36 protein-coding genes and 2 pseudogenes (1 of these 38 cut by a window edge) are annotated in these 46,944 nt (G+C 43.2%); 8 read left to right on the forward strand and 30 right to left on the reverse strand.

What is annotated here, in order from left to right:
- The 15 genes from AZH43_RS07300 to AZH43_RS07375 form a co-directional block, all read right to left on the reverse strand.
- Positions 1 to 1,203, reverse strand: partial view of an efflux RND transporter periplasmic adaptor subunit gene (locus AZH43_RS07300; protein WP_067668230.1) — the 5' portion only. The gene continues 33 nt to the left of window position 1, outside the view; the window shows 1,203 of its 1,236 coding nt (coding positions 1-1,203); the start codon lies at positions 1,201 to 1,203; the stop codon falls past the left edge of the window.
- 1 nt (position 1,204) lies between these two features.
- Positions 1,205 to 2,554: a TolC family protein gene (locus tag AZH43_RS07305; RefSeq protein ID WP_067668232.1), complete on the reverse strand. Its 1,350-nt coding sequence runs from the start codon at positions 2,552 to 2,554 to the stop codon at positions 1,205 to 1,207.
- A gap of 45 nt (positions 2,555 to 2,599) precedes the next feature.
- Positions 2,600 to 3,016 (reverse strand): cation efflux protein, CzcI-like, encoded by a 417-nt coding sequence (locus AZH43_RS07310; RefSeq protein ID WP_067668234.1) that lies wholly within the window; start codon positions 3,014 to 3,016, stop codon positions 2,600 to 2,602.
- A 190-nt stretch (positions 3,017 to 3,206) separates the two neighbouring features.
- Positions 3,207 to 3,842: an ATP-binding cassette domain-containing protein gene (locus AZH43_RS07315; protein WP_067668236.1), complete on the reverse strand. Its 636-nt coding sequence runs from the start codon at positions 3,840 to 3,842 to the stop codon at positions 3,207 to 3,209.
- Positions 3,829 to 4,527 carry a molybdate ABC transporter permease subunit gene (gene modB, locus AZH43_RS07320; RefSeq protein WP_067668305.1) on the reverse strand — a complete coding sequence of 233 codons (699 nt, stop codon included), beginning with the start codon at positions 4,525 to 4,527 and terminating at the stop codon, positions 3,829 to 3,831. The genes AZH43_RS07315 and modB overlap by 14 nt, the downstream gene beginning before the upstream one ends.
- A 15-nt stretch (positions 4,528 to 4,542) precedes the next feature.
- The gene (gene modA / locus AZH43_RS07325) at positions 4,543 to 5,301 is read right to left on the reverse strand and encodes a molybdate ABC transporter substrate-binding protein (RefSeq protein ID WP_067668238.1); all 759 of its coding nucleotides are present in this window, start codon (positions 5,299 to 5,301) and stop codon (positions 4,543 to 4,545) included.
- A gap of 12 nt (positions 5,302 to 5,313) precedes the next feature.
- The gene (locus tag AZH43_RS07330; protein ID WP_067668241.1) at positions 5,314 to 6,570 is read right to left on the reverse strand and encodes a molybdopterin molybdotransferase MoeA; all 1,257 of its coding nucleotides are present in this window, start codon (positions 6,568 to 6,570) and stop codon (positions 5,314 to 5,316) included.
- Entirely contained in the window at positions 6,567 to 7,490 is a 924-nt protein-coding gene (gene moaCB / locus AZH43_RS07335) for a bifunctional molybdenum cofactor biosynthesis protein MoaC/MoaB (RefSeq protein WP_067668243.1), read from the reverse strand. Before moaCB ends, AZH43_RS07330 begins: the two co-directional genes overlap by 4 nt.
- 36 nt (positions 7,491 to 7,526) lie before the next feature.
- Positions 7,527 to 8,063, reverse strand: coding sequence for a molybdenum cofactor biosynthesis protein MoaE (locus AZH43_RS07340; protein ID WP_067668245.1), 537 nt, complete (start codon positions 8,061 to 8,063; stop codon positions 7,527 to 7,529).
- A 1-nt stretch (position 8,064) separates the two neighbouring features.
- On the reverse strand, positions 8,065 to 8,331 hold the full coding sequence (locus AZH43_RS07345) for a MoaD/ThiS family protein (RefSeq protein ID WP_067668247.1): 267 nt from the start codon (positions 8,329 to 8,331) through the stop codon (positions 8,065 to 8,067).
- A gap of 2 nt (positions 8,332 to 8,333) precedes the next feature.
- The gene (gene moaA, locus AZH43_RS07350) at positions 8,334 to 9,353 is read right to left on the reverse strand and encodes a GTP 3',8-cyclase MoaA (protein WP_067668249.1); all 1,020 of its coding nucleotides are present in this window, start codon (positions 9,351 to 9,353) and stop codon (positions 8,334 to 8,336) included.
- 227 nt (positions 9,354 to 9,580) lie between these two features.
- Positions 9,581 to 10,207: a molybdenum cofactor guanylyltransferase gene (mobA, locus tag AZH43_RS07355; protein ID WP_067668251.1), complete on the reverse strand. Its 627-nt coding sequence runs from the start codon at positions 10,205 to 10,207 to the stop codon at positions 9,581 to 9,583.
- Complete coding sequence (locus AZH43_RS07360; RefSeq protein ID WP_067668253.1) at positions 10,204 to 12,984, reverse strand: nitrate reductase; 2,781 nt, start codon at positions 12,982 to 12,984, stop codon at positions 10,204 to 10,206. The genes mobA and AZH43_RS07360 overlap by 4 nt, the downstream gene beginning before the upstream one ends.
- A gap of 599 nt (positions 12,985 to 13,583) precedes the next feature.
- Entirely contained in the window at positions 13,584 to 15,311 is a 1,728-nt protein-coding gene (locus tag AZH43_RS07370; RefSeq protein ID WP_067668307.1) for a bifunctional protein-serine/threonine kinase/phosphatase, read from the reverse strand.
- A 75-nt stretch (positions 15,312 to 15,386) separates the two neighbouring features.
- Positions 15,387 to 16,196, reverse strand: a complete 810-nt coding sequence (locus tag AZH43_RS07375; protein ID WP_067668257.1) for a formate/nitrite transporter family protein — start codon at positions 16,194 to 16,196, stop codon at positions 15,387 to 15,389.
- A gap of 285 nt (positions 16,197 to 16,481) precedes the next feature.
- Between AZH43_RS07375 and cynS the strand changes: the two genes are divergently transcribed.
- On the forward strand, positions 16,482 to 16,931 hold the full coding sequence (cynS, locus tag AZH43_RS07380) for a cyanase (protein WP_067668259.1): 450 nt from the start codon (positions 16,482 to 16,484) through the stop codon (positions 16,929 to 16,931).
- 288 nt (positions 16,932 to 17,219) lie between these two features.
- On the opposite strand, the gene nirD is transcribed toward cynS, so the two are convergent.
- The 3 genes from nirD to AZH43_RS07395 all read right to left on the reverse strand — a co-directional run bounded on the left by nirD (position 17,220) and on the right by AZH43_RS07395 (position 22,879).
- Complete coding sequence (nirD, locus tag AZH43_RS07385) at positions 17,220 to 18,830, reverse strand: nitrite reductase small subunit NirD (RefSeq protein ID WP_067668261.1); 1,611 nt, start codon at positions 18,828 to 18,830, stop codon at positions 17,220 to 17,222.
- Positions 18,831 to 18,938: 108 nt separating this feature from the next.
- Positions 18,939 to 21,485, reverse strand: a complete 2,547-nt coding sequence (gene nirB, locus AZH43_RS07390; RefSeq protein ID WP_067668263.1) for a nitrite reductase large subunit NirB — start codon at positions 21,483 to 21,485, stop codon at positions 18,939 to 18,941.
- A 44-nt stretch (positions 21,486 to 21,529) separates the two neighbouring features.
- Complete coding sequence (locus AZH43_RS07395; RefSeq protein ID WP_067668265.1) at positions 21,530 to 22,879, reverse strand: MFS transporter; 1,350 nt, start codon at positions 22,877 to 22,879, stop codon at positions 21,530 to 21,532.
- A 430-nt stretch (positions 22,880 to 23,309) separates the two neighbouring features.
- On the opposite strand from AZH43_RS07395, the gene AZH43_RS07400 reads away from it, so the two are divergent.
- From AZH43_RS07400 to AZH43_RS07410, 3 genes are all read left to right on the forward strand, one after another.
- Positions 23,310 to 23,897, forward strand: coding sequence for an ANTAR domain-containing response regulator (locus AZH43_RS07400; protein WP_067668267.1), 588 nt, complete (start codon positions 23,310 to 23,312; stop codon positions 23,895 to 23,897).
- A 3-nt stretch (positions 23,898 to 23,900) separates the two neighbouring features.
- Positions 23,901 to 24,890, forward strand: coding sequence for an ABC transporter substrate-binding protein (locus AZH43_RS07405; RefSeq protein WP_067668269.1), 990 nt, complete (start codon positions 23,901 to 23,903; stop codon positions 24,888 to 24,890).
- A 391-nt stretch (positions 24,891 to 25,281) separates the two neighbouring features.
- Positions 25,282 to 26,700: an amidase gene (locus AZH43_RS07410; RefSeq protein ID WP_067668271.1), complete on the forward strand. Its 1,419-nt coding sequence runs from the start codon at positions 25,282 to 25,284 to the stop codon at positions 26,698 to 26,700.
- A gap of 142 nt (positions 26,701 to 26,842) precedes the next feature.
- Here AZH43_RS07410 and AZH43_RS07415 read toward each other — a convergent pair whose 3' ends face one another.
- The 11 genes from AZH43_RS07415 to AZH43_RS07465 all read right to left on the reverse strand — a co-directional run bounded on the left by AZH43_RS07415 (position 26,843) and on the right by AZH43_RS07465 (position 40,515).
- Complete coding sequence (locus tag AZH43_RS07415) at positions 26,843 to 27,616, reverse strand: OmpA family protein (protein ID WP_067668273.1); 774 nt, start codon at positions 27,614 to 27,616, stop codon at positions 26,843 to 26,845.
- On the reverse strand, positions 27,613 to 28,578 hold the full coding sequence (tagF, locus tag AZH43_RS07420) for a type VI secretion system-associated protein TagF (protein WP_067668275.1): 966 nt from the start codon (positions 28,576 to 28,578) through the stop codon (positions 27,613 to 27,615). The genes AZH43_RS07415 and tagF overlap by 4 nt, the downstream gene beginning before the upstream one ends.
- A gap of 39 nt (positions 28,579 to 28,617) precedes the next feature.
- Complete coding sequence (tssM, locus tag AZH43_RS07425; RefSeq protein ID WP_067668277.1) at positions 28,618 to 32,460, reverse strand: type VI secretion system membrane subunit TssM; 3,843 nt, start codon at positions 32,458 to 32,460, stop codon at positions 28,618 to 28,620.
- A gap of 55 nt (positions 32,461 to 32,515) precedes the next feature.
- Positions 32,516 to 33,952, reverse strand: a complete 1,437-nt coding sequence (locus AZH43_RS07430) for a hypothetical protein (RefSeq protein ID WP_067668279.1) — start codon at positions 33,950 to 33,952, stop codon at positions 32,516 to 32,518.
- Positions 33,949 to 34,944 (reverse strand): type VI secretion system baseplate subunit TssG, encoded by a 996-nt coding sequence (gene tssG / locus AZH43_RS07435; protein WP_067668282.1) that lies wholly within the window; start codon positions 34,942 to 34,944, stop codon positions 33,949 to 33,951. Before tssG ends, AZH43_RS07430 begins: the two co-directional genes overlap by 4 nt.
- A complete protein-coding gene (gene tssF, locus AZH43_RS07440) occupies positions 34,908 to 36,716 on the reverse strand; it encodes a type VI secretion system baseplate subunit TssF (RefSeq protein WP_067668284.1) in 1,809 nt (602 codons plus the stop codon). Before tssF ends, tssG begins: the two co-directional genes overlap by 37 nt.
- Before the next feature lie 11 nt (positions 36,717 to 36,727).
- On the reverse strand, positions 36,728 to 37,204 hold the full coding sequence (tssE, locus tag AZH43_RS07445; protein ID WP_067668286.1) for a type VI secretion system baseplate subunit TssE: 477 nt from the start codon (positions 37,202 to 37,204) through the stop codon (positions 36,728 to 36,730).
- Positions 37,205 to 37,281: 77 nt separating this feature from the next.
- Positions 37,282 to 37,785 carry an Hcp family type VI secretion system effector gene (locus tag AZH43_RS07450; protein ID WP_067668287.1) on the reverse strand — a complete coding sequence of 168 codons (504 nt, stop codon included), beginning with the start codon at positions 37,783 to 37,785 and terminating at the stop codon, positions 37,282 to 37,284.
- 49 nt (positions 37,786 to 37,834) lie between these two features.
- On the reverse strand, positions 37,835 to 39,319 hold the full coding sequence (tssC, locus tag AZH43_RS07455; RefSeq protein WP_067668289.1) for a type VI secretion system contractile sheath large subunit: 1,485 nt from the start codon (positions 39,317 to 39,319) through the stop codon (positions 37,835 to 37,837).
- On the reverse strand, positions 39,312 to 39,815 hold the full coding sequence (gene tssB, locus AZH43_RS07460; RefSeq protein ID WP_067668291.1) for a type VI secretion system contractile sheath small subunit: 504 nt from the start codon (positions 39,813 to 39,815) through the stop codon (positions 39,312 to 39,314). Before tssB ends, tssC begins: the two co-directional genes overlap by 8 nt.
- Positions 39,816 to 39,828: 13 nt before the next feature.
- Positions 39,829 to 40,515 (reverse strand): hypothetical protein, encoded by a 687-nt coding sequence (locus AZH43_RS07465; protein ID WP_067668293.1) that lies wholly within the window; start codon positions 40,513 to 40,515, stop codon positions 39,829 to 39,831.
- Between the two features lie 361 nt (positions 40,516 to 40,876).
- On the opposite strand from AZH43_RS07465, the gene tssH reads away from it, so the two are divergent.
- The 4 genes and pseudogenes from tssH to icmH form a co-directional block, all read left to right on the forward strand.
- Entirely contained in the window at positions 40,877 to 43,546 is a 2,670-nt protein-coding gene (gene tssH / locus AZH43_RS07470; protein ID WP_067668295.1) for a type VI secretion system ATPase TssH, read from the forward strand.
- An 18-nt stretch (positions 43,547 to 43,564) separates the two neighbouring features.
- Positions 43,565 to 44,689 carry a type VI secretion system protein TssA gene (gene tssA / locus AZH43_RS07475; protein WP_067668297.1) on the forward strand — a complete coding sequence of 375 codons (1,125 nt, stop codon included), beginning with the start codon at positions 43,565 to 43,567 and terminating at the stop codon, positions 44,687 to 44,689.
- Between the two features lie 5 nt (positions 44,690 to 44,694).
- Positions 44,695 to 46,059 carry a type VI secretion system baseplate subunit TssK gene (gene tssK, locus AZH43_RS07480; protein WP_067668299.1) on the forward strand — a complete coding sequence of 455 codons (1,365 nt, stop codon included), beginning with the start codon at positions 44,695 to 44,697 and terminating at the stop codon, positions 46,057 to 46,059.
- Positions 46,060 to 46,065: 6 nt separating this feature from the next.
- Positions 46,066 to 46,704, forward strand: a pseudogene (gene icmH, locus AZH43_RS07485) (type IVB secretion system protein IcmH/DotU); the annotation flags it as partial.
- A 7-nt stretch (positions 46,705 to 46,711) separates the two neighbouring features.
- Here icmH and AZH43_RS18080 read toward each other — a convergent pair.
- Positions 46,712 to 46,944 (reverse strand): annotated as a pseudogene (locus AZH43_RS18080) (RrF2 family transcriptional regulator); the annotation flags it as partial.

Here is a 46,944-nt window from a genome sequence, read left to right on the forward strand (position 1 = left end):
TTCAGATTTCAGCAAAAAACTGCCTTGGCTGATATATTTTTGACCAGAAGACAGTCCTGAAAGCACTTCTAGCCACTCACCGTCACTTGAACTTTGACCAATTTCGACTTGCTGAGGTTTAAGCTGGATCTGCCCTTTTTGTTCAGACGCAATAAGAAAAACCGTTTTTTTACTATCGATGTCCTGTACAGCAGATCTCATAATGCGCAATGCATTTTTAGCTGCAGGCTGAACTATAAGCACATTGACCAAAACATTCGGGCGCAATTCTTTGGCCTGAGACAGCAGTTTTGCCCGCACGACCAAACGGCCCGTTTGTACATCTGCCTGCGAAGTCAGGCTCTGTACTTGAGCAGTGTAATCTTGTGTTGCGCCATTTACTCTAAAATGAATCAATTGCTCAGCCTGCAGCTGTCCAGCCAGCTGCTGCGGCAAATTAAATTCAAGCCACAGTTCTTTTAATTGTTCAATGACAAATAACTGATCGGCCAGCTGTACGTTTTCACCGACAACTATATCTTTTTGGCTGATGACACCGGACATCGGTGCACGTATGATAAATCGTCCATTATTTCCAGCACTGGCACCTAACGCATTTAAACGGCTTTGGGCAGCCTGAATGCTGATTTGGGCTTGACGGTAGTAATTTTCAGCCCGCTGATAATCCTGTTTCGCAGAAATTCCTTGTGACCATAGCTGCTTTTCACGCAAATAATCTTGCTGGGCTAAGTTCAGATTTTCTTGCGCTATGCGCAAATTGGCCTGCTGATCAATTAATTCCGGCACGGACAGGACAGCAAGCGGCTGCCCTTTCGTAACTGTTTGCCCCAAAGCTACATTGACTTGTTCTACGTGGCCGCTAAAGTTGGGCGATACATGTGCCTGCTGGTCTGTATTAACAACTAATTTTCCGGATAAGGCCGTTACTTGATCGACAGGCCCTGCGGCAACCGTTCCAATCTTCAGCCCTTGCTCGGCTAATTGCTGTGCAGTCAGCGTAATTTTTTCCTCTTCATGTTCATGGCCTTCGTCTGCCTTGTCATCAGCTTCATGTTCACCATGTGTTTCATGTTCTTCTTCATGAGCACCCTCTGATGTTTTCGTGGCGCTCAATAAAATTGCAGCGCATATTGCTAAAGTCAGCGCAATAAAAACAGCAATCATTTTGGGTTGAGTGACCTTTAGGATCTGCTTGAAATTCATATTATTGTGCTCCCCCGCCAATTAAATTATATGTCTGTTCTAAAGCTGTCTTATTCAATTGCGTATAAGCATCCGAGCTGCTGATTTGCTCATAGCTGGTTCCTATGCTTAAAGCTTCCGCCGTCAAAGCCGCCTTCCAGGCTTGACGCAATGTCTGCAATTGCCCCAACCGAATCGTCAGCAGCTGATCAGTGGCTTGCTGTACATCCGTAATGGCAAGTTTTCCTGCCTGAAAGCCTTGGAGTGTCCGGCTTTGTACTTTTTCCGCCAGACTGATTTGATTGCTGGCGGCAGCAAACTGAGTTCTTAAACCCTGCAACTGATGCATGCTGTTGGCAATATCTAAAATTTGCTGTTTCAGTTCCCGCTGCTGCTGTTGGTTCAGCAATATTTGCTGGCGCTGTGTGATTGGAATGGAATATTGCTGACGGTTAAATAAACTGAGCGGAATATCTACCCCTAGGGCTAGAACAGTATCGTCTTGCTCATTCAGCGCTTTTGTTCGAGTGATTCCTGCATTTAAGGTCAGATTGGGCCGCGACTTTATTTTGAGACGTTCAATTTGCTGATTGGATTGCAGAATATTCAAGGCATACAGCTTTTCCAGCCATCCCGCGGCAATATAGCGCTGGACGTTTTCATTGCTTTGTTCCGGCCATGACATAACATTATTTTTCAACTGAATGGATGCAGCGGATTCTCCCCAAAGATTTGAAAGCAAGCGTTGGGAAGCCTGCTGGTTTAATAAAGCTTGCTCATATAAGCGCTGAGCTTCTAAAGCTTCAATTTGACTGCGCTCATAGTCAACTAAGGCAATACTGCCGGCCTGATATCGCTTATGGGCACTGTCCAAATTGCTCTGACTGATTTTTAATTGCGCGGCATAAACCTGCTGTTCAGCGTCTGCCAGTGCAAAATTGGACCAAGCAAATCGAACGATTAACTGGCTTTTCGCCTCCCACAGCGGCTGAAGCAATTGCATTTGCTGTCTTGCAGTTTGGGCAATTTTTTGATCAAGCTTCCTTTGTCCAAAAATATCCAGAGGCTGGCTGATTCCGATACTGAGCTCCTGATCTTGGTTTGATCCAAAACCATCTTGCTCAATGCTTAAAGTCGGATTTTGCCAAAGTTTGCTTTGCTTAACATTCAGTTCTGATATTTGCTGACGCTGCTGCCAAAGCTGGTTTTGTTCCTGATAATTTTCGACCTTTAATAAAACTGTACTAAAATCATCAATGATATTGATACGTTTTGAGCTGGCTTGCTGCTCGGCATTCGCCAATTGCACGATGACCGCAGCAAAGCATACAGCAAGCGTTGGGCGTATATACGCCGTAATTTTAAAAGACATGATTGTTCCCACTAATTTAAGAAAAAGCGGTGGGAAATATTTAGGCTACCCCACCATTAGCAGGGATAATTCGGGAGGCGGACTAAGCTGAAATAAATCGGGACTTTGATAGCGGTTATTCCAGACAAAATGCGGAATCACTGCGGCTTCAAAAATGGGGAATATTTGATAATTTTTTTCTTTTTGAACCAGTAAATGCGCCATAGAAGGCACATGGTCCTGATGGTCTTCACCTATTTCAAAATCAGACGGCTGTTGATTTAAGTCACTTTTATGCTGTGGATTGTGTTCATGCTGAAGCTGCTCACTTACACAAAGTGTATTTTGGTGATGACCGAAATGAGAAATCTGCTGAGTTTGTATGCGGGTTTCTTCATGCACGCAAAAAGCTGCCGCCACATTCCAAAGGCTTTGGAATATGAACAAGCTGGCTAAGACTGTAACCCATGCAACAGAACGCATAATGTGTTCAGAAAGATTAAATTGAGCAAGATTATAAAACGAGGAGCCAGTCGAAGGTCAAGCTGTATTTGTTATTCTTCAATATCATTGTCCCCCTTTTCATAAGTGCCATGGCTTTAAAATATCCATACATAAGGAGTGCAGCATGGTCATTATTTTCTATTTAAAACATTGATCAATTATTTATTGCTTAGCTTATTTTGCCTTTTTCCATGCACATAACCTGTGCGTTTAAATAAGCCAATTCTTCAGGATGATGCGTGACATAAATCATCGGCAGGCATGTCTGTTCCTTCACTATATTTAAAAAAGGCAATATTTGATCTTTTAGCCTTTGGTCCAGTCCAGCTAAGGGCTCATCCAGCAACAATAAATCGGGTGAGGACAATAAAGCCCGGCCGATCGAAACCCGCTGCGCTTCGCCGCCTGACAGCTGATAAGCTTGGCGCCGCAGCAGTGTTTTCAATTCAAGCAAATCAACTACCTGATGGAATGAAAACTTCCGATTTGCACTTGTGCATACGTGTTCTGCATAACGCAGGTTTTGCTGCACATTCATATGAGGAAAAAGCCAAGCCTTTTGAAAAATCAATGCAACTCTGCGCTTATACATCGGAACATTGATACGCTGCTGATCATCAAAAAGGCTGTATTGATTTAACACAATAGAACCTTTAAACGGCTGCAGCACGCCCGCAATATTCTTAAGCAGTGTAGATTTTCCGCTGCCAGAAGCCCCCATAATGCCAAGCAATTGATCTTGCATATTCAATTCTGCAGTCAAATTAAAATCTGCATACTGAAATTGAAAATTACACTGCAGCATTTTTCCCTCCTAATTTCTGCTGATATTTCTGCAGAATATAAGTATTGGCAATTAAAGCGCCAAAGGCCAACAGCAGAGAAAGCACCACCAGACGCATTGCCGCCTGTTCACCATCGGGCTGCTGAATGAGCGAATATATAGCGATCGGTATGGTTCTTGTTTCGTTAGGAATGTTGCCCACAAAGGTAATTGTGGCGCCAAACTCGCCAAGGCTGCGGCTGAAACACAATATGCTGCCGATTAAGATACCCGGCAAGGCTAAGGGTAAGCTGATACTGCAAAACACATACAATGGGCTGGCGCCAAGTGAACCTGCAACCTGCTCCAACTGCTGATTTATCATTTGAAAAGATAAGCGGATGGGCTGCACCATTAATGGAAAGGCCACAACCATAGAGGCCAGCACAGCGCCTTTCCAGTTAAAGACCATTTGTATGCCGAACTGGTTCAAATATTGTCCAAGCCAGCCATTCGTTCCAAATAGGATCAGCAGCAAATAGCCTAAAACTACAGGCGGCAGCACCATCGGCATTTGCAAAAGCGCCTCAACCATAAATTTGAACCGAAACTCATATCGAGCAAGCAGCCAGGCAAGCGCTATAGCAAACGGCAGGCAAAAGAACGTGGCAAACCCTGCAACTTTTGCAGACAGATACAAAGCGCTCAGTTCTTCTGGGTTCAGCATCATTCACTTGCCTTTTCAATTAAGTTGAAAGCCATAATTTTTAAAAACCTGACGCGCTTGTGCGCTGGTTTTCATGTATTGATTCAATTTCACCGCATCCGCATTTTTTTTGCCAAGTTCAGTCAAAGCGATTGGATAAACAATGGGACTGTGGCTATTGCTTGGGAATACACCGGAAATTTTGACTTTTTTGCTGATGAGCGCATCTGTTTTATAAACAATACCGACTTGGCATTCGCCGCGTTCCACAAACGCCAACGCTGAACGCACATCATCTGTTCCGACAATTCTGCCATTCAAACTGTTCAGCCAATTCAGCTTAATCAGGCTCTGTTTGGCATATTTTCCGACTGGTACAGATTCCATTTGCCCTGTACATAAATGGCCTTGAAAAGATTGCGCTAAATTAAACTGCGACACAGCTTTAAATTGCTGCTTGCTGTCGATTGGGCTAATAAGCACCAGTTGGTTAAACAGCAAAGGCTTTACCTGACTGGCCTGAATTTTTTGTTTTTGCACCAAATAATTCATCCAGTCTTGATCAGCAGAAAAATAGATATCGCCTGGCGCGCCTGCTTCAATTTGTTTGGCTAACGCTGATGAAGCGCCAAAAATGGGCACAATTTCTACATTAGGGTTTTGTTTTTGATACAGTTTGGCTATATCAGATACTGCATTTGTCAGGCTTGCCGCCGCATAGATTTTAACAGTATCGGCCTGAGCCATAGAGCTGACAAAACATAGGCCAAATATTGTTTTAGTGATGAGATGCATTTTTTTTCGCTCCTAATTTTGAATAAATAATGCTGGCAGCACCTGCCCTGCATGTATGGGTTCACCTGCAGGAACACGGACTATGCAATTGGCATGCATAAGATTGCTGAGCATGTGCGATTGCTGTTTGTCTAGACTGCTGAGCTGTAATCGGCCATTTTCAAAAACAGCATTCATTCTTAGAAAGCGTTCCCGCGCGTCAGGTTTAAGATCGTGCTGCATTGCACCGCTTCCCCACCGCAGATGTTTTTTTTGCCCTTGCAAGGCGGCCAATATAGTAGAAACATAAATTTGCATGCCCATGTAAACAGCCGCCGGATTACCCGGCAGCCCGATCAGTATGCAGCGGGTTTGATCTTCACGTTGAAACAAGGCAAAAAGCATCGGTTTCCCTGGTTTTTGCTTAACTTTCCAGAAAATTTGCTGAAATCCTAATTTTAAAGCTGCTGGGCGGACAAAGTCGTAGTCGCCGACAGAAACCCCGCCTGTGCTGATCACTGCATCATATTGATCTTTAAGCTGATTAAAGAGTGCTGTGACCGCAAGGTGCGTATCTTCAACATGAAAGATATCAACTGAATGGCGGTGTGATTGGAACCAAGCCTGAATCAGCGGTGCATTGGCATCAAAAATTTTTCCTGAGCTTAAATCGTCAACTGTCTCAGCCACTTCATCCCCAGTAATGACAACCGCAATTTTAGGATAGCGGAATACCGTGACGTGCTTTACTCCTGCCATGCTTAAGGAGGCTATAGCCCCGACGCTGAGCTGCTGCCCTGTTGATGCCAGCAATTGGCCTTGCGAAACTTCTTCGCCGATATCGCGGATATCTGAATGCAGGGCTAAATTTTTCACCACCACAATATGCTGAGGATGAAGCTGTATAATTTCCTGACGCGCTACCGTTGTTGTGCCTGCTGGGATTTTCGCGCCTGTAAATATTCGCAGAGCCTGGCCTTCTTTCAATTCAAGCTCGACCGGCTGACCTGCCCGTATTTCACCAATCAGCTCAAATGCCGTATTGGGCAGAATCTCTTGGTTTGCACAAATGGCATAGCCATCGACTGCGCTTTGGGAAAATAGCGGCAGATTAATTGCGGAATGAATCGGCGCCGCCAAATATCGATGCAGCGCTTGGTTTAATAAAATGGTTTCTGCACCCAAACTTTGAGTTTGATCCATAATCATTTGCAGGGCTTCATCAACCGAAATCAGGCCTTTTTCAGCACCGCAGCCGCTGTGTGCTTCAGGTGTCAGCGCTTGATTCATTGATAACCTCCTGCATGCGGGATATTTTTTTGCACATCAAATACATGCACCAAGGCCGGAAGTACCGCAATCAGGGACTCTTTGGCGCCTTGACGGCTGCCCGGCAAAGTCATCACCAGACTATTTTCGATATAGCCTGCAACCCCTCGGCTTAAAGCCGCGTAAGGCGTGCGCCGCTGTCCGAAACTGCGTGATGCTTCCATCAGCCCCGGTATCTCACGCTGCAATAAGGGCTGAATGGTTTCTACCGTTAAATCTTTTGGGCCCAAGCCTGTACCGCCAACGGTTAAGATGAACGGGTAGTGATTTTTTTGCTGTTCAATCAATGAAAGAAGCTGCTCAGGACTATCTGGAATCACTTGATAATGAATATGGCCAAAATTGGCTTCTTGCAAAATTTCCAAAACATTTTGTCCGGCTGTATCTGGCTTTTTCCCAGCAGCCACGGTATCTGACAGCACAATCACAGATGCTGAAAGTGATTCTTTCAGCACACGTGTAAAATGTGACTTGCCGCCTTTTTTCTTTTGTAATTTAACCTGATCCATGCACAGCTCTTCAGGCTCGCAATGCGGTTTAAGCATGTCATACAGCGTTAACCCTGCAAGGCTCACTGCTGTTAAGGCTTCCATTTCCACACCGGTTGGGCCAATGGTTTCGACTGTTGCGATAATCTCAACATGCGCATCAAACAGCTCATATTCAACATCGGCGCGGTAAATGGGGAGCGGATGGCACAGCGGAATCAGCTCATCGGTACGTTTTGCCCCTAATATGCCTGCAATACGGGCTGTTTTCAGCGCATCACCTTTTTCGGTGTTGCCATTGCGCAGCAATTCAATGCAATGCGGCGGTGCATGCAGCACGCCTGTTGCCACCGCGGTGCGGTAACTTTCCGCTTTCATGCCGACATTTTTCATTGAAAATTCCTGATTTTTTAATGTTCTGCTGAATTATTAAAGATGCCATTGATAAATGGTGACATTGTGCTGAAGCGTCTGCTGAGCGGATAAATGCGTATGATTGCAGTGAGTATGTTCAGGCGCATGGTCATGGTCTTTACGAATGCAGCATCCTTCTACAAACTGGCTGCTGCCATCCAGATAAAACTCTTCTTTCCACACCGGCACCTCATGCTTCACCCGCTCAACCGCTTCTTCACAGGCCGCAAAGGCTTCACGGCGATGCGCTGCATACGCCATGGCAATAATGGCAGTATCACCAATATCTAAAGCGCCAATTCGATGCACCACCCGCACATAAGCCGCACCGTGTTTGGCTTGAATTTCCTGTTCAATTTGACGGATCATCTTTTCAGCCACAGGCGTATATGCCGTATATTTCAAGGCTTTTACCGCTTTACCTTCATGATGATTGCGGACTGTTCCAATGAATATTCCAATGCCGCCGCATTCTGGAAAATGCGTAATGCCATCAAAATCCTGCTGATTTAAAGCGGTGTCCTGAATGCGGTTAAAGTTTTTTAATTCCATTTCAGCCACCTGCGACAGGCGATAACAGCACTAAATGGCTGTCTTGGTTTAAGCGGGTATGTCTTGAAATAATGTCTTCACCGATGGCACAGGCACAGCGCTCAAGCAAAATAGCGGCTTCAGGATGTGCACGCGCAACATTCTCCAAAACATCGGCAACGGTACTGCCTGCGCTGCACTGCAAGTTCAAGTCTTCCGGCAATAGACGCTGAATTGCACCGAATGCGTCTATTTTAATGTTCATCATTTGCGTCATGACATGGGACATGGCTAACCTCCAATCATATACATGCTGATTTTTCTGGAATGGCGCTGCTGGTTTTGAATGGCGTGAAAGCCTTGTTCTTTGTGCCAAATATAGGTGCGCAGCTTGTCCTGCAAGACAAACGCTGCAAGCGGATCATGCGTTAATTGCTGAATTTCATCTTTAAGATTTAAGCCATTTTGCGCAAACAGGCAGTTATAAAATTCGCCTTGAGCATTCAAGCGCAGGCGGTCACAGTCGGCACAGAATGAGTTGCTGATAGTGGAAATAATGCCTATTGGCATGCCGTCCACTATATAGCGGCGCGCCGGATTCGAGCCTTGCCCGTGCTGAATCTGCACATCAAACTGGCTGTTCAGCACAGTGAGGACATCCTGCTCAGAGACGACATTGGATTGAGACCATTTTTGATCGCCGTCTAAAGGCATGAACTCAATAAAGCGCTGTTCAAACTGATGTATTTTCGCCCAGCGTACCAAGGGAATAATTTGATCGTCATTGATGCCTTTGATCAGCACCGTATTGATCTTGATTTGAAAGCCCGCCTGCTTTGCAGCAAAGATGCCGTCCAACACAGGGCTTAAAGCACGTTGGGTCAATTGCAGAAACTGTGTTTCATCTAGACTGTCCAGACTGATATTCAGGTCGTCCAGCCCCGCCTGTTGCAATGCCGCAGCGTCTTTTTTAAGAAAATGCCCATTGGTGGTCATTGCAATACGCTTTAAACCGATCTTCTTTAAAGCCTGCAATTGCTCAATGAAATGCACTGCGCCTTGGCGCATCAGCGGCTCGCCGCCGGTAATGCGAATCTGTTCAATGCCTTGACGCACCATAAACTCGCAAAATTGATACAGCGCTTCAAAGCTGAGTAAATTGTGTTTTTTCATCCATTCAGGATGTTCAGGCATGCAATAGACACACTTAAAATTACAGCGATCGGTAATGGATATCCGCAGCTTGCGCTTCTGCCGGCCAAATTGATCCTGAAACGCCGCGCCGCTTGTGAGGTCTGTCATGCTGTTCATGTGTCTAATCCATGACGTGTTTTGCACCGTATCGAAACAGTTCAAAATGCACGCCCTATTTACTTGCAAATTAAATTGCAATAAGTGTTCCAACTTCGGGCTTTTTTCAAGGTGTGAAAATAAACTTCAAATTTATCCAGAAAATAACTGGTTTACACTGAAATAAAGGGCAAAACGGCACTTTGTTTCAGTGCAGACATTCTCAAAATCAATTTCCATTTCCGGCTTTATAAGAAATTCAGCTGCTGATGCTGCTGCAGCTCATCAAAAGAATTGATACTGTGAAAAAAGAGTGCATGATTTTTAAAACATGCCACTTGCATGTGCATTTCAGCAAAACAATGCTTCAAACTGCGCTGATTTTGATCAAGATGAGCCGTCAGCTTGGGCAAACTGCCTCTTTTTAGCAGGCAGAACGGAAATAGCGCTTTGCCATTAATTTCCACCACTGCGACTTCACACAGCGGATGGCTTTGTATCGCCTGATGTAAACGGGAAATGACTTTTTTAGGTATATAAGTTACATCGCAAGGCACAAACAGTACGTAATCTGAACCTACATGCGACCATGCGCTTTTCATCCCCATCAATGGGCCTAAAAAGCCGGCTTCATCATCTTGAAAATAGGCAATGGATGGAATGATGCGCTCATAAATGGAGTGGTCCCGATGGCTATTGACCCACACTTTTGAAACCCGTGATTTTAATTGCTGATGAATTTTGATGAGCTGGATTTCATTATCAAATTTTTGCAGTAATTTATTGATGCCGTTCATTCGGCGCGCTTGACCGCCCGCCAAAATCACCAGTTCTGTTTCAGGATATGTGACTGGTTTCAAAATACTTCTTTTCATTCTACACGCTCCGTTTGACAGGCTTTAATCAAGCCGCGAATTTCAGGCAGACACGAACCGCAATTTCCTCCGGCTTTTAAGCATGCGGTGACTTGTTTTTCATTGCTGATGTTATTTTCCTTGATTGCCGCAATGATTTTATTTTTACCGACTTTAAAACAGCTGCAGACCAATGGGCCATCATTATTGCTCATGGACATGGCTTGTCCTGCCAGTAGCGCTTTACGGTGCATTGCACTCAGGCGTTCGCGTTTGAACAAGCTTGCAACCCAATCACGGTCAGGCAATAAAGCCTCAGGCGCAATATACAAACTTGCAATAAGCACGCCATTTTGCAAAATCACCGTATGGGAAATCTGCGCTGACTGATCCTCCAAATTCAGCCATTCAAAGCTTTCATCGGTAAATGGCAAAAGGGTTTTGAGCTGCGCGGTGGTTTTACTGAACTTCTGACGGTCAGCCAATTCGTAACGCAGCGCTTTCGCCAGTGTCACTTTGGTCCACCAAACAGCAGTATTCAGCGATACCTGCAAATGTTGCTCAAAGCCCTGACGGACATATAATACGCCATGCCATTGCGTATAAAATGGCTGCAGCATTACCGGTGTATGTTTAAACTCAGGCTCACCCGAAATGGCATCAACTACTGGATTGACCACCTTGCCGATGCGCGCATCCGATGCCACCTGATCATTCCAATGGATTGGGGCGAAAATTTGCCCGCGGCGAATATTTTCACTGACTTGGGCACGCAGCACACACAGCCCCCACGCAGATCGAACCTCAACCAATTCAGCATCTTTAATGCCAAACTTCAGTGCATCCTGCGGATGTATTTCACAATACGGCTCAGCACGGTGCGTACTCAAATTGGCCGATAACCCCGTGCGGCTCATGGTATGCCATTGGTCTCGAATGCGGCCGGTATTTAATACCAGCGGATACTCCGCAGATACTTGATTGACTGGATCAATGGCGGCAGTAGCGATAAATTTAGCTTTAGCATCGGCATGGCTAAACTGTCCTTCTGAAAATAAACGCGCCACCGCGCCTTCTGGCTGATCCCATTGCCAGACGGGCCATTGTGTCGGTTTTAAATCATCGTATTCAGCTGAACTGATATCAGCCAAACCTTGTAAATTGAAATAGCGGAAATTGGGGGTTGCGCTGCGGGCGGAAATTTCCGAATTTTGATAAGCCGAAAGCTGCGCATGTTCTTTGAAAATGTCATAGCTGCTTTGATAGTTAAAACCTGAAAAACCCATGCGCTGTGCCACTTGCGCAATCGCCCACCAATCTGCTTGTGTTTCGTCTGGCGCCGCTAAAAATGCGTGCTGACGGGAAATCCGGCGTTCAGAGTTGGTCACCGTCCCGTCTTTTTCCCCCCAGCCCAGCGCAGGCAGCAAAACATCTGCATATGCCGTAGTGTCTGTGTCCAGACAGATATCTGAGACCACCACCATTTCACATTTTTCCAGCGCTCTTTTGACTTGATCGGCATCCGGCAGACTCACTACGGGATTGGTCGCCATTATCCAAATGGCTTTAATTTTCCCGCTTTCCACCGCCTGAAACAGATCTACGGCTTTGAGGCCCGCTTGAGTGGCTATATATGGACTTTGCCAAAAATTTTGCACCAATTGCTGATGCTGCACATTGTCCAAATCTAAATGCACAGCCAGCATGTTGGCCAGTCCGCCGACTTCACGCCCGCCCATGGCATTCGGCTGCCCCGTCATGGAAAATGGCGCTGCGCCTAATTTGCCAATTTTTCCTGTCAATAAATGACAGTTAATGATGCTATTGGCTTTATCCACCCCGCGTGAAGACTGATTCACTCCCATGGAAAACAGAGTCATCACCTTTTTAGTCTTGGCAAATTGCGTATAAAATTGTGCGAGCTTGTCTGCTGAAATCCCTGTCCGTGCGGCTACGGCGTCAATCGATGATTCATCTTCGCTGCTTTCAAGAGCTTGTTGTAAGCCTTGAGTATGCTGAGCAATGAAGGCATGATCTGAAAAGCCGTTTTGTTCTAAATACTGCAATAAGCCATTAAACAGGGCCACATCCTGCCCAGGCAAAATGGGCAAATGCAAATCCGCGCTTTCACAGGTACTGGTAAACCGCGGGTCAATCACTACGACAAAAACATCACGCTGCTCTTTGGCTTTCATTATGCGCTGATACAATACTGGATGGCACCAAGCGGTATTAGAGCCAACCAAGACCACCATCTCGGCATGTTCAAAATCTTCATAGCTGGCAGGCACCAAATCTTCGCCAAAAGCGCGTTTATGCCCTGCTACAGCAGAGGACATGCAGAGGCGCGAATTGGTATCAATATTGGCGGTGCCCAAATAGCCTTTTACAAATTTATTGACTGCATAATAGTCTTCGGTAAGCAGTTGCCCTGAGACATAAAAGGCAATACTGTCACGGCCGTATTGATCAATGCATTGTTGAAATTTATCGCTGATGGAATCCAGTGCAGTGTCCCAATCGGTGATTTTACGCTGCCCCTTGCGGCCTAGCATCGGCTGCAGCACACGTGTTTCTAAACCCAAGGTGTCCGCTAAATTGCTGCCTTTAATGCATAATTTTCCGTAGTTAGAAGGATGATTAATATCTCCCTCAACTGTGACTTTCTGTCCTAAAGAAGTTTGCATGACATGCGCAGTAACACCGCAGCCGACACCGCAATAAGGGCATGTACTTTGGGTTGTTCTGTTTTTTAGCTCTATGGCGCTTTCGAGCTCCACAACGGGAATACTGTTCATGGATGCTCCTATGCCTTAATCAAAAAAATGCTGGGATTAGATTGGACAAGCGGCAGCTTTAATACGTTAAAATATGAAGGCTTAGGAGCCTTTTGTTGAAAATTCATATCATAAAATGGGCTCTGTTTAAGAGCATCTAATGGCTCTAACGAAGACCCAATCCAAAGACAATTTTTACAATAAAGTTGCACGATCCTAAGAAGAGCATGTGAACGCAAATAATCTATTTTTGTCTGTTTAATAAGGGCAAACACGGCCTTCTCCTTGATGCACTGAACGTAGGGTGTATATGCTATTTACCTGAAGAAAATAACAAGCGATCAGAACGGACATCGTTGGCCGTCTTATAATGAAATGAACCGGCTTTGGTTCGCTTTGAATACAGCAATGATTATGCCAATACTTAAAAATCTACTATTAATCATTGAAAAGAAAAGAATTATATTTAATGAAGCCCAAATAAGCTTGTGATCTAATTTTGATTTAAAAACAGCAGCCTTAAACTGGTGCAATCTTATTTTTAGTTAAAGAAAATTTTTCAATTTTCAGACACTTTCGAATGCAAAAAATGCGTATGACTCAGTGTTCAATTGGCAATGCTAAAAATATGGAAGCAATAAATATCCAATAATTAGCATAATAAGGATCAGCGATAAACTCCGCCAAAACAGCGCCGGATTTTTTTCCAGATATGCTTTTTTTTCAACTTCGAGAAAGCGCCGATTGGGATTTTTTAAATCATAAATAAATTCTGACAATGCAGCATAGCGCTGCGCCATATTAGGATGTAAGGCCTTTTGTATTGCGGCCTCTGCCCATGAAGGAATATCTGTTCTATATAGGCTGATCGGATGGTATTGCAATTTTTTTAACTGTTTTTTTTCAGTGCATTTTGCAACATCTGTTCCATAAGGAAGTTGCCGGCACAGCAGATAATAGGTCAACACCGCCAGTGAATACTGATCAGAACGGCTTCCGGCTGGCTCAGCTACAAAATATTCAGGCGCCATATAAGCCAGCGTCCCTAGAGGCAAATCGGCACGCTCGGGCTGAAATTCAGCAATCCCTTTAACTGAAGCTGAACCAAAATCAATCAGCTTAATTTCAGAATTCGTATTGATCAGAATATTTTCAGGACGTATATCTTGATGCAGCATTTCAAGTCGATGAAACGCATTCAAGGCTTTGGCTATCTGCTCAACAATATCAATTATTATTGAGAGCTCGACAGGTTGTTTCTGCTGTTTTAGCCATGCGCTTAGCGTTTGACCTTCAATGTATTCAAAGGTTTGATAAAGATAATGCTTTGCGGTTCTTTGCGCATAGGAACGCATAACATACTCATTTTGAATACGTTTTGCTACCCACTCTTCTAAATAGAACTGCTCCAAGGCATTTTTTTGCTGATACAGTTCTGTTGCGGGGACTTTAATCACCAACTGCTGCTGTATATGCAGGTCACGGGCCAAATATAGACAGCTTCGATGATTTTCATGCAATTTTTTTTCAATCATATAGTCTTCAAATTGATCGCCAGACTGTAGTGCAGGTACGGCTTTTAAGTCTTGATATTGCGGATCGAAGTAATCACTGGCTAGTGAAGACAACGCATCAATTTGTAAAATCTGCAGAGTTAAATTGTCTGGACTTCCATTACCCAATGCGCGCTGCAGCAAGCACTCTGCTGCCTGATTTAAATCTTGGTTTATGTGTAACGCATCGAAAATATCCGCCTGATTAATGTATTCGTACACCCCATCTGTCATAAGAATGAAAATATCATCTGGATAAAACTGAACTTTTAGATAATCGATTTCTACTTTTTGCCCGACTCCTAAAGCACGGCTTAAATAACTTTCTTGAGATGAAAGCGAAATACGGTGATCTGTGGTTAGCTGTTCTAATTGCTGTGCCTGAATGCGGTAAACGCGCGCATCGCCAATATGGAAGATATGCGCATGGTCATGTTTAAGCACCAATGCGCTTAAAGTACAGACATAGCCGCGATCTTTATCAAATCTCCCCTGACTTTGCTGCGTCTGTGCAAATAGCCATGAATTGATGGCATTCAGAACACGTTCAGCAGAGGTTTTTACTGTCCATGATTCAGGTGTAGAAAAGTAATCATTAATAAAACTTGATACTGCTGTCTCACTGGCAATGTGACTGACATTGCTGCTGCTGATGCCATCAGCAATGGCGCAGGCGACGCCCTTTTGCTGGAGCAAATAATTTTGCGGCAGTCCTGCGCCGTGAAAATCTTGATTTATCGTTTTTTGACCTGAATCAGTGCATTGTCCAATTCGAACAGTGAGTTGTGTGTGCATCATTAGCGCTCAATGAAATGGAATCTTCCTTGATTCCGGAACAGATCTATAAACTTACTTATGTATAGATTGATATTAAAAATCTTTTCTCGGTGCAGTCCGCACATGTGTGGTATACAAAGCCAACCCTGTTAATGTCAGTCCGCCGACTAAATTTCCCAGCGCTACCGGCAATTCATTCCAAATAAAATAATCCATAATTGAAAAGTCGCCACCCATTATCATCGCAAATGGAAACAGGAACATATTCACCACAGAGTGTTCAAAACCCATTGCAAAAAACAGCATGACAGGCATCCACATCGCAATAAATTTACCGCTGACGGTCGTAGACATCATTGCACCGATTACTCCCAGTGACACCATCCAGTTACACAGCATGCCGCGGATGAAAATTGTCACCCAGCCTGCAAAGCCGTATTCTGCATAACCTAAAGTCCGTGCTTCACCAATATGCGCAATGGCTAAACCGACGTTATTCGGTTCGGCAGCAAATCCATAGGTATAAACAATTGCCATAAGAAAGGCCACCACGAGACAACCTCCAAAGTTTCCAAGAAAAACCAGCCCCCAGTTTTTCAAAATACGCTTCCAAGTCACACCCGGCCGCTTATCCAGCCACGCCAAAGGCGTAAGCACAAATACCCCCGTCAATAAGTCATATCCAAGCAGATACAGCATACAAAAACCGACAGGAAACAAAAGTGCACCAATCAGCGGCACACCTGTTTGCACAGCAATGGTCACCGCAAATACAGCAGCAAGCGCCAAAATCGCCCCCGCCATAAATGACCGAATTAAAACATCACGGGTTGCCATATGAAGTTTTGCTTCACCGGCATCTACTACTTTTTGTGCAAACTCTGCAGGTGCAAGATAGGACATCGCATTAACCTCTTAATCTATGGGTCTAAGCAAGAATTTCTTTTCCATAAGTAAAAAGCGCCCAAGATTTGTTTAAAATCTTAGGCGCCATTGCCTGAAATAAAATTCTGCTCTATTAATTTAAATAAAATGGCTTCATTGCCAATACATAATTAATAGGTGCAAAGTTCATACCAGTTTATAAAATTATTAGAATAAAACTTATAAAAATAGATTTGGCATAAATCATGCTAAACAATATAAGAATTTTATATTTATTTTAAATAAACCTATTGGAGATAATAAATGATCACGCAGCGTCAACAAGTCACAGACATGATTATATCTGCTAAAGTTTTAAAGTCGATAAAATGGTCAAATGTTGCTCAAGAAGTTGGCTTATCTAAAGAGTGGGTCACTTCAGGATGTCTTGGTCAAATGGCTTTTAATAAACAGCAAGCAGAAAAAATTGGTCAAATTTTTGACTTAAGTGATGAAGCTGTTGCATGGCTGCAAATTGTTCCCTATAAGGGCTCACTTCCTACAAGTATCCCTACAGATCCTTTGATTTATCGTTGGTATGAAGTTGTAAGTGTGTATGGCACCACCATTAAAGAACTTATACATGAGGAGTTTGGTGACGGCATTATGAGCGCTATTGATTTCAGCATGGACATTCAGCGCGAAAATAATCCGAATGGAGACCGGGTTAATGTCGTGCTTTCTGGGAAGTTTTTACCGTATAAAAGTTACTAAGCAAGCTATTAAAAATAGCCATTGAAAAATGGCTATTTTTAATTTAAAGAGTATTTATTAAAACATAATTATTTAAAATAAAAATTCAACAAACAAATCAAAAAAAACCACCTTACCATATATTTAAAACCAATTACATAGCGCCAGAAAATACTTAGAGATCATAAATAAAATATGCTTAAATTTATTTTAAAGATGAATATTTGATTTAATTTAGAACTGCAGTATGGATTCAATACTGCAGTTCAATTTATATTTATTGCTTAGACAAACCGAAGTTAAGCCTGATTAACTTGCATTTTTTAAAGCAAAATCTTTACCAAACAGCAATTTATTACGGATTGCAGTAATAGGCGTATGGTCTGCTATCAGCTCTGCATACCATGCGCCATCTTCAGTATCACCAAACAGTACCGCACCAACAACCTTATCTTTTTGAATAATAATGCGTTTATAAATCTGACGTTTTTCATCATTCAAGACAATATCTTCAAAGTCATCTTTCGGCTCAAAGTTCCCTGCAGAGAAAACATCACAACCGCTGACTTTAAGCTGTGTCGGCACCGTCGGCGCTTTAAAGGTCAAACTGCCATGCTCTGCCAAATGGGATGCGCAAATAAAGGCTTGGCCCCAAAGCGGTTCGACTAAACCAAAGGTTTGATTGCGGTGTTCAATACATTCCCCCACCGCATAAATACTCGGATCAAAGGTTTGCATAGTGTCATTGACCAGCACACCGCGGTTACAGCGCAGACCGGCACTTTGCGCCAAGGCCATATTGGGGCGGATGCCTACCGCAAAAACCACTAAATCCGCGTCTAAAACTGTACCGTCCTTGAGGCGGATATGGGTGACATGCCCTTCACTGCCGATGAGTTCTTCAGTATTGGCTTCAGTAATAACGCGAATGCCTTTTTGCTCGATTGACTGTTTCAGCATTTGGCTGGCTTTCGCGTCCAGCTGACGATCCATAATGCGGTCCATCAAATGCAGCACTGTAACATTCATGCCTTGCTGCTTCAGACCATAGCCAGCCTCTAAACCCAACAGCCCTCCGCCGATTACCACGGCATTTTTTTTGGTTTTACAGTAGTCCAGCATTGCATTTACATCATAAATATCACGGAAACTCAGGACGCCTTCCAGCTCGGCACCCGGGATAGGCGGTACAAAAGGTTTCGATCCAGTCGCTAAAATCAGCCGGTCATAATCTACAACTTCGCCTTTATCTGTATAGACCTGCTTACGCGGCCGGTCAATGCGAACGGCCGGATCACCTGCGATAAAGCGAATGCCTTTGCCCGCATACCACACATGCGGATGCAGCATAATATCTTCAATGGTTTTATCGCCTGAAAGTACCGGAGACAGCATAATGCGGTTGTAGTTGCCCCAAGGCTCTTCGCCAATGACAGTCACTTCATAGCGCTCAGGCGCCATATCAAGCAAATCTTCCAGACAGCGCATGCCTGCCAAGCCATTGCCGACCAAAACCAGTTTCATTTTGTCTTGCACAGTGCCCGTATTGGTAATGTATGTTTTTTGCGGTGTTGAGCTGATCCAAACCTGACCATTTTCAATTTTACTTGGAAAAACCAGCAGCTTTTGGTCTTTATCTTCCAAACAGCGCCCAGTCGCTAAACTGAAATGCTGTTTGTAAATGGGCGAAGCCACCACGCGCTCACCTTGCAAATCGCCCAAAATACCGCGTGACATCACAAAAGCTTTACTGAACGGATCTTGATTGCTAAGCGCATAAACACGCTTTTCATTGCCTACACGGAAGATTGCAATTTGCTGATCATTCATCAACGCTCCTACACCGGTATTAGGCGTAATCGCATCCAGAGGGCAAACTTCAATCCATTCCAATTCATTCATTTCTTTTAAAATTGTCATCATCTTCATCCTTTTCTAAAAACTATTTTCAACGCGCCTCGGATCTTTTTTCTCAGAGAAGAATCGGAACGAAGGCTGTATAAATTGAAAAAGTTTAATATTTATCTTTTATGCTTCCACTACTGGAATGCGGGTCTCATCACGCTCAGCTTCATTTTTAGGACGAATTTGCCCGCGCACTTGCGCAAACTGAATGTGCGGATCATTTTGCTGTTCCGCTTTGGCATTGATAAAAGTGACGAAGCGTTTACGTACTTCAGGATCTTCAATCGCAGTACGCCATTCATCTTGATAAGTCCCGACCACATGGCTCATACGGTTTTCAAGCTCGGCAGCAACACCCAAGGAATCATTCACCACCACATCTTTTAAGTAATCCAAGCCGCCTTCCATATTGTCGCGCCATACCGACGTGCGCTGCAGACGGTCTGCGGTTTGAATATAGAACATAAAGAATCGGTCGATATAGCGGATCAGGGTTTGCGTATCCAAGTCAGAAGCCAGCAGTTCTGCATGACGCGGCTTCATCCCGCCATTGCCGCATACATATAGGTTCCAGCCTTTTTCCGTAGCAATGACACCGACGTCTTTACTTTGCGCTTCGGCACATTCACGGGTACAGCCCGACACCGCCATTTTCAATTTGTGCGGCGAACGCAAGCCCTTGTAACGGTTTTCTAAGAAGATGGCTAAACCCACAGAATCATCTACGCCAAAACGGCACCATGTGCTGCCGACACAAGATTTCACTGTACGTAGCGACTTGCCGTATGCATGCCCTGATTCAAAGCCTGCATCGATTAATTTTTCCCAGATTTCAGGCAATTGATGAACCTGTGCGCCGAACATGTCGACACGCTGGCCACCGGTAAGTTTGGTGTATAAACCATATTCTTTGGCAATTTGACCAATGGCAATCAGGCCATCGGGCGTAACTTCTCCGCCGGCCATACGCGGCACAACTGAATAAGAGCCGTCTTTTTGAATGTTGCCAAGGTAATAGTCATTGCTGTCTTGCAGCCCTGCATGGCTAGGCTTAAGTACAAAGTCATTCCAGCAAGAGGCCAGAATATTGGCTGCTGTCGGCTTGCAGATATCGCAGCCCATGCCATGGCCATGCTGTTCAATCAGATCATCAAAAGTTTTGATTTCATTAACCCGCACCAAGTGATACAGCTCTTGGCGTGAATAGGCAAAGTGCTCGCATAAATGATTGTTGACCGTCACCCCTTGGCGCTGCAGTTCAGATTTTAAAACTTGAGTCACCAATGGTGCACAGCCGCCGCATGCCGTCGCCGCTTTAGTGCATTTTTTTAGTGCGCCAAGCGAAGTTGAACCATCGGCAATAGCTGAGCAAATATCTGCTTTAGAAACATTATTGCAAGAACAAATGGTAGCGCTGTCTGGCAGTAAATCGACGCCGCTGCCGCCGCTTTTGGCGCTGGATTGCGCATAGCCCGGCATGATTAAGCTTTCTGGATTTTCTGGAACAGCCAAACCGTTCAGCATCATTTGCAGAAGGTCGTTATATTCTTTGGCGCAGCCGACTAAGACCGCGCCAAGCAATTTGTTTTTCGCCGCATCGACCACAATTTTTTTATAGACCTGAGCATCTTCATCGGCATAGAAATAGCTCAAAGCGTTGGGTGTCATGGCATGCGCGTCACCGACTGACGCAACATCAACCCCCATCAGTTTAAGTTTAGTGCTCATGTCTGCGCCTGCAAAAGCATTGCAAGCTTGTTCCATCACATGCTTTGCGGCAATGCGCGCCATGTCATAGCCCGGAGCGACAAGTCCGTAGATTTTATTTTGCCAAAGCGCGCACTCACCTATGGCATAAATATCAGGATTGGAGGTTTGGCAATAATCATTGATTATGATGCCGCCACGTTCACCAATCGCCAATCCGCTTTGACGCGCCAGCTCATCGCGCGGGCGGATGCCTGCAGAGAATAAAATGATGTCGGTTTCGAGTTCAGAGCCATCACCAAACTTCATCACGTGTTTGGTGTTTACGCCATCTTCAATACATGACGTCGCTTTTTGGGTATGAACCTTAACGCCTAAGTTTTCGATTTTTGCACGTAAAACCTTCCCGCCCAAATCATCAATCTGTACCGCCATTAAGCGCGGTGCAAACTCAACGACATGAGTTTCCAAATCTAAATCACGCAGCGCCTTGGCTGCTTCCAATCCCAATAATCCACCGCCAATCACAACACCGGTTTTTGCATTCAAGCTGGCAGCGCGGATCGCATCCAAGTCATCAATTGTGCGGTAGACAAAACAGTTTTCACGGTCATTGCCAGGAATGGGCGGCACAAAGGCATAAGAGCCTGTCGCAAGCACCAATTTGTCGTAGTGCAGAACATCGCCATGATTGGTTGTGATCGTTTGATGGGCCTGATCTATTTCAACGGCTTTGGTATTCAGGCGTAAATCAATTCCATACGCATCGGCAAAGTCGCTTCGGCACAATGTTAGGTCTTTGACGGACTTGCCGCTAAAATATTCGGTCAGATGCACTCGGTCATAAGCCAAACGCGGTTCTTCTGCCAAAATGGTGATTTCGACCTCATCACCAGCATGTTCAAGTATTGATTCAATAAACTTGTGGCCTACCATGCCATGACCAATCATGATAATTTTCATGTTCTTTCTCCAAATTTCTCTATTTTCTGTAGCGTTCTGATCGATTAGTTTTGCGCTTCGGCCATGTTGCGGGCTTGAACTGCCTGCTCAAATAAGCGCTGTTCTTTTTCTTTATGCTCAACTGAGAAGCGAATCATCAGAACACAGCTGGCGGCAATAACGACTAAACCGCCAAGAACCATTAATGTAGTTTGAATATCCAGCATGCCTTTGAGCAGGAAACCGGCAGCCACCGCGCCAACATTGCCGCCTGCGCCGATAATGCCTGCAACACCGCCCAAGGCATCACGGTCGATAAATGGCACCAATGCGTAGGTTGCTCCACACGCCATATGGGTAAATAAAGCGAAAACCGTCATTGCCAGAATAGCCAGAACCGCCGTATTCATTTGCGAGAAAACAATCAGGAATAAGCCTTCCATCACAATCATGGCAAACAGGACTTTAGTCCGCCCATCCAGACCTTTTTTAGTCGCCACTCTGTCCGAAACAATGCCGCCAAGCGCACGGGCAAACAGCGCCAGCAAGCCAAAAATTCCAGCAGCCATGCCTGCCTCTTTTAAGCCAAAACTGAAATGGTCGACGTAATACAAAGCAATAATGTTATGAATGAAAATTTCTATGCCAAAACACGCGGCATACGCGCCAAACAAAATCCAAACCCGGTAGTTTTTAGCAGCATGCATAAGAATTGCGATTCCGCCTTTTTTGTCACTGCCGACACTGATCCCTTGCGCGCGCAATTCTTTAAAGTTGCCTTGCGGGCAGTCCTGAGTAAATTTCCAATACAGCGCACCGACAATCAGCATCATTAGGCCCGGTACAATCAGCGCAACTCTCCAGCCCATTGCCTGCTCCACACCAAACATCACCAGTGCAGCCAACAGCAACGGCATTAAAGCCTGCGTTGCACCGCCGCCTGCATTTCCCCAGCCCGCTGCTGCGGCATTCGCTGTACCTACCACATTGGACGCAAACATAATGCTGGTGTGATATTGCGTAATAACAAAGCTTGCGCCGATTGCGCCAATCAATAAGCGGAAAAACAGGAAGGATTCATAACTGTTGGCTGATGCCACGCCAAAAACAGGAATACTGCCAAGGATCAATAAAGCGGTATAGGTTTTACGCGGGCCGTATTTATCACATAAAGGCCCTACAATTAAGCGGACAAGAATCGTGATGGCGACAGCCGCAATATTAATATTGGCGATTTGATCTTTGGTCAAATCAAATTCACCAGCAATAACCGGCATTAAAGGCGCACAGGCAAACCATGCAAAGAAACAAACAAAAAATGCGAGCCAACTCATATGGAAGGCCCGCATTGCTGCACTAGAAAAATTAAATAGACTTATTTTTGTCGCTTTATTGGCATTTAAATTTGAAGACATAACCTTCTCCGGACGAACTGAGCGTATAGTTTTTCTGTATGGCACAGTGCCGGTACAGAATCGATCAGAACGGACGTCGTTGGCCGTCTTACAAATTTTGAAAGTCTTCTTTGACTTGATTAGATATAAGCATTGTTCATGCCAGTTTTGTAAAATTGATTATTTATTTATGAATGACAGATTTTATGGTGCTTAATTTGGGTTTTCCTAACTATGCCTTCTGCTTTTTTCATAGAATTTAAGCCGTTCCTCTCAAATATCTCTGCATATCTCTATAAAACCGCATTCGAACGACGCAATACGCATCATTAAAGTGCGCTTTCTAAAAACCAATCACAATATCCCTTGATTTTTTAAACATTACCCAAAGTTGGCACTTAAATTGCTTAATGCATCTAGTGCCTTTTTCAGGACAGACCTGAGCTTTTGTATGCCAAATTTGAAAATCGCCCTGATAGATGACGATCTTGAACGGGCATCTTTTATAAAAACCTCATTAATCGAGCATGATTTTGAAGTCGTTGCTTGCCTGATGATTGATCATCTGAATAGCACAGATCTGCAGCAGCTGCATGCAGACGTTATTTTGCTGGATATGGATCATCCGCATCGGGATATTATTGAAAGCTGTGTCAGCCAGTTTGATTTGCCGACCGTGCTATTTACCAAAAATTCGCATAAAGACACCATTAAAAATGCCATAGAAGCTGGGGTTACCGCCTACATTGTTGACGGCATAGACCCTGAAAAGCTGGAAAGCATTTTAGAAATTTCAATTGAACAATTTAAAAAGCATAAAAAATTACTGAATGATTTGAATGAAACCAAATGCAAACTGGCTGATCGAAAAGATATTGAAAAAGCCAAAGTCATGCTCATGCAAATGCATAAAATTGAAGAAGAGCAAGCATTTACCCTGCTCAGAAAAAATGCCATGAGCCATCGTATGACGATGGGAGAAATGGCCAGACGGCTGATTGATGCCCAAGCACTGCTGCAGTCTCAATTTAAGGAATAAAGCATGAAGACGCTTGAAAAAACCGATATTCAACTAGGATATATTCCGTTATTGGATTGCACCGCCATACTCTGGGCGCAAAAAAAGGGCTATTTTTCTGCACAAGGCCTGAACGTCACATTAGTAAAAGAAGCTTCTTGGGCGAGTTTGCGCGACCGTCTGGCTTTTGGCATTCTGGACGCTGCGCACTGCCTCTCTGCAATGCTGCCTGCTGCGGCAACTGGAGATGATCAGCTCGGAATACCGCTTCAAACATCATTGGTGCTCAGTACCAACCGCGCCTTTATCAGCCTCAGTCAAAAACTTTGCCATGATTTGGGCATATCTGCTCTAGATGCACCTGAAAGTTCTGCAGGAAAAATTGCAGCTGCCGCAAAAAAAGGGCAAAAAATTCAGCTCGCGCATGTATTCAAGCAGTCTATTCATCATTATTGCTTGCGTGAATGGCTTGCTTTGGCGGATGAAGAACTGGCGCAGACTTATCCTTTATCCACCCTGCCGCCTCCATATATGGTGGATGCCATTTCTGCACAATTGGTTGATGGCTTCTGTGTCGGTGAGCCATGGAATATTCAGGCGCAAATAGAGGGCTACAGCCACGTCATTGCTGACAGCAAACAGATTATTCCTGAAGTCACTGATAAGGTTTTGGCGACAACGCAAGAATGGGCAAAGCAGCATCCTCAAACTTTAACAGCCATTGAAACTGCCATTCAGCTTGCTCAGCAAGATTTAAATACGCTTGAATCATTAGACGAAATTTGGCAAATGCTGGAGTGCAGTGAAATTATCAGGTTCAGTTGTTCCTCATTGGTGCATGTCGATGAGTTTTATAAAATACAGCACATTATCCGCTCATTTGGCGCTCAAGGCGCCGTAAAATCTAGTGATTTCGAATGGATTATGCTGCAAATGTGCAAATGGGATCATTTAAAAATTGAAGCCGCTAAAATTCAAGAGATTGCGGCCCATTGTGCAGGCCAGGCGAATTAAAGCAGGGTGAAAAATTGCAGCAGAGCGATTCCTTTAAAATAAAAATCTAGATTTTCAAGGAATTGCTTTTTTTGCTGTATAAGCATTTAAAACGCCTGCATCTGCACAAGGCGTTCCCGCTTTCCTTAATTAACATCATGCAAGAATATCTCTAAAATTTAGGCGGTTTTACTGCTGTTTTTAGAATCTAACAATTGAAAAGCATTCAATGTTTAGCTGGTTCCATGATCAATACATCTCAATTTTGCAATTGAAGTTAATACATGTAAATTTACTGTTGCAACCTCTTAACTTCATAATTTTTAAAAAGTTCAATTGACAATTATAGTTGTCAAAATATATCTTATCCCTATTCCATCAACATGAAATAAAAGAATAAAGGGATTTATCAATGGACCTTCAGCGCGCTGCCAAAGTGCATGGTTTTACACAAGATGCTTTAGAAAATTTTGACGCCGTTAAAATTGCTCAGCTGATCAAAAATAAGGACATTTCATCACACGAAGCCGTTCAAGCGGCTATTAAGCGTGCTGAGCGTGTAAACCCCATTCTCAATGCCATTCAATTTGAACAATTTGAAAAAGCGCTTATTCACGCTGGGCAAGAGCAAAGCGGCCTTTTTGCTGGCGTTCCATTTTTGATGAAAGATAATACTGATTTAGCGGGCTTAGCTACGCATCATGGCTCTGGCGCTGTTCATAGCCCGCCGGCAGTTAAAAACCCAAAATTCAGCCAGCAGCTGATAGATCAGGGTTTTATTTTTTTAGGCAAAAGCACTTTGCCTGAATTTGGTCTAAACGCGACTACAGAATATAAAGATGGTTCCGCTACGCTGAACCCATGGAATACCAAATTTTCTAGCGGCGCATCCTCTGGCGGGTCTGCCGCTTTAGTCGCTGCAGGTGTAGTTCCTATTGCGCATGCCAATGATGGCGGGGGTTCAATCCGTATTCCTGCGGCCTGCTGCGGTTTGATTGGACTTAAACCAACGCGAGGCCGAACGCATGATAGCGACGCAGCCAGCAAACTTCCGATTAAAATTATCTCTGAAGGCGTGCTGACCCGCAGTGTGCGCGATACTGCCCACTTTATGGCAGGCATGGAACGCAGTTTTTATAACGTAAAATTGCCTAAAATCGGGTTAATAGAACACTCATCTGCTAGAAAGTTGCGCATTGGCGTAGTTCAGCGCTCCATTACAGGAACTGTTGATGCCGAGACCAGCGCTACACTTGAAAAAACAGCCAAGCTGCTAGAAAGTCTGGGACATCATATTGAATATTTTGAATTGCCTTTTTCACAAAATTTTGTCAATGATTTCAGCCAATACTGGGGCTTTTTATCATTTCTACTGCAAACATTCGGCAAGCAGCTGTTTGGTTCAAATTTTCAGCCAGCCGAATTAGATAATTTAACGGTGGGCTTATCTCAATTATATAAAAATAATTTTTATAAAACGCCGCTGTTTCTGCACCGCTTAAAGAAAATACAGCATGAATATCAGCAAATTTTCACCAAGCTTGATGTGCTGCTGTCTCCAGTATTGGCTCACACAACGCCTGAACTCGGCTATCTTTCACCTCAGCTTTCTTTTGATGAGCTGTTTGCACGAATACAGAATTATGTCACTTTTACACCTATTCAAAATATTGCGGGAGCACCTGCAATTTCACTGCCTTTGGGTTTAACTGCTGAAACTGGCTTGCCGATCGGCCTGCAATTATCAGCCAATTTAGGCGATGAAAGAACACTCTTAGAGCTGGCTTATGCACTTGAAGAAGCTCAGCCATGGGCGAAAATTTATACCTAGCAATTTATTGAAGAAATAATCTTCGCCCCCTGTCATTCTTATGTACATATATTGCAATTACAAAATGATCATTCAAATAAAAAACCTCAAAATTTGAGGTTTTTTATTTTCCGCAGTGTAATTACAACCATTTGACTCGGGATCAAAGCACCTCAAATTCTATCCTGCGGTTCTTTTTTCTGCCCTCAGGTGTCGTATTCTCCGCAACCGGTTTATTCGACCCCAAACCTTCTGTACTCATTGTTTCAGGCGCAATATTTTTGCTGGTCAAATAGCTTTTTACTGCTGCTGCACGCTCTTGGCTCAGTACAATATTTTTAGCGCTATCTCCTGAACTGTCGGTATGCCCTGTGATTTTGACTTTTTTACGGCCTACTTTGTTTAAAGCGATAGCCATTTCATTCAAAATTTGAACGCCTGATGGCGCTAAAACAGCGCTTCCGGACTCAAATTCGATGATTCGATTTTTTAGCGCGGCATCAATAATCTTCTGTTCTGCGGCATCTGCGCTCAGCTGCGTATTTACTTTATAGCCAGATGCAACAAGATTCTGCAGTTTGACTGCAGTAGGCTGAATGTCATTTGGATCTGTTATTTTTCCTGTTAAATTGACTTGCGTGCCTCGGACAGCCAACTGTCCCTGCTTAACTTTTTTTAAATCTTCAGTAATGATGTTGCTGACATTTCCGCTCCAGCCATTCGGTGCAGAAACCATCTTGACCCGAATTTTATCAATAATATTTTCACGGCCATAGGTTATATAAGCTTTGTTTAGGATTTCCTGCTTTGCTGCTTCATTCGGAACGGCGCCTTCTATCACCACAGGCTGCTGCGCTTTTGCAGAACAGCAGATTAATAATGGAAAAATTGTCCGTAGAACCTTGCCAAAGAGTTTCATTTTTTTGTTTTTATTCATGCTTTGTCTTCTATAAATGTTTGCCTAAATAGCTTTATGGCTTGCGTAAGGCTGATTTGACGCTCACTCAATGCCTGCTCTAATGCCGCAAGACCCGCATTCTGTTCTAAATATGGATCAATCCAATGAGCATCAATTAATGAAACCCAATAATCATTATGGATATCTTGTGTAAAAATACTGCTTAAAGCTGTTATATCAGCGCCTTGAAAGCCAAATAGCAGTTTTGGCGATTCACTGTGCAAAATTCCTATCAGCAGTTCTGCATTCTGATTTTCGATAAAACGACTAATCAAATTCACCCAAAAAGCCGCTATTTCGTAGCAATAGCTGATATTGTTGATGGGCAAAATCAGCACTTTATTTAACCGTGAAGTGCCGTGCTGAATAATCGGCTGCAGCAGAAGCCCTAAGCCGATCATGCTCTGCGCCAGCTGATAAGGCGTAAAGTTCAGCATTTTGGCAAATGAATGCACAGTGTGATGTTCATAAAATGCTACTGCCTCTTCGGTGCCAAAAATTTGAATTTCATCCGAAAGCTTGCCTAATTTATCTAATAAAATATCTGGATCGCGGATTGAGCGCATAATCCGGTTGCGCTGATATAAATCAATTAATGTCAATTTATAGCGGTATGGCGCAAATAAAATATTTTCAAAAGGATCCTCCAGCTCAAGCAAATGGCACAGCACCATAGGGAACTGGCGTCCAGAACTGTCTTCGCTGCTGATTAAATTGGCAGCCAAAAACCGCTTGTCCTGCGGGCTGGCAATCAAAAAATCTAGGGAAGGCAGTTTGGAATAGGCCTCTTGGAAATGGCTGGATTGCATCGCCAGCTCCAATGCTTCAGTTATCCACTGATCAATCAATTGAATCAATGCATGCTGTCCGCGTGACTTCAAAAAATCTCCGCGGGCCGGACATTTTCCATAATACAGCGGGATGGTTTTGACTTCATGCATGCGCCCATCTCCTGTATTTCCCTATAAATTTCATCGCCATCATGGCGCAGTTCCTCCTGCGCTTGCGGCTTGAAGCACTGCGTTTGCTTGCACAGGAACAAGCATTGAACCTGCAGGCATTTCCTGTGCCGCAACGACCCGTACCGCTTTGTTCATGACCACTTGCTCTGAAAGCGCCATGCCTTTATAGCCAGGATTTGAACCAATATTGCCCGCAGTATCTCCGCTGACTAACCGGAAGTTAACTTTGACTGAAACATCAGCATTCTGCTTGCTGCGCCAAACCATTTCAAAAGCATTACCCTTTTGCGTCCGCTGCGCGCCTTCCACCAAGCGGTTTATGCCATATTCACCAGGCTCATCCAGCACGGTATGCGTTTTACCTTCCAGATCGACTGCTGTAATCCGCGCCCCTGGAATTGCGCCCTTATTCGGCCAGACAAAGTTCACCCATTGCTGTACGCCATTCTCAAACATCATCCTTTGGCCATCAATATCAATGGTATAGGACAATAATTGGGGATTTTCCAATGGAAAGAACTGAAAGTTAGACTGGCTGATGGCTGGTGCAGCCGCTGGCTGATTCAATTCACCTGTTGCCATTGCATTACTTGGAGAGACATAGCGCTGGAAATTGGCTGAAAATTGCGGGTTTATCCCAATGCCTAAGTTCTGCCATGTTTTTGAGGTTAAGGTATAGCCGCGGCGAATAACAAAGGGATCTAGATATTCTTTGACAAAACGGGTAATACTGCCGCTTTCTCCAAAAATTTGATTGATTTCATTGCTTGTGGCCTGCAGCGCGGCACTGGTATTAAAAGGATATTTGATCGCTAAATTTGCCGAAAATGGCTGATAGGCTTGCAGCATCCAAAGTTTATTCATTTCATCCTGTGCAGGTGTCAATAAGGTTTCGAAAGTCTGTGTAAGCGGTGCAAGCAATAGTTTATGCAGCAGCAGCTGATCAGATTCTTTCAGTCCTACAGCCATTTTTTCATCAATATATTTCTGAGTGCTGTTAAATACAGAGTTTTGATCATTAATGGTTTGCTTTGCCAAAGCCATGCTGGCCGGGCCAACATCGCCGGCACTGCGCAAATCATTCAGCTTGCTGCGCACTTGAGCCATAGACTGCATATATTCATCTAATAATGATTGATTCTGCTGGTCATCACGCTTGCGGACAAGCTGATAAAATAACTGAAACTCTTTCGCAATGACGCCTTGCGCTGCTGAAGATAGATTCTGCTGTGCCATTTTGGCTTCATTTTGACTCAAAACTTTACGTTTGAACCATGCTGCAAAACCGGTTTTTGGCGCCGCTAATTCGGCCTGCACTACGGGGTTGTCCCAACTTGTTTCTTTTGCTGCGCGCTCCAGCACTGCACGAATTGGGGAATTTTCGGGTTCACCCCAGATGTCCATGTGCTTCGACTGCTGCTTAAAATCAGCAGTTTTTGCATAATGCACGCCATTTAAAAATTTTCGCCATTCAGCAATGTATTCCTGCTTGTAGAGTTCGGTCAGCTGCTTGCGGATTTGCTCTGGACTGCCGCTGAAAGTTAAATCATCTGACTGAGTCATATTCAGCACCCAATCTTTGCTGTCTGTGGGGCTATTGGCAGCCTGCTCTATCGCATCTTCAACATAGTCATTCCATGCCTGATAGCTGAAAATCCCTGGCAGCGCATAGCTCCCCAGCATGCTGTTTTGGCTGGCTTCACCGACCATCTGCTTCACTGTAATGGCTGGAAATCGGACTGATCCACGCATTTTTATTTCATTGTAGACACGGTCACGCGCGGGAATGCCCGTCGTTACCGCCAGCAAGATTTGACGGGTTTGATCAACCAGATTCGCATCCGATTCCAATTGTGGAAATTTCGGATCATTGGCCAGTGTCATTGCGTAAGATAAGACCAGTTCGGCTTTAGATATCAGGTCGTTGCGCGGAATCTGCCCTCGGTTTGCATCCAGCCAAGACCGCCAAAAGCGCGTTACTTGATCACTTAAGTGGCTGGATTCCCTATATTGCGGATTACTCAGCATTAAATACGCTTTTAAAGCATTGTAAGCATCCTGTGGATTGGTATCCGCTGGCTCTAAATCTGGCTGATTGGCCCGTGTTTTTTGATTTATCTGAACATTAATATGGTTCTGCTTAAGCATGGCTTCATTGCTTTTTACCCTTTGCAGATATTGCGCCATATTCTGCTGTGCCGGCTGCAGCACAATTTGCTGAATACCTTTTAAATATTCAGTTTTGAGCTTTTCTCTAATGTCATTGCCTTGATATAAACCGAAACTGTATTTTAGCGGGCGCTCCCGTTCGAAATGATCCAGTTGCTGCAAATGTCCTTGCAAAATCAGCAGGGTTTCTAATTGAGTCGACAGCTCATGGCCAGACTGAGACTCCATTTGCACCACTTTTGCTAAATCTGCATTCGCTTCAGCTATTAATTGCTGATTATTTCGATAAGACCAGATCCATAAACTCAGTAAAACCGCAACCGTGAATAAAGCGCCAATAAAAAGCAGAAACCGCTGCCGTTTTCGAACAGGATTAATGTGCTGCTTAACCAGGTTCTTATCCTTTAAAATCACACTGGAAAATAGACCTTTAAGAAAATAGCCGTGGTCTTGAGAAATAGACTTGGTCGGCACACCAAAGCCGCTGTCTAATCCTTTGATTAAATGAAAATCTTCCGCAATTTGCTCTGTCATTGGACTTTCTATCATGCCTTCCTGCAGCGCGCTGGTAAAATAAAAGCCGCGGAAAACCGGTTTAAACTGATAGGGATTTTCTTGAAAAAGCGTACCGATAAATGTTTTTAAAACCGGCTTTAAACTTTTAAACTCTAAAGGGAAAGTCATCACGCTTGGCGAAATATTCTGAGCATGCCGGCGGCTCAAATGTGTGGTGCTGACACTTTTCAGGCCATCATATAAAATACCGTAATGCTTTTCAAAAAGCGCTGCTGAGTTTTCTGAAGAGTTTGAATCGTATGGCAATGTTGCGCCCCAAACCTGATCAAATTCGTCATTATCGTAACATTCAAAAAATTCAGTAAAACCCGCAATGAGATCCATTTTAGAGAACACTAAATAAACGGGCGCAAAAATTTCCAGCCTTTCGGTTAAATCTTGAATCCTAGCGCGTAAATTTTTAGCCAGTGCAATCGATTTTTCTGGGCTTTGACTGACCAATTCAGCCACGCTGACAACCACAATCAATCCATTGATTGGCGCCTTAGTACGGCTTTTCTTTAAAATATTTAAAAAACCCAGCCATTCTGAATGATCTTCTGCATATACCGAATAGCGTCCAGCTGTATCCAGCAGCACACCGTCTGTGGAAAAAAACCAATCACAATTTCGGGTTCCGCTTAAGCCGGATGAGATCATTTTTTGATGTGTAGCTTCAAATGGAAACCGCAGGCCCGAATTATAAATTGCAGAGCTTTTGCCAGCTGCTGGATTGCCGATGACCATGTACCACGGCAACTCATATAAGGCTGCATTGCCCTTTTTATCACCCAATTTTGATTTACGAATCAGCTGTATAGAATCTTTAGTCTGCTGGTTAATCAGCTGCAATTCTTCTTTATTTTTTAACTTTCCGTATTCTGTTTCAGTATCTTTAACAATAGCATCTGCCAGTATTTCGCCTTGCTTGCCGTTTCGATGATGCTGAATAATTTCATATATGCCCCAAATCACAAGGCCTAAAATATAAAGCGCAGTGATCATCCAAAAATAATTGTTCGGCACGCTATTGCGCATGGCCATAATTGCGACAAAAAATGAAAGCGCCATAATGGCTTTGGGATTGGTCACATATTGCCAGACATATCCCAGCAAGGTATAAAATAATGTATTCACTTTTTTCTCTTTATTTATTTTATTGCTATAAGTTTCTTTGCTATAAATCAGCGAATTATTGATGAAGATTGTCTTCTAGGTAGCCTTGAAAATATGAATACACGCTATCTTGATCGACACTGTAAACCATGCCAATCCCTTCATCAGGGAAATGCATGCCAAGCATGAAACTGAAAATTTTTGCAAGCTGCTGCGTATGTCCCAAATTGGTTTTGGTATATAGCAAATGATGCGATTCAACAGCAGAATCAATTAAATTGTGCTGAAGTTTCTTGATGGTTTTAATATCCGCAGGATCATCCAAGATCAAGACAAATGGCGTATCCTGTTTGAATTGGGCATGTTCAATGAGCTGATTTTTCGCTAAAAAAGCATCCAGATCTGTTTCATTTAACGCAATTTTCAGAATTTTTTGCGGGATTAACTGTAAAACTTCTGTATCAAGGCTGGAAATGCACCAGCTCGACGCATACTCAGCCGCTATATAAGCTTCAGTTTGCCAAAATTTCTCATCAATCCAATCCTGATCGATTTCAGAATCTGCATTAATGATGAGGTTAAATGCATGCTTCTGCTCTGCAATCTGATCCAGAAGTTTTAGCCATGCAGCATAAGATGTTTGCTGGCTCATAAAATGATGTTCAATTTCAATTTGCGCATGCAAAATTGAATATGGACCAGCCAGCTGATTCTGCAGTTTTTCACTAAAAGATTCACTCCAGTGATGAATCAGATTTTCAGCCAGTAAAATATGAACCGTAATCTTATCTAAACGGCATACCGGCTCTAAAATATTTTCTGTTTTTTCATCAGTATGTTCCGATACGTCAATCTCGGAGATCCATGCGGGGTGCATACGGTATTGATAAGCCATTTCACTGTTATAGAACATTGCGGAATCTTTTAAATGGTTGGATACCATCATTAAAGTCTCTGTATGCTGTTCAATTTGCTGATTCAGCAACTGCGCAATTCGTTGCTCACGCATAGAAATATTGCTGGGCTCATCGTCTTCAGCGGATTGCACAGCTTCATCCAAATCTTTAATCCGAAAAGACAGTACCGGCAGGCCATAGGCATTGAATAAATTTGGATCCAGTTCTGGGCTTTTGAATCGCATATATTGTTCAAGTATGGAGGCATTTTCACCAAAACTGTGTACAGCCGATGCTGAATAAATCTTGACCGAAAATTGCCGGCTCTCTGCTGCAATGTTTTTTTCGCTGTTCTTTAACTTTTGTTCAGATTGCATCAGCTCAGCTTCAGCGGCTTGCCGCTGCTTCTTTTCCTGACTTAGCTTATAGCGCTTAATGCCTAAAAAGATAAAATAAGGAGCCAATGCTGTGACTGCAGCCAGTAGCGGCAGCAGCAAAAGATAAAGGATGAGGTCAGTTTCTGACGGATCATAAGCAATATCGCGCCAATAGAAAATTACACATGCATTGATTGCAATCGCTAAAGCTGCAACGAAAATCACTATGAATTTAATCAATGTTTATCCCCTATTAATGCATAACAGGTTTCAGCATTATCCGCTGAACAGTCAGAGCTCAAAACTGTCGCCTGAGACAGTCCAACGACACTGTTTGAGCTTAAACAGACGGGCTTTATGTCTTCTTTTTTTAATATCAGCCGTACTTCCACCAATAAAGTCGGGCTGCACCACATGCTGATGATTTGTTTTAGTTTTTCACTCATCGAACCTTGAGGCAAAAAGTCTAAATAATCTTTACGGTTCAATGGCCCAATTAAAAGCTCGATTCTGTCATCTATCTGATGAACGGTTTCACCGCAGAAAGTATTGACTCCCAAAGCAGCGCCTGGCAGCCGTCCAAGGCAGCTTTTGTGTTCAGCGCTTAAATTGAATTTGGCGGGAATAAATTCTAGAACATCAACATTTACATCAAAAATACAGCGCAGCATGGTCTTAAGTGCATAAACGCTATTGTTTTGCCCCTGCATCAGGCCAGAAAATTCAGCAACCAGATTTTCCATATCCTGCGGATGATGCTGATTTTTAATATAGCCATTTAAGGCATGGATTATGTCCAGATATTTGTTTTCATGATCAATCTCATACCGCAGCGGCAGATTGTAATTGATGCTGGCATCCACATATTGAGCTGTCAGTTTATGATTGAACAAATTTAAAAATTGCTGAGCTTCGGTTCGCGGCTGACGGCTGCTTGATTTTATTTTATTGGTATAGCTGTAAGGCAGCGCACCTTGCATGCCGGTCAGGCCTACCACTAAATTGGTTAAATGCACCTGCCCGCGCTCAATTTGCAGAGACTCAATTTCAGATTGCGGAAAATTCAGTTTCAATGAACTGTTAAACTGAAAATTGGCAGCCCAGTACTGATCTGCATCCGCATAAGGCATATGCCGCAGCAGACGCGCGGCTTGAATAAACTCAAAGGATGCCGGATTTTTCAGTAAATCTTCAATTACAGAAGCTTCTTGCCACCAACGTTCTGCATGCATTGGTATAACTCCTGCTGGGATTGAATATCATAGACTGTGACATCTACATAACTGTTCATTTGCACCTTTAAATTGAAGACTTGCGCCAAAAGCTGGCTGAAAATATAGATGCTGTGTCCGCGGAAAATCTCCGCCTGAATGCCAAGCCTGACTTTAACTCCCCGCACAAATAAAGGAAAAGGCTGACTGTCGACCAGCTTTTGCGTCAATTCAAAATCCAGGGTTTGGATCGCTTCTATCAGAATTTGGTTTTCACGTGATTTCGGCAAATTATATAATTCAAGCAGTTCTTTAAGATGAGCAACTCCATCGCCATTCATTAGCGACATCATATTCAAGGAAAGATGCGAAATAATGCGCCATTGTTCCTGTTTATTCTGTTCAAAATAATAAGGCGGATTTGGACGTTTTAACATTAGAGCGCGGCGCGCCAGACTGCTGTCATTCAATGTCAGGACATTTTGCTCTTTATTGTAGCTTTCATACGGTAAATCCTGATTAGAACACAGCAGCTCAATACTGATGAAGTCAGACTGCGTGCTCTGAGGCGCGAGGTGTTTTGACAGGAGCGAATAACTCAAGGCTTGGTTTTTATTTTTCAGCGCCGCCGTATTTAAGCAGTAATAAAAGTTTGCCTGCTCCTGATGGTAATGATTCATTGAAAAGAACGGTAAAACAGGAAAAATCGCCTGATCTTGGCCACTTTTCTCACGGATCATCTTCATGCTTAAAATTGAATACGCCTGATAATATTCCGGATGGTGCGCATCTGTCAGCAGCGGGTATTCCATTCGTTTGTGGTCAATTTTTTGCGGTTCAGCCTGCTTCTTGAACAGGTTGACGGCAGGTGTACAAAATAATTTAAAATTGGCAGCATTTAATTCCGTGTAATTTCTTAAAGCTGCCTGATCATTTAAATTCATTTTAAAATGCACCTGTACTTCAAACTCATTTGCAGCCGCATCTAATAAATGCAGAAAGCCTAAATTCAAGGTCAGAAAATTATACTTTTCGGGGCAGCAAAAATATTCCATCAGCAGCCTGTATGCCTGATGGGTATGCTGATCAAGAGGCAAAATACTTTGCTGTTCAGCGAACCCTGCCAGCTCAAAAGGATTGGCAATCTCAAAAGTTTGCTGGCCTGCCTGTATTGAAAAACTGGTCGTGGCTTTAAAAATACTGTCCAGCACCTGTAAAGGAAAATTGGAAATTGCATCTAAATAAATAGGCAGTTTTTCAAGTGTCAAATGCGCGTGCAATTGATTGAATATTTCAAAGTCTAAACTGATGGTCGCATTTTGATTTAAGTGTATGTGCGCCGTTGGATGCGCTTTAAAATGAAGCTGTTTAAGCACTATAGGCAGCAAGCGGACTTCCTGCACCGTTGAATATTCACACTGCACACCACGGATGCTTTTAGATTTTAATGCTGTTCCGCGCGGAATGCTGAGTGCTCCAGAAAGCTGTTTGATTTTGTTCATATCATCAAAAGAAATCACGGAGCTTGCAGGAAATGGCTTTAGATACTGCGGAAACATTACTTCAAAAATTGAGCGTGTAAACACGTCATAGCTGTCGTCCAGCTTTTTATCAATTCTGGCCGAAATCAAGGAAAAAGCCTGTATCAGGCGTTCAATATGCGGATCGTCAATTTGCTCTTGGTTTAATGATAAACGCTGTGCAATCTTTGGATATTTCTGCGCAAATTCGCGGGATTGCTGAGCAAACTCCTGCAATTGCTTTTCATAATACGGTAACAACTCTTCAATCACAGTGAACCTACTTAAGCTCTAGTCGAAATAACATATTGTTGTGTGGTCGGTTTCAGCAAGGCATCAAAAATAACAGGCTCATATAGAGGATGAATATTCAAGAAAGCCTGAATGCTGAGGCAAAGCGCCCCCATGTTGTGACCTTCCATAAGCATTTCAACTTGAATCTGTTTCAGCCTTGGCTCGTGCGCTGCAATTGACTGCTCAATTGATTGGCAAATTTTGTCCCGGTCCATTGGGTTTGCTGTCGAAAGCCCGACAAAATCAATGATGCCAAACTGTAGAATTGACTGCTTAGCCAAAGGAAAATCATGAATTTCATTGCTTAATTTCGAAGCCCGGCTATTTAATAAATCTTCTAAGTCCAGTGCAACTGATTCACGCAATTGCTGAAGTGACAGGCCTTGCTGTCCATGCTGTTCATTGGGCAGCATCCGGTCAAATAAGGTTGTTTTAAAGCCATACGGATAAAGCTGGTCTAAATTCATGTTCTTATTTTTAATATGATAATTGTAAAAATAGAGGCCAATGAAAATCAGCCTCTACCTCAAAATGCGACTTTAAATTATGCTGCGTAAGATGCAGTATTATTTGAAAGCGACCATTTTTTTGTTACTGCGCCTTTTTGAGTGCCGTTAATATCCTGCTGATTGTAAGTCCATTCGACAGCAGCGTATTTCAGGCCAAAAGCTTCATTCGGCACGCCTTCTTCATTGACATTTGGCGTTACGCTCGAAATTAAGACATGCTTCAATTTAATCTGAAGATATTTAATGCGTTTGTCGCCATTTGCACGGTAAAAATCAATTTGAACTTCATCAAATGTGTAGCCTGCAGAACATGCTTCCCAAAGTTTTGGACTGGTCGCATCCAAATCCTTCATAAAAATCATATCTGAATGTTCAACACGTTCAGCAGTATGCCCGCCTACACTTGATGAAGTGGCTGACTTTGGCTGACGCATATTGTGAGACCAAGAATTCACTTCCAGCCAATTCTTGTGCTCAGAATCCCGGGATTCGCCATCCACTTTGTATTTACCTTTAAACTGAACGTATATGTCTTTCATTTTTATATTTTTCCTGATTTTAATTTCAAGTTATTATTATGTTGCCTCATTAATTTGAGGACTGAGGAAGCTCAGTAACAAGTCTCAAAGATACTGATAACTCATCCAACTGGAAATGCGGCCTTAAAAAGACCACAGACTTGTAGTGTCCAGGCTGTGCTGGGTTCTCTACAACTTTTACAGACGCTTCACGCAGTGGGTATTGCGCTTTGGCTTCTTGAGAGGCGCCATCATCCAGCAGCACATATTGAGAGAGCCAATCATTCAAAAAGGCTTCAACATTTCCTGCAGATGCAAAACTTCCCACTTTATCTCGCATCATTGCTTTCAAATAATGCGCAATGCGTGAAACCGCCATGATGTATTGGATTTGACTGGATAAAGCTGAATTGGCATTCGCCGTATCGCTATCATATTTTTTAGGTTTTTGTGCAGACTGTGCACCGAAAAATGCGGCATAGTCAGTGTTTTTGCAATGCACCAAAGGTACAAAACCTAAATCGCTCAGCTCCTTTTCACGACGGTCTGTAATTGCAATTTCAGTCGGACATTTAAAGACCACTTCCCCATCATTGGTTTTAAATGTATGTACCGGCAGGCCTTCGACTAAACCGCCGCCTTCTACACCGCGTATTGCAGCGCACCATCCATGCATATCAAACGCATTGGTCAAACGGGTTGAAAAGGCGTAAGCGGCGTTCATCCATAAATATTCATTATGATTTTCCCCGGAGACTTCTTCTGCATAGTTAAAGCCTTCAGTTGCTGTGCCTTCCTTTGGATGATACGGCAAACGTCCCAATACGCGTGGCATAGTCAATGCCACATAACGCGCATCGTCGCTTTCACGAAAAGATCGCCATTGCACATATTCAGCAGTTTCAAAGATTTTTGAAACATCCCGTGGCCGGTCAATATCTGTAAAGGCCTCTAAACCAAACATCTCCGGGCTGGCCGCCGAAATAAAAGGCGCATGCGCAGCGGCCGCCACATGTGAAATCTGTTCCAGCAAATACAGATCAGACGGCGTCCGGTCAAATTCAAAGTCCCCGATAAGCGTCGCATAAGGCGCGCCGCCAAACGAGCCGTACTCTTCTTCATATATTTTCTTAAATAGTGTACTTTGATCAAAGTCTGTTGCACCTTGAAAATCTTTGATCAATTCTTTTTTGGTTGTATTCAGCATACGAATTTTAATTAAAGAATTCGACGGGGTTTCTTGGCAAAAATAATACAAACCGCGCCATGTTGATTCTACTTTCTGAAAATCCGCATGATGCATAATTTGGCTTAACTGCGTTGAAATCAACGCATCAATTTCTGCAATGCGCTTATCAATAGATAAAGTCATGTTTTCAGAAACCGTGATGGTTCCCGCCATCACTTCTTTCGCTAACTCACCAATTAAGCTTTTTGCACGGTGATGCTCATCTTCCGTACGCGCAATTCGGCTTTGTTCAACAATTGAGTCCAGTAAATTATAATCTTCTTTGAAAGCTGTATTCGATAGCGCTGCAGTATTTGAATTATTCATTTTCGGCTTCCAAACTTAGTGTGCGGACTTGATCCGTATTTTGCAGTACATCATCCAGCAGATCTTCCAGCCGTTCATTATTGGAAATTTTATTGCGTAAATCGGTCAGCCGCTCACGGGCGGCCACCAGTTTTTTCAAAGGATCAACTTGCTGCACCACCTTTTCTGGGCGGAAGTCATCCATCGATTTAAAAGTCAGATCAACTGGCATTTTTCCGCCTTCTTCCGTCAATGTATTGGCCACTTGGTAATTGGCTCGCGGCGCTAAAGACTCAATGACTTCGTCAATATTTTCTAAATCCACATTAATGAATTTTTTGTCCTTCAGCTTGGTTTTTTCCAATTCAGACGCTGCTGAAAAATCGCCTAAAACCCCGACCACGAAAGGCAACTCTTTTACTTCACGTCCATCCCCAACGTCAACATCGTAAGTCAGCTGCACACGCGGCGGCCTTATGCGCTGTAATTTTTTTTGTACACTTTCACGCTTTGCCATCTTTATGTCCTTGTTATTTTTTATTGAATGTATCAAACGGAGATGCGCTTGAGGAATTTGAAGCTTTCAGTACGGGTTCTTTGGCTGCCGCTTTGCTTGTTTTAACGGCTTTAGGCGCTATGCTTTTCGTGGCTTCTATTTTTGTTTTTTTATATGCTGTATTTTTTTCCGCGGTTTTTTTGCTTGATTTCTTTTTATTTGGATATTCCGCTGCTGCCGCATTTCCCGGCACTGTCGACTGCGCAAAATAAATTGTTTCCGCCAATAGCTTTGCGGGCGCATAAGTTTCTACAGATAATGCACGCAGTTCAACAGTACGCATCTGATTTAATGCATTTTGTGAAATTGCCGTACCTGCAAGAAACACAATATCTGTCAGTTCAGGTGTATGGATATTCTGATTGCGGAGCTGATTTACCGCTTGCAGCGCTTTTAGATTTTGATCAAGCGCTTGATATTTTTGCGCAATTTGAATTTGCAATTGCGCCAGCAGTTCTGGGTTCTTCCTGTTTTTTTTATCGCAGACCTGACTATACAGACTGATTAAATCAGCATCGCTATCCCCAGCAGCCAAGGGATAAATTTTTGCGCATGATTTTTTAATTTCAGCCGTGTCTTCTTTTTTAGCATGGCTTGCCTGTGTCATGCAGACAACAGCAAGCATCGGAATGAAAATCATCCCTTTGGTCATAATATGCATGAATTATTCTCTAAATTTAGTCGTTATCTGCAAGGTTCATCACTTATTAATTTGTGATTCTTCCTTTTTCTAATCATTATTTTGATTTATTACGGTGCAGATTTAACAAAAAAATATCACCAAAAGTCAACATATAAATTTTAGCAATGAACAAAAAACGTCATTTTTTGATTATTTTTTGCAAATAAGCGTGATTTAATTTTGATTTTTCTAAAATTTATGTAGAATACGCCGACTGCTTTATTACAAATAATAACTTAAGGCATTGATTTAAAAAATAATAAGCTTATTAAATAAAAAAACAGCCCATAACTAGACTTATTTAAATGAGCTGCTTGTTCTTAAAAATATTGAGAAATATATGAATAATTTAAAAATTTTAATTACGAAATTATCTGCACAATCACGCTTATCGCTCGAAAAATCAGCCAATACCTGCATCTCACTGCAGAATTATGAAATTGAAATTGAACATTTTTTATTAGAACTGCTTAATCAAAAAAGCAGCAATGATCTTCAAATTTTAATTAATAAATACCATATTTCTAAAGATGGCTTAATTCAAGACCTAACAAAAAGCATTTCGCATTTGCCTAAAGGCAATACACGAACACCTATTTTTGCCAAGTCGATCATCCGCTTGCTGGAACAGGCTTGGCTGCTGGCATCTGCTGAACAGAACCCGGTCATCCGCAGCGGCCATTTAATCACGGCCCTCTTGACTGCCGATGATTTATCTCAAATTGCCAACCGCGCATCTTCACTTTTTGACCTTTTTCCCATTGATACCATGAAGCATAAATTTATAGATTTGTGCCATGCCAGCTGTGAAAATCAGCTTCAACAATCAGAACAAAAAGCCGCAGATACAGCTTCAGCAGGAAACATAGTCAAATCAGCTGTCCAAACGCCGGCATTAGATCAGTACACCATCAATCTAACTGAAAAAGCAAAAAATGGCGAAATTGACCCCGTAATTGGACGTGAATTCGAAATTCGCATGATGCTGGATATTTTGATGCGGCGCCGTCAAAACAATCCCATTTTAACCGGCGAACCTGGCGTCGGAAAAACAGCAGTTGTTGAAGGTTTAGCCCTGAAAATTGCTCAAAATCAGGTTCCTGATGCCCTAAAAAATGTCCAGCTCCATGTTCTGGATATGGGCCTGCTGCAAGCGGGCGCCAGTGTTAAAGGTGAATTTGAAAACCGCTTAAAACAAGTGATTCAAGAAGTTCAGTCTTCCTGTCACCCCATTATAATCTTCATAGATGAAGCTCACACATTGATAGGCGCTGGCGGTCAAGCTGGACAAAATGATGCTGCGAACCTTCTTAAACCCGCATTGGCCCGCGGTGAATTGCGAACCATTGCCGCTACAACTTGGGCTGAATACAAACAGTATTTTGAAAAAGATGCGGCGCTGAGCCGGCGCTTTCAGGTAGTGAAAGTTGAAGAGCCTGATGAAGAAACAGCCATTGATATGCTGCGCGCCATGATACCGGTAATGGCCGGCCATTTTAAGCTGCAGATTGATGATGAAGCGGTTGTTAATGCTGTACAGGCCTCTCAGCGCTATATTACCGGCCGACAGCTGCCCGACAAAGCCATCAGTGTTTTAGATACGGCAGCTGCCCGGGTCGCATTAACGCAAAGCGCAGTTCCGGTGCAGCTGGATCAGCTTTATGCACAGCAGCATAATCTTAAGCTCCAGTATGAAATTTTAATACAGGAAAATAAAAACATGCCGATTCATCATGCGCGCTTGGATGAGTTAGCCACAGCCATAGCCGGTTTAGCGCATGATATTGAGAAAACAGAAGCTCAGTGGAGAAGTGAGTTGAGTTTAGTGCAAAAAATTCAAAAATTGCAGCAAACCGAAGAAATCTGCCCTGCAGACACCATTACTGCATTGCGTCAGCAGCTGTCTGCTTTGCAAGGTTCATCTCCTCTAGTTTTTGAGCGGGTCAATGCGTCAATTATTAATGAAATTATTTCAGATTGGACAGGCATCCCTGTCGGAAAAATGGTGAATGATGACATTAAGCACATCCTGAATTTAGAAGAAAAGCTCAGCCAGCGCGTGATGGGGCAAGCTTATGCGCTGCATCAGCTGGTGCAAGGCATAAAAACCTCTAAGGCAAGATTGGAAGATCCCAATAAACCGCAAGGTGTCTTTATGCTGGTGGGACCAAGCGGCGTAGGAAAAACCGAGACTGCCCTCACTTTGGCCAATGAATTGTATGGCGGCGAATCACATTTAATCACCATCAATATGTCCGAATATCAGGAGGCGCATACCGTTTCTTCTTTAAAAGGCGCGCCGCCCGGTTATGTTGGCTATGGTCAAGGCGGAATATTGACCGAGGCCGTACGCCGTAATCCCTACAGTGTTGTGCTGCTGGATGAAATTGAAAAAGCGCACAATGATGTGCAAGAATTATTTTATCAAGTTCTTGATAAAGGCGTGCTGGAAGATGGCGAAGGGCGCCTGATTGATTTTAAAAATACCACTATACTTTTAACCTCCAACACAGGTTCAAGCGCCATTATGCAGGCATGCCTTAACCGCCCTGTAAAAGAATGGCCTGCTGCCGAAGAATTGATTGAACAGCTTAAGCCAAGCCTGTATAAGCAATTTAAACCCGCATTTTTAGGCCGTATGCGTATTGTGCCGTATTACCCACTGCATGATGAACTGCTGGTTCAAATCATTCAGCAGAAATTAGGCAAAATCACCTCCAGAATTGAACACCAATATCAAACAAAAGTAATTTATAACAATGATTTAATTGAGCTGCTTTTAAACCGCTGTACTGAAATAGATAGCGGCGCCCGCAATGTCGATAATATTTTAAATTCGACGGTGCTTCCCGCCCTTGCTACAGAACTTTTACTGGCAATGAGCGAACAGAAGCTCCCAAGCTTAATAGAAATTTTTGTCCACAATGACGAAATACACTACAAACTCGACACTGATCTCCAACCAGTAAAAAAAACAAAATCGAAAAAATCAAAAATAATAACAGCATAATTTTAATATAGGCAGATTATGAGTTTAGAACTCGATCATTTATTACAGCCCATTTCAGACAGCAGCCCATGCGGAACAGACTGTTCTTTTTCCAATGAGTTCCATGCGATTAAAAAGGCAAAGACTCAGGATGACCCTTTGCTTGAACAGGGCGATTGGGTTTCAGAGCCCAAACAAGCGGACTGGGTATTTATTCATGCAAAATCTACAGAATTGCTGATTGATAGAACCAAAGATCTTCGGCTATTTACATGGCTGCTGGAGGCATGGACACATTTGTATGGGTTTGAAGGCACAGCGAAAGCCATTGAGCTGACACACCGCAGTTTGGCTGAGTATTGGATTCAGCTCCATCCTGAAATTGAAGAAGATGATTTAGATCAGCGGATTGGATTGCTTCAAGGCTTTATCAATTTAATTCCAAATTTATTAAAAAGCATCCCGATTACCAATCAGAGTTCAGCTTATACACTTTTTGATTATGAAAGCATGCTGCATCAGCAGAATCAAAAACTCAAAATGAACCTTGAGGATGACGTCAATAATACGCAAGCGGGTTCTTTCGAGCAATTTGAGCAAGCCTTGTTCAATACATCAAAATCTTTTCAATATCAAAATTATCATCAATTTTTGGATATTTTGAAACATTGGCAGCAACTTAAAGACATTTTGGATAGTTTGATGGGATTGGATGCTCCCAGCTTTGCTTCAATTGATTCACAAATTGAAATGAGTCATTTGACGTTAAAAAAACTCTACAAAGCCGATGCATTTGTTCATGCAAATGAAGTATCAGTTGCCACTTCGACGCAACAAAACCATCTGTTTCATCCCAGCCCAAATGAGCCTGTACAAGCAATGAATACCCGGCCGTCTTTTCAGCCGCAGCCGCAAGCTCATTTAGCAAACCGGGAACAGGCTATGCATGTACTGCAGGAAATTTCTGATTATTTTCAGGTGAATGAGCCGCATAGCCCTGTCAGCTATCTACTGCGGAAAACCATAAAATGGAGCAGGATGCCGCTGCATGAATGGCTGACGCATGTATTGAAAAATGAAAAGCCCTTGGATGGTGTTCAAGAACTGCTGGGTGTCTATGAATACAGCGATGAATCAAATAATGAAAACAATACTAACTGGTAATTCAGATGTTTAAAGCACAAAAAATATTATGGGGTGAAGGCCTTTTTTTACGTCCGCAGCATTTTCAGCTGCAGGATGCCTATCATGAACTGCGTCTGAGCCAAACAGTCAGGGCCACTATTCCATTTGCCTATGGCATTCAATCATTAGAATTTGATGAGTCCCAGCTTGCTGCTCAGCTTTTGGCCTTAACTAAAATTGAAATGATCTGGCAGGATGGAGAGATTTATCAAGCGCCAGCTCAAGATTTACTGCCTGAGCCGATCATGCTGGATGCTCTAAATTTAAAAGGCGAAATGCGCATCTATCTTGCTTTACCGCTTCTGCAGCCAAACAAAAAGAATGTCCGATTTAAAAATGGAAATGCTCAGTCCAGCCGATATCATTCACATTTAATTGAAACACATGATTTATTTACTGATGCCAGCAATGCTGACATTACGCTGCTGCAGCGCCGTGCAGAGTTCAAACTTTTCGAGCTCAATCAAGAACCGCAGCAATTGGACGGTTATATCTATCTGCCAATTGGAGGGATTAAGCGCCTAAGCTCTGGCAGTTTTGTACTGGATACGAAATTTATTCCGCCAATATTGCATATTGAAGCCAGTGACTTACTAATTTCAGGATTAAAACGTACACTGAATGTCATTAAAGCCAAGATTAAAGCGATTCAGGCAAATAACCGCGAAAATGAACAAAAACTGATTGAATTCCGTTCCGGGGATATTGTTTCATTTTGGCTGGTAAATGCATTAAATACCGCGCATGCAACCTTAAATCACTTGATGCAGTATCCGAATATTCACCCTGAACGGCTGTATTTTGAACTTCTACGCTTAAGCGGCTCCCTGCTGACTTTCTCAACTGCCTATGAAGTCGATCAATTGCCTGCATATCAGCATCATGATTTAGAAAACAGTTTTGGCCGTTTAGACAAAATTTTACGCGATCTGCTGGATACCATTATTTCAAACCGGTATATCAGCATTGCGCTGAAAGAAGCTCGGCCTTCATATTGGAACGGAAGCCTAGAGTCAGACAAAATTACCCGCGATACACGTTTCTATTTAGCCGTTTCCAGCGGTGCCATGCCTGCGCACGATCTAATTTCCTATATTCCATTGCGCTTTAAAGTTGGCAGTACTGTGGATGTCGAGCAGCGGGTTGTCGCTGCATTACCGGCCATTCCATTGCTGCATTTAATGCAGGTACCGACAGCCATTCCTGTGCGTTCGGGGGTGAGTTATTTTGAAATAGAGCCTCATAATGATCTTTATCAACGCATGCTCGATTCCGAAACGATCTGCGTCTATATTCCTAGCGGCTTTCAGGACATTGCCATTGAATTAATTGCAGTGATGAATGGATAATTTATAATGAATATACACAATAATGCGCCGTCACTTTTTGATGATGGCCAGATTGGCACTGGCATGACGCCGGCGGCAGTTAAAGAAAGTAAAATAGCCAGTACACCAAATATTGTCGACTTAATGCATGACGGTTTTTACATTGTTTTTCTGCTGAAAAATCAGTATATGCCGTCAAATGCAGAAAGTTTCAGGGAGAAAATTTTAAATCTGCTGAACCGGTTTGAAAGCCAAGCGCGAAAATTGCAATTCAGCAGTGATGATATTCAAGACGCCAAGTATGCATATTGCGCCTTGCTGGATGAAACTATTGTCACACAACGGGACGCACGGTTTTTTGAATTGCAAAACAGCTGGATGATGTGCCCCTTGCAATTGAGCTTATTCGGTTCGCAGCTGGCAGGCTACCGCTTTTTTGAACAGCTGGATGAGATCCGAAGCAAAGGTAAAGAGCGGCTGCCGGCGCTTGAGGTCTACCACTATTGCATGCTATTGGGGTTCCATGGCAAATACCGTTTAGAATCAATAGAAAACCTGAATGTTCTTGCTTCGCGGGTCGGTGATGAAATTGACTATTTAAAAGGCAAGAAAGATTCATTTTCACCCTTTGCAGCCCTTCCTGATCAAATTAAACACATCATTCACCKMRARTGCCTTTCAGCCCGCAGTTGCTGCGCAGGACGCAAGGGGGTGTATTGCACTCGACAATTGGCGTTTCGCGCTGCAGGATCCGAACAATCTGGCCCAGCTGCAAGGTCAGGGCTTGCGGGTTGAGGCGAATGCCGCCGCCTTTGCCGCGAGAGGTGATCAGCCAGTCCTGTTTCGCCATGAAATGCACAATTTTCACCAAATGATTTTGCGAGACATTCAGGCTTTCTGCAATTT

The sequence above is a fragment of the Acinetobacter pragensis genome (assembly GCF_001605895.1).
Classification (GTDB): Bacteria; Pseudomonadota; Gammaproteobacteria; order Pseudomonadales; family Moraxellaceae; genus Acinetobacter; species Acinetobacter pragensis.

What these genes read in the sequence shown, in the direction of transcription:
- AZH43_RS07340 (WP_067668245.1), bottom strand. Translation starts at nt 8,063, where the DNA reads ATGGAATTAAAAAACTTTAACCGCATTCAGGACACCGCTTTAAATCAG.
- AZH43_RS07450 (WP_067668287.1), bottom strand. Translation starts at nt 37,785, where the DNA reads ATGAAAGACATATACGTTCAGTTTAAAGGTAAATACAAAGTGGATGGC.
- tssG (WP_067668282.1), bottom strand. Translation starts at nt 34,944, where the DNA reads ATGCATGCAGAACGTTGGTGGCAAGAAGCTTCTGTAATTGAAGATTTA.
- AZH43_RS07345 (WP_067668247.1), bottom strand. Translation starts at nt 8,331, where the DNA reads ATGTCCCATGTCATGACGCAAATGATGAACATTAAAATAGACGCATTC.
- AZH43_RS07415 (WP_067668273.1), bottom strand. Translation starts at nt 27,616, where the DNA reads ATGAATAAAAACAAAAAAATGAAACTCTTTGGCAAGGTTCTACGGACA.
- AZH43_RS07360 (WP_067668253.1), bottom strand. Translation starts at nt 12,984, where the DNA reads ATGAACAGTATTCCCGTTGTGGAGCTCGAAAGCGCCATAGAGCTAAAA.
- tssC (WP_067668289.1), bottom strand. Translation starts at nt 39,319, where the DNA reads ATGAATAATTCAAATACTGCAGCGCTATCGAATACAGCTTTCAAAGAA.
- AZH43_RS07370 (WP_067668307.1), bottom strand. Translation starts at nt 15,311, where the DNA reads ATGCACACACAACTCACTGTTCGAATTGGACAATGCACTGATTCAGGT.
- AZH43_RS07310 (WP_067668234.1), bottom strand. Translation starts at nt 3,016, where the DNA reads ATGCGTTCTGTTGCATGGGTTACAGTCTTAGCCAGCTTGTTCATATTC.
- nirB (WP_067668263.1), bottom strand. Translation starts at nt 21,485, where the DNA reads ATGAAAATTATCATGATTGGTCATGGCATGGTAGGCCACAAGTTTATT.
- tssH (WP_067668295.1), top strand. Translation starts at nt 40,877, where the DNA reads ATGAATAATTTAAAAATTTTAATTACGAAATTATCTGCACAATCACGC.
- tagF (WP_067668275.1), bottom strand. Translation starts at nt 28,578, where the DNA reads ATGCATGAAGTCAAAACCATCCCGCTGTATTATGGAAAATGTCCGGCC.
- moaA (WP_067668249.1), bottom strand. Translation starts at nt 9,353, where the DNA reads ATGAACAGCATGACAGACCTCACAAGCGGCGCGGCGTTTCAGGATCAA.
- AZH43_RS07405 (WP_067668269.1), top strand. Translation starts at nt 23,901, where the DNA reads ATGAAGACGCTTGAAAAAACCGATATTCAACTAGGATATATTCCGTTA.
- cynS (WP_067668259.1), top strand. Translation starts at nt 16,482, where the DNA reads ATGATCACGCAGCGTCAACAAGTCACAGACATGATTATATCTGCTAAA.
- AZH43_RS07315 (WP_067668236.1), bottom strand. Translation starts at nt 3,842, where the DNA reads ATGCTGCAGTGTAATTTTCAATTTCAGTATGCAGATTTTAATTTGACT.
- modA (WP_067668238.1), bottom strand. Translation starts at nt 5,301, where the DNA reads ATGCATCTCATCACTAAAACAATATTTGGCCTATGTTTTGTCAGCTCT.
- modB (WP_067668305.1), bottom strand. Translation starts at nt 4,527, where the DNA reads ATGCTGAACCCAGAAGAACTGAGCGCTTTGTATCTGTCTGCAAAAGTT.
- AZH43_RS07330 (WP_067668241.1), bottom strand. Translation starts at nt 6,570, where the DNA reads ATGAATCAAGCGCTGACACCTGAAGCACACAGCGGCTGCGGTGCTGAA.
- nirD (WP_067668261.1), bottom strand. Translation starts at nt 18,830, where the DNA reads ATGACAATTTTAAAAGAAATGAATGAATTGGAATGGATTGAAGTTTGC.
- AZH43_RS07305 (WP_067668232.1), bottom strand. Translation starts at nt 2,554, where the DNA reads ATGTCTTTTAAAATTACGGCGTATATACGCCCAACGCTTGCTGTATGC.
- mobA (WP_067668251.1), bottom strand. Translation starts at nt 10,207, where the DNA reads ATGAAAAGAAGTATTTTGAAACCAGTCACATATCCTGAAACAGAACTG.
- AZH43_RS07375 (WP_067668257.1), bottom strand. Translation starts at nt 16,196, where the DNA reads ATGTCCTATCTTGCACCTGCAGAGTTTGCACAAAAAGTAGTAGATGCC.
- tssE (WP_067668286.1), bottom strand. Translation starts at nt 37,204, where the DNA reads ATGAATTTAGACCAGCTTTATCCGTATGGCTTTAAAACAACCTTATTT.
- tssA (WP_067668297.1), top strand. Translation starts at nt 43,565, where the DNA reads ATGAGTTTAGAACTCGATCATTTATTACAGCCCATTTCAGACAGCAGC.
- AZH43_RS07400 (WP_067668267.1), top strand. Translation starts at nt 23,310, where the DNA reads ATGCCAAATTTGAAAATCGCCCTGATAGATGACGATCTTGAACGGGCA.
- tssK (WP_067668299.1), top strand. Translation starts at nt 44,695, where the DNA reads ATGTTTAAAGCACAAAAAATATTATGGGGTGAAGGCCTTTTTTTACGT.
- tssB (WP_067668291.1), bottom strand. Translation starts at nt 39,815, where the DNA reads ATGGCAAAGCGTGAAAGTGTACAAAAAAAATTACAGCGCATAAGGCCG.
- moaCB (WP_067668243.1), bottom strand. Translation starts at nt 7,490, where the DNA reads ATGAAAAATGTCGGCATGAAAGCGGAAAGTTACCGCACCGCGGTGGCA.
- AZH43_RS07465 (WP_067668293.1), bottom strand. Translation starts at nt 40,515, where the DNA reads ATGCATATTATGACCAAAGGGATGATTTTCATTCCGATGCTTGCTGTT.
- AZH43_RS07395 (WP_067668265.1), bottom strand. Translation starts at nt 22,879, where the DNA reads ATGTCTTCAAATTTAAATGCCAATAAAGCGACAAAAATAAGTCTATTT.
- AZH43_RS07410 (WP_067668271.1), top strand. Translation starts at nt 25,282, where the DNA reads ATGGACCTTCAGCGCGCTGCCAAAGTGCATGGTTTTACACAAGATGCT.